The sequence below is a fragment of the Caulobacter sp. GW456-12-1-14-TSB4 genome (assembly GCF_059424195.1).
This window is the reverse complement of the sequence record NZ_JBWKZF010000001.1, coordinates 335,430-388,235: the sequence shown is the minus strand read 5'-3', so window position 1 is coordinate 388,235 and position 52,806 is coordinate 335,430. Positions and strand designations below refer to the sequence as shown.

General features: G+C 68.5%; 59 protein-coding genes and 1 riboswitch (2 of these 60 running past the window's edge). Of the genes, 34 read left to right on the top strand and 25 right to left on the bottom strand.

The window, feature by feature from the left end:
- The 7 genes from AC07YH_RS01930 to AC07YH_RS01900 all read left to right on the top strand — a co-directional run.
- Positions 1–260, top strand: partial view of a 3-hydroxybutyrate dehydrogenase gene (locus AC07YH_RS01930; RefSeq protein ID WP_494745320.1) — the end only. The gene continues 538 nt to the left of window position 1, outside the view; only the last 260 of its 798 coding nucleotides appear in the window; the start codon falls outside the window, past its left edge; the stop codon is at positions 258–260.
- Between the two features lie 10 nt (positions 261–270).
- On the top strand, positions 271–1,332 hold the full coding sequence (locus AC07YH_RS01925; RefSeq protein ID WP_494745319.1) for a patatin-like phospholipase family protein: 1,062 nt from the start codon (positions 271–273) through the stop codon (positions 1,330–1,332).
- Positions 1,329–1,748 (top strand): NUDIX hydrolase, encoded by a 420-nt coding sequence (locus tag AC07YH_RS01920; RefSeq protein ID WP_494745318.1) that lies wholly within the window; start codon positions 1,329–1,331, stop codon positions 1,746–1,748. Before AC07YH_RS01925 ends, AC07YH_RS01920 begins: the two co-directional genes overlap by 4 nt.
- A 32-nt stretch (positions 1,749–1,780) precedes the next feature.
- The gene (locus AC07YH_RS01915; protein ID WP_494745317.1) at positions 1,781–2,542 is read left to right on the top strand and encodes a site-2 protease family protein; all 762 of its coding nucleotides are present in this window, start codon (positions 1,781–1,783) and stop codon (positions 2,540–2,542) included.
- Between the two features lie 65 nt (positions 2,543–2,607).
- Positions 2,608–3,390, top strand: a complete 783-nt coding sequence (locus AC07YH_RS01910; protein ID WP_494745316.1) for an SDR family NAD(P)-dependent oxidoreductase — start codon at positions 2,608–2,610, stop codon at positions 3,388–3,390.
- A gap of 135 nt (positions 3,391–3,525) precedes the next feature.
- The gene (locus tag AC07YH_RS01905; RefSeq protein WP_494745315.1) at positions 3,526–3,663 is read left to right on the top strand and encodes a hypothetical protein; all 138 of its coding nucleotides are present in this window, start codon (positions 3,526–3,528) and stop codon (positions 3,661–3,663) included.
- Positions 3,664–3,745: 82 nt separating this feature from the next.
- Positions 3,746–4,711 carry an NAD(P)H-dependent flavin oxidoreductase gene (locus AC07YH_RS01900; protein ID WP_494745314.1) on the top strand — a complete coding sequence of 322 codons (966 nt, stop codon included), beginning with the start codon at positions 3,746–3,748 and terminating at the stop codon, positions 4,709–4,711.
- Here the strand turns inward: AC07YH_RS01900 and AC07YH_RS01895 are convergent.
- On the bottom strand, positions 4,708–5,466 hold the full coding sequence (locus AC07YH_RS01895; protein ID WP_494745313.1) for a Crp/Fnr family transcriptional regulator: 759 nt from the start codon (positions 5,464–5,466) through the stop codon (positions 4,708–4,710). The two genes, AC07YH_RS01900 and AC07YH_RS01895, sit on opposite strands and share 4 nt — an antisense overlap.
- A 110-nt stretch (positions 5,467–5,576) precedes the next feature.
- On the opposite strand from AC07YH_RS01895, the gene AC07YH_RS01890 reads away from it, so the two are divergent.
- Complete coding sequence (locus AC07YH_RS01890; protein WP_494745312.1) at positions 5,577–6,119, top strand: hypothetical protein; 543 nt, start codon at positions 5,577–5,579, stop codon at positions 6,117–6,119.
- Positions 6,120–6,244: 125 nt separating this feature from the next.
- On the opposite strand, the gene AC07YH_RS01885 is transcribed toward AC07YH_RS01890, so the two are convergent.
- Positions 6,245–6,454 (bottom strand): hypothetical protein, encoded by a 210-nt coding sequence (locus AC07YH_RS01885; protein ID WP_494745311.1) that lies wholly within the window; start codon positions 6,452–6,454, stop codon positions 6,245–6,247.
- A gap of 175 nt (positions 6,455–6,629) precedes the next feature.
- Here AC07YH_RS01885 and AC07YH_RS01880 point away from each other — a divergent pair, with 175 nt between their 5' ends.
- The 5 genes from AC07YH_RS01880 to AC07YH_RS01860 all read left to right on the top strand — a co-directional run bounded on the left by AC07YH_RS01880 (position 6,630) and on the right by AC07YH_RS01860 (position 10,347).
- The gene (locus AC07YH_RS01880) at positions 6,630–7,046 is read left to right on the top strand and encodes a TIGR02301 family protein (RefSeq protein ID WP_494745310.1); all 417 of its coding nucleotides are present in this window, start codon (positions 6,630–6,632) and stop codon (positions 7,044–7,046) included.
- 87 nt (positions 7,047–7,133) lie between these two features.
- The gene (locus AC07YH_RS01875) at positions 7,134–8,066 is read left to right on the top strand and encodes an SPFH domain-containing protein (RefSeq protein WP_494745340.1); all 933 of its coding nucleotides are present in this window, start codon (positions 7,134–7,136) and stop codon (positions 8,064–8,066) included.
- 4 nt (positions 8,067–8,070) lie between these two features.
- The gene (locus AC07YH_RS01870) at positions 8,071–8,532 is read left to right on the top strand and encodes an NfeD family protein (protein WP_494745309.1); all 462 of its coding nucleotides are present in this window, start codon (positions 8,071–8,073) and stop codon (positions 8,530–8,532) included.
- A gap of 103 nt (positions 8,533–8,635) precedes the next feature.
- The gene (locus tag AC07YH_RS01865) at positions 8,636–9,589 is read left to right on the top strand and encodes an ABC transporter ATP-binding protein (protein ID WP_494745339.1); all 954 of its coding nucleotides are present in this window, start codon (positions 8,636–8,638) and stop codon (positions 9,587–9,589) included.
- On the top strand, positions 9,586–10,347 hold the full coding sequence (locus AC07YH_RS01860; protein ID WP_494745308.1) for an ABC transporter permease: 762 nt from the start codon (positions 9,586–9,588) through the stop codon (positions 10,345–10,347). Before AC07YH_RS01865 ends, AC07YH_RS01860 begins: the two co-directional genes overlap by 4 nt.
- On the opposite strand, the gene AC07YH_RS01855 is transcribed toward AC07YH_RS01860, so the two are convergent.
- Together AC07YH_RS01855 and AC07YH_RS01850 are read right to left on the bottom strand one after the other, a co-directional pair.
- The gene (locus AC07YH_RS01855) at positions 10,344–10,811 is read right to left on the bottom strand and encodes a recombinase family protein (RefSeq protein ID WP_494745307.1); all 468 of its coding nucleotides are present in this window, start codon (positions 10,809–10,811) and stop codon (positions 10,344–10,346) included. The genes AC07YH_RS01860 and AC07YH_RS01855 overlap by 4 nt on opposite strands.
- Positions 10,812–10,890: 79 nt before the next feature.
- Positions 10,891–11,736, bottom strand: coding sequence for an SDR family oxidoreductase (locus AC07YH_RS01850; protein WP_494745306.1), 846 nt, complete (start codon positions 11,734–11,736; stop codon positions 10,891–10,893).
- Between the two features lie 79 nt (positions 11,737–11,815).
- Here AC07YH_RS01850 and AC07YH_RS01845 point away from each other — a divergent pair, with 79 nt between their 5' ends.
- Positions 11,816–12,217 (top strand): winged helix-turn-helix transcriptional regulator, encoded by a 402-nt coding sequence (locus AC07YH_RS01845; RefSeq protein WP_494745305.1) that lies wholly within the window; start codon positions 11,816–11,818, stop codon positions 12,215–12,217.
- On the opposite strand, the gene AC07YH_RS01840 is transcribed toward AC07YH_RS01845, so the two are convergent.
- Positions 12,173–13,018, bottom strand: a complete 846-nt coding sequence (locus AC07YH_RS01840) for a LysR family transcriptional regulator (RefSeq protein WP_494745304.1) — start codon at positions 13,016–13,018, stop codon at positions 12,173–12,175. The two genes, AC07YH_RS01845 and AC07YH_RS01840, sit on opposite strands and share 45 nt — an antisense overlap.
- Before the next feature lie 100 nt (positions 13,019–13,118).
- On the opposite strand from AC07YH_RS01840, the gene AC07YH_RS01835 reads away from it, so the two are divergent.
- Positions 13,119–14,075: a zinc-dependent alcohol dehydrogenase family protein gene (locus tag AC07YH_RS01835; protein WP_494745303.1), complete on the top strand. Its 957-nt coding sequence runs from the start codon at positions 13,119–13,121 to the stop codon at positions 14,073–14,075.
- On the opposite strand, the gene ftrA is transcribed toward AC07YH_RS01835, so the two are convergent.
- Positions 14,072–15,028, bottom strand: coding sequence for a transcriptional regulator FtrA (gene ftrA, locus AC07YH_RS01830; protein WP_494745302.1), 957 nt, complete (start codon positions 15,026–15,028; stop codon positions 14,072–14,074). The genes AC07YH_RS01835 and ftrA overlap by 4 nt on opposite strands.
- An 87-nt stretch (positions 15,029–15,115) precedes the next feature.
- Here ftrA and AC07YH_RS01825 point away from each other — a divergent pair, with 87 nt between their 5' ends.
- The gene (locus AC07YH_RS01825; RefSeq protein WP_494745301.1) at positions 15,116–15,529 is read left to right on the top strand and encodes a rhodanese-like domain-containing protein; all 414 of its coding nucleotides are present in this window, start codon (positions 15,116–15,118) and stop codon (positions 15,527–15,529) included.
- On the opposite strand, the gene rnhA is transcribed toward AC07YH_RS01825, so the two are convergent.
- From rnhA to ispH, 3 genes are read right to left on the bottom strand one after another with little or no spacing between them, the layout of a single operon-like run.
- Entirely contained in the window at positions 15,526–15,975 is a 450-nt protein-coding gene (gene rnhA / locus AC07YH_RS01820; protein ID WP_494622975.1) for a ribonuclease HI, read from the bottom strand. The two genes, AC07YH_RS01825 and rnhA, sit on opposite strands and share 4 nt — an antisense overlap.
- On the bottom strand, positions 15,975–16,925 hold the full coding sequence (gene thrB / locus AC07YH_RS01815) for a homoserine kinase (protein ID WP_494745300.1): 951 nt from the start codon (positions 16,923–16,925) through the stop codon (positions 15,975–15,977). The genes rnhA and thrB overlap by 1 nt, the downstream gene beginning before the upstream one ends.
- A gap of 42 nt (positions 16,926–16,967) precedes the next feature.
- Positions 16,968–17,927 carry a 4-hydroxy-3-methylbut-2-enyl diphosphate reductase gene (gene ispH, locus AC07YH_RS01810; protein WP_494745299.1) on the bottom strand — a complete coding sequence of 320 codons (960 nt, stop codon included), beginning with the start codon at positions 17,925–17,927 and terminating at the stop codon, positions 16,968–16,970.
- A 144-nt stretch (positions 17,928–18,071) separates the two neighbouring features.
- Between ispH and AC07YH_RS01805 the strand changes: the two genes are divergently transcribed.
- The 9 genes from AC07YH_RS01805 (at position 18,072) to AC07YH_RS01765 (ending at position 28,954) form a co-directional block, all read left to right on the top strand.
- A complete protein-coding gene (locus tag AC07YH_RS01805) occupies positions 18,072–18,791 on the top strand; it encodes a Tat pathway signal sequence domain protein (RefSeq protein ID WP_494745298.1) in 720 nt (239 codons plus the stop codon).
- Entirely contained in the window at positions 18,788–20,590 is a 1,803-nt protein-coding gene (gene argS / locus AC07YH_RS01800) for an arginine--tRNA ligase (protein WP_494745297.1), read from the top strand. The genes AC07YH_RS01805 and argS overlap by 4 nt, the downstream gene beginning before the upstream one ends.
- Positions 20,591–20,678: 88 nt before the next feature.
- On the top strand, positions 20,679–23,186 hold the full coding sequence (locus AC07YH_RS01795; protein WP_494745296.1) for a zinc-dependent metalloprotease: 2,508 nt from the start codon (positions 20,679–20,681) through the stop codon (positions 23,184–23,186).
- Between the two features lie 58 nt (positions 23,187–23,244).
- A riboswitch (glycine riboswitch) is annotated at positions 23,245–23,334 on the top strand.
- Positions 23,335–23,498: 164 nt separating this feature from the next.
- Positions 23,499–24,611, top strand: coding sequence for a glycine cleavage system aminomethyltransferase GcvT (gene gcvT / locus AC07YH_RS01790; RefSeq protein ID WP_494745295.1), 1,113 nt, complete (start codon positions 23,499–23,501; stop codon positions 24,609–24,611).
- Positions 24,541–24,993, top strand: coding sequence for a glycine cleavage system protein GcvH (gcvH, locus tag AC07YH_RS01785; RefSeq protein ID WP_494745294.1), 453 nt, complete (start codon positions 24,541–24,543; stop codon positions 24,991–24,993). Before gcvT ends, gcvH begins: the two co-directional genes overlap by 71 nt.
- 24 nt (positions 24,994–25,017) lie before the next feature.
- The gene (gcvPA, locus tag AC07YH_RS01780; RefSeq protein ID WP_494745293.1) at positions 25,018–26,364 is read left to right on the top strand and encodes an aminomethyl-transferring glycine dehydrogenase subunit GcvPA; all 1,347 of its coding nucleotides are present in this window, start codon (positions 25,018–25,020) and stop codon (positions 26,362–26,364) included.
- Entirely contained in the window at positions 26,361–27,935 is a 1,575-nt protein-coding gene (gcvPB, locus tag AC07YH_RS01775) for an aminomethyl-transferring glycine dehydrogenase subunit GcvPB (protein ID WP_494745292.1), read from the top strand. Before gcvPA ends, gcvPB begins: the two co-directional genes overlap by 4 nt.
- A gap of 132 nt (positions 27,936–28,067) precedes the next feature.
- Positions 28,068–28,487: a hypothetical protein gene (locus AC07YH_RS01770; RefSeq protein WP_494745291.1), complete on the top strand. Its 420-nt coding sequence runs from the start codon at positions 28,068–28,070 to the stop codon at positions 28,485–28,487.
- Positions 28,484–28,954: a hypothetical protein gene (locus tag AC07YH_RS01765; protein ID WP_494622955.1), complete on the top strand. Its 471-nt coding sequence runs from the start codon at positions 28,484–28,486 to the stop codon at positions 28,952–28,954. The genes AC07YH_RS01770 and AC07YH_RS01765 overlap by 4 nt, the downstream gene beginning before the upstream one ends.
- On the opposite strand, the gene AC07YH_RS01760 is transcribed toward AC07YH_RS01765, so the two are convergent.
- The 6 genes from AC07YH_RS01760 to AC07YH_RS01735 form a co-directional block, all read right to left on the bottom strand.
- Positions 28,951–30,033: a 2OG-Fe(II) oxygenase gene (locus AC07YH_RS01760; RefSeq protein WP_494745290.1), complete on the bottom strand. Its 1,083-nt coding sequence runs from the start codon at positions 30,031–30,033 to the stop codon at positions 28,951–28,953. The genes AC07YH_RS01765 and AC07YH_RS01760 overlap by 4 nt on opposite strands.
- Positions 30,034–30,169: 136 nt before the next feature.
- On the bottom strand, positions 30,170–30,679 hold the full coding sequence (locus AC07YH_RS01755; protein ID WP_494745289.1) for a F0F1 ATP synthase subunit B: 510 nt from the start codon (positions 30,677–30,679) through the stop codon (positions 30,170–30,172).
- A 10-nt stretch (positions 30,680–30,689) separates the two neighbouring features.
- Entirely contained in the window at positions 30,690–31,223 is a 534-nt protein-coding gene (locus tag AC07YH_RS01750; RefSeq protein WP_494745288.1) for a F0F1 ATP synthase subunit B family protein, read from the bottom strand.
- Between the two features lie 126 nt (positions 31,224–31,349).
- Positions 31,350–31,574: a F0F1 ATP synthase subunit C gene (locus AC07YH_RS01745; protein WP_004615714.1), complete on the bottom strand. Its 225-nt coding sequence runs from the start codon at positions 31,572–31,574 to the stop codon at positions 31,350–31,352.
- Positions 31,575–31,622: 48 nt separating this feature from the next.
- A complete protein-coding gene (locus AC07YH_RS01740) occupies positions 31,623–32,384 on the bottom strand; it encodes a F0F1 ATP synthase subunit A (protein ID WP_494745287.1) in 762 nt (253 codons plus the stop codon).
- 5 nt (positions 32,385–32,389) lie between these two features.
- Complete coding sequence (locus AC07YH_RS01735) at positions 32,390–32,770, bottom strand: AtpZ/AtpI family protein (RefSeq protein WP_494745286.1); 381 nt, start codon at positions 32,768–32,770, stop codon at positions 32,390–32,392.
- Positions 32,771–33,129: 359 nt separating this feature from the next.
- On the opposite strand from AC07YH_RS01735, the gene AC07YH_RS01730 reads away from it, so the two are divergent.
- Positions 33,130–33,522 (top strand): DUF6481 family protein, encoded by a 393-nt coding sequence (locus tag AC07YH_RS01730; RefSeq protein ID WP_494745285.1) that lies wholly within the window; start codon positions 33,130–33,132, stop codon positions 33,520–33,522.
- A gap of 64 nt (positions 33,523–33,586) precedes the next feature.
- On the top strand, positions 33,587–34,378 hold the full coding sequence (locus AC07YH_RS01725) for a TSUP family transporter (protein ID WP_494745284.1): 792 nt from the start codon (positions 33,587–33,589) through the stop codon (positions 34,376–34,378).
- Here AC07YH_RS01725 and AC07YH_RS01720 read toward each other — a convergent pair.
- From AC07YH_RS01720 to AC07YH_RS01700, 5 genes are all read right to left on the bottom strand, one after another.
- Positions 34,375–34,662, bottom strand: a complete 288-nt coding sequence (locus AC07YH_RS01720) for an autorepressor SdpR family transcription factor (protein ID WP_494745283.1) — start codon at positions 34,660–34,662, stop codon at positions 34,375–34,377. The genes AC07YH_RS01725 and AC07YH_RS01720 overlap by 4 nt on opposite strands.
- A gap of 64 nt (positions 34,663–34,726) precedes the next feature.
- The gene (smc, locus tag AC07YH_RS01715; RefSeq protein WP_494745282.1) at positions 34,727–38,170 is read right to left on the bottom strand and encodes a chromosome segregation protein SMC; all 3,444 of its coding nucleotides are present in this window, start codon (positions 38,168–38,170) and stop codon (positions 34,727–34,729) included.
- A 21-nt stretch (positions 38,171–38,191) separates the two neighbouring features.
- Positions 38,192–38,794: a thioredoxin domain-containing protein gene (locus tag AC07YH_RS01710; RefSeq protein WP_494745281.1), complete on the bottom strand. Its 603-nt coding sequence runs from the start codon at positions 38,792–38,794 to the stop codon at positions 38,192–38,194.
- Positions 38,794–39,417, bottom strand: a complete 624-nt coding sequence (locus tag AC07YH_RS01705; RefSeq protein ID WP_494745280.1) for a DsbA family protein — start codon at positions 39,415–39,417, stop codon at positions 38,794–38,796. The genes AC07YH_RS01710 and AC07YH_RS01705 overlap by 1 nt, the downstream gene beginning before the upstream one ends.
- A 148-nt stretch (positions 39,418–39,565) precedes the next feature.
- On the bottom strand, positions 39,566–40,105 hold the full coding sequence (locus tag AC07YH_RS01700; protein WP_494745279.1) for a DUF721 domain-containing protein: 540 nt from the start codon (positions 40,103–40,105) through the stop codon (positions 39,566–39,568).
- Between the two features lie 47 nt (positions 40,106–40,152).
- On the opposite strand from AC07YH_RS01700, the gene mutY reads away from it, so the two are divergent.
- The 4 genes from mutY to AC07YH_RS01680 all read left to right on the top strand — a co-directional run bounded on the left by mutY (position 40,153) and on the right by AC07YH_RS01680 (position 43,524).
- Entirely contained in the window at positions 40,153–41,202 is a 1,050-nt protein-coding gene (mutY, locus tag AC07YH_RS01695) for an A/G-specific adenine glycosylase (protein ID WP_494745278.1), read from the top strand.
- A gap of 8 nt (positions 41,203–41,210) precedes the next feature.
- The gene (gloA2, locus tag AC07YH_RS01690; RefSeq protein ID WP_494745277.1) at positions 41,211–41,588 is read left to right on the top strand and encodes an SMU1112c/YaeR family gloxylase I-like metalloprotein; all 378 of its coding nucleotides are present in this window, start codon (positions 41,211–41,213) and stop codon (positions 41,586–41,588) included.
- 284 nt (positions 41,589–41,872) lie between these two features.
- Positions 41,873–42,730, top strand: coding sequence for a hypothetical protein (locus tag AC07YH_RS01685; RefSeq protein WP_494745276.1), 858 nt, complete (start codon positions 41,873–41,875; stop codon positions 42,728–42,730).
- A 23-nt stretch (positions 42,731–42,753) separates the two neighbouring features.
- On the top strand, positions 42,754–43,524 hold the full coding sequence (locus AC07YH_RS01680) for a hypothetical protein (protein WP_494745275.1): 771 nt from the start codon (positions 42,754–42,756) through the stop codon (positions 43,522–43,524).
- Between the two features lie 326 nt (positions 43,525–43,850).
- Here AC07YH_RS01680 and AC07YH_RS01675 read toward each other — a convergent pair whose 3' ends face one another.
- Together AC07YH_RS01675 and rnhB are read right to left on the bottom strand one after the other, a co-directional pair.
- Positions 43,851–44,927 carry a site-specific DNA-methyltransferase gene (locus AC07YH_RS01675; protein ID WP_494745274.1) on the bottom strand — a complete coding sequence of 359 codons (1,077 nt, stop codon included), beginning with the start codon at positions 44,925–44,927 and terminating at the stop codon, positions 43,851–43,853.
- A 137-nt stretch (positions 44,928–45,064) separates the two neighbouring features.
- Positions 45,065–45,703, bottom strand: a complete 639-nt coding sequence (gene rnhB / locus AC07YH_RS01670; protein ID WP_494745273.1) for a ribonuclease HII — start codon at positions 45,701–45,703, stop codon at positions 45,065–45,067.
- Positions 45,704–45,822: 119 nt separating this feature from the next.
- Between rnhB and AC07YH_RS01665 the strand changes: the two genes are divergently transcribed.
- On the top strand, positions 45,823–47,844 hold the full coding sequence (locus tag AC07YH_RS01665; RefSeq protein WP_494745272.1) for an acyltransferase family protein: 2,022 nt from the start codon (positions 45,823–45,825) through the stop codon (positions 47,842–47,844).
- A complete protein-coding gene (locus AC07YH_RS01660) occupies positions 47,841–48,722 on the top strand; it encodes a glycoside hydrolase family 16 protein (protein WP_494745271.1) in 882 nt (293 codons plus the stop codon). Before AC07YH_RS01665 ends, AC07YH_RS01660 begins: the two co-directional genes overlap by 4 nt.
- Here AC07YH_RS01660 and AC07YH_RS01655 read toward each other — a convergent pair.
- Entirely contained in the window at positions 48,719–50,962 is a 2,244-nt protein-coding gene (locus tag AC07YH_RS01655; protein ID WP_494745270.1) for a GH92 family glycosyl hydrolase, read from the bottom strand. The two genes, AC07YH_RS01660 and AC07YH_RS01655, sit on opposite strands and share 4 nt — an antisense overlap.
- A 240-nt stretch (positions 50,963–51,202) precedes the next feature.
- A complete protein-coding gene (locus AC07YH_RS01650) occupies positions 51,203–51,793 on the bottom strand; it encodes a DNA-3-methyladenine glycosylase I (RefSeq protein ID WP_494745269.1) in 591 nt (196 codons plus the stop codon).
- 126 nt (positions 51,794–51,919) lie between these two features.
- On the opposite strand from AC07YH_RS01650, the gene AC07YH_RS01645 reads away from it, so the two are divergent.
- A complete protein-coding gene (locus tag AC07YH_RS01645; RefSeq protein ID WP_494745268.1) occupies positions 51,920–52,345 on the top strand; it encodes a hypothetical protein in 426 nt (141 codons plus the stop codon).
- Positions 52,346–52,352: 7 nt separating this feature from the next.
- Here AC07YH_RS01645 and ygfZ read toward each other — a convergent pair whose 3' ends face one another.
- Positions 52,353–52,806: the 3' portion of a CAF17-like 4Fe-4S cluster assembly/insertion protein YgfZ gene (gene ygfZ / locus AC07YH_RS01640; protein WP_494745267.1), read on the bottom strand. Its footprint extends 347 nt past the window's final position; the window shows 454 of its 801 coding nt (coding positions 348–801); its start codon lies off the right edge, out of view; its stop codon occupies positions 52,353–52,355.

Sequence of the window (52,806 nt, the reverse complement as noted above, 5' to 3'; positions counted from 1 at the left end):
AGCACGGCATCACGTGCAACGCCATCTGCCCGGGCTTCGTGAAGACCCCGCTGGTCGAGGCCCAGATCGCCGACCAGGCCAAGGCCCGCGGCATCTCGGAAGAGGCGGTGATGAAGGACGTGATCCTGGCCGCCCAGCCGACCAAGCAGTTCGTCACCTTCGAACAGCTGGGCGGCATGCTGCTGTATCTGGTCTCCGACGCCGGGGCTTCGGCCAATGGCGCCGCCTTCCAGATCGACGGCGGCTGGGTGGCGCAATAGGCTGGGCCCCGTGCCCATCCCGCCCTTCACCAAGAAGAAGTCCGGCCCCCGGACGCTGAGCCTGGCCCTGCAGGGCGGAGGCTCGCACGGGGCGTTCGAGTGGGGGATCCTCGACCGCCTGCTGGAAGAGGACGACCTGGAAATCCGGGCGGTGACCGCCGCCTCGGCCGGGGCGATGAACGCGGTCTGCCTTGCTCAAGGCCTGATCGACGACGGCAAGGCGGGCGCGAGGAAGCGGCTGGACTCGTTCTGGCGGCAGGTGAACCGGCAAGGCGGCCGCAACGTCTTCGGCGACACCTCGATCTGGACCAGCGCCTTTGGCGGCGGGGCCGACTGGCTGAAGAACACGCCGGGCTGGCGGATGGCCGAGACCTTCGCCCTGTCGCTCAGCCCCTACGAGTTCAACCCGTTCAACCTGAACCCGCTGCACGATGCGCTGGAAGGCGAGATCACCTTCAGCCAGATCCGCGAGAAGAGCCCGATCAAGCTGTATGTCGCCGCCACGGCGGTGCGGACCAGCAAGTCGGTGATCTTCCGCGAGACCGAGCTGACCGCGCGCCACATCATGGCCAGCGCCTGCCTGCCGCAGGTGTTCCAGGCGGTGGAGATCGACGGCGAGCCCTACTGGGATGGCGGCTTCCTGGCCAATCCGCCGCTGTGGCCGCTGTTCTACGACGACACCCCTGACGACATCCTCATCGTTAGTCTCAACCCCTTCGTCCGCGGCGAGACGCCCAAGACGCCGGGCGAGATCATGGACCGGCTGAACGAGATCACCTTCAACGCCTCGCTGGCCTCGGAACTGCGGGCCATCGGCTTCGTGCAGAAGCTGCTGGACGAGGGGCTGCTGAAGGACAATGCGCGGGGCCGCTACCGCCGGATGCTGGTCCACGCCATCACCGCCGACAAGCCGCTGGCGGACCTGTCACTATCGACCAAGTTCGACACCGAGTGGAGCTTCCTGACCGACCTCAAGGCGAGGGGGCGAGCGGCGGCGGAGGCTTGGCTGAGCGATTGCGGGAACTGTATCGGTGTGAAGTCCTCAGTCGATCTGAAAGTCGGGTTTCCATGAGCCACCCCGTGCCGACCGTCGGCGTCGTCTGCCTGCGCGGCGACGAGGTCCTGCTGATCCGGCGCGGCACGCCGCCCAGGCTGAACCAGTGGAGCCTTCCGGGCGGCCGGCTGGAATGGGGCGAGACCCTGGAAGTCGCCGCCCTGCGCGAGCTGAAGGAAGAGACCGGCGTCGAGGCGCAGCTGCTGGGCCTGCTGGACGTGGTCGATGGCGTCTTCCCGGCGCGCCCTGGGGGCGAGATCACCCGCCACTATGTGATGATCGACTATGCCGCCCGCTGGACCGGCGGCGAGCCCGTGGCCGGCGACGACGCGGCCGAGGCGCGGTTCGTCTCGCGGGACGAGGCCATGGCGATGGTCGAGTGGGACGAGACGCGGCGGGTCATCGCGGAGACGTATCAGAAGTTCGGGGTCTAGTATCCCGAGGTTGCGCGTGCTCAATCGCAACCATGACCATCGTCGAAGCTCGCGCGCCACGTACGCCCCTCAGCCCGAACGCCCTGATCCTGATCGCCGCCGTTGTCGGTCTCGGTTGGGCAGTGGCGGCTGAACTGCCGCCGGCCGGCCCCTTCACCTTCGCCTTTGTTGCCGCTGCCTGGATCCTCAGCGTCGGCATCCACGAGTTCGGTCACGCCTTCGCCGCGCACAAGGCCGGCGACACGACGATCGTCGAGAAGGGCTACCTGACGCTCGACCCGCTGAAATACACCGATCTCGTCACCACCATCCTCTTCCCGCTGCTGGCCTTGGCGCTGGGCGGCATCGGCTTTCCGGGCGGGACGGTCTATCTGCGCGAGGACCTGATGCGGTCGAAGGGCTGGCGGTCGCTGGCCTCGCTGGCCGGACCGCTGGGGACGTTGGCCGTGCTGATCGCCCTGGCCGTCGCCCTGCCGTTCGTGGTCTCCGACGCGCTGAGGGATGCGCTGTCGCTGCTGGCCCTGCTGCAGGCCAGCGCCCTCGTCCTGAACCTGCTGCCGATCCCGGGCCTGGACGGCTATGGCGTTATCCGGCCGTTCCTGCCCGACGGCGTGCGGGCCAGGATGGTCAAGATCGAGCGGGTCGGCTTCCTGATCCTGTTTGCTTTGATCTTCTGGGTCCCCGGCGTCAGCAAGTTCATCTTCGGCGCGGCCTTCACGATCACCGACGTCATGGGTGTGGCGCGGCCGGCGATCGGGGCCGGCTGGCAGGCCTTCCACTTCTGGGGCTCTTGACCGACGTAACGTCAGTGTCTCTCTTTCAAACAAGCGTTTCGAGAACGAGAAAGAGGAGGTTCGCCATGGCCTACGCGCCGTTCAATCTGGCTGGCAAGGTCGCCCTGGTCACCGGCGGCAATCGCGGCATCGGTCTGGGCATGGCCAAGGCGATGGCCCAGGCCGGGGCCGACATCGTCATCTGGGGCTCCAACCCCGAGCGCAACCTCGCCGCCGAGAAAGAACTGACCACCCTGGGCGTCCGCGTGAAGGCCCAGACCGTCGATGTCTCCGACGAGGATCAGGTCCGCGAAGGCATGGAAGAGGCCGTGGCCGCCATGGGCCGCGTGGACAGCGTCTTCGCCAATGCCGGCATCGGCTACGGCTCGCCCTCGTTCGTCGAGATGAAGACCGAGACCTATCGCAAGGTGCTGTCGGTCAATCTGGACGGCGTGTTCTTCACCCTGCGCGAGGCCTGCCGCCACATGGTCGAGCGGGCCAAGAGCGGCGATCCGGGCGGCTCGCTGGTCGGCGTCGCCTCGCTGGCGGCCATCGAGGGCGCGGCCCGCAACGAGGCCTATGCGGCGACCAAGGGCGCGGTGATCTCGATGATCAAGTCGGTCGCCGTCGAACACGCTCGGTACGGCGTGCGCGCCAACGCCATCCTGCCGGGCTGGATCGCCACCGACATGACCGCCGGCGCGCAAGGCAACGCCGCCTTCGCCGAGAAGGTCATTCCGCGCGTGCCGGCCCGCCGCTGGGGCGAGCCCGAGGACTTCGGCGGCATGGCCGTCTACCTGGCCTCGGACGCGTCGAGCTACCATTCGGGAACCACCCTGGTGATCGACGGCGGATACTCGATCTTCTAGAGATGTGTTTCTTGGACTCTGAAGTCCAATAAAAACCTATGTAAAACAGCCTCTTGCGGAACCGCGCCGGCGGTGAGACAGTTTCTTGAAGGCAGTCCGGGCATCAGATCCGGACGCCGACGAGGAAACAACAAGATGACGCCTCAAGACGTTGTCAGCCTGGCCCCGCCGCGAGGCTTCCTGACGCTGATCGCCCTGGTCCTGACGGCCATGGCCAGCTGCTTCTGGACCGCCGAGTCGGACGTCGAGGCCGAGCTGGTCCGACACCAATAGTTGGGCGCCGCTAACCTCGCGGCAGGCTTGCGGGCCTGGGCCCGGCGCGAAACCCTCCCTGGAAACAACGGGAGGAACGGTCATGGGCCTGCGCACGCCGCTCTGCGATCTTCTGCATATCGAGCATCCGATCCTTCTGGCCGGCATGGGCGGGGTGTCATACGCGCCCCTGGCGGCGGCGGTGTCGAACGCCGGCGGCTATGGCGTGCTGGGCATGGCCGGGACCTCGCCGGACTTTATCCGTAGTCAGATGCGCGAGGTCCGCTCACTCACCGACAAGCCGTTCGGCGTTGATCTCCTGGCCGCCACGCCCGACGCCCTGACCGCCAGCGTCGATCAGATTATCCAGGGTGGCGCGTCCTCCTTCATCGCCGGCCTCGGCGTGCCCCTGCCGATCATCGAACGCCTCAAGGCGGCCGGGCTGAAGGTCATGGTCGTCTGCGGAGCGGTGAAGCACGCGGTGAAGGCCGAGCAGGCCGGCTGCGACGCCGTCATCTGCCAGGGCGGGGAGGGCGGCGGCCACACCGGCCTCGTCGGCACCCTGCCGCTGGTCGCCCAGGCGGTGGAGGCCGTGAAGATCCCAGTGGTCGCCGCCGGCGGCCTGCACGACGGTCGAGGCTTGGCGGCATCGCTGGCCTTGGGCGCGCAGGGCGTCTGGATGGGCACCCGCTTCATCGCCAGCCATGAGGCCCATGCCGGCGACCTCTATCGCCAGGCGGTGGTCGAGGCGGCCGACGAGGACACCGTCCGCACCCGCTGCTACTCCGGCAAGCCGATGCGGGTGCGCAAGAACCCCTATGTCGACGACTGGGAAGCGCGGCCGGCCGACATCCAGGGCTTTCCGCAGCAGGCCATGGTCTCGATCCGGGCCGGGGCCATGGGCGGCATCGGCGGCCAGATCGATGGCCTCGACCCGGCCAAGTCCTGCTTCGCCATGGGCCAGAGCGCCGGCGGCGTGCGCGAGGTGCTGCCGGCCGGCGAGATCGTGGCGCGTCTGGTTAGCGAGGCCGAGGCGGCGCTGGAGAGGGCCAGCGCCTTCCGCACCTAGCGTTCGTGCGCCGGCAGGATGCGCTTGAAGTGCGCCTCGACGGCCGCGTGGCACTCGCAGGCGCGCTTTTCCAAGCCTGGGCGGTCCAGCACCTCGACCTTGCCGCGGCCGATATGGATGACGCGAGCGTCCTGCAGCACGCGCGCGACGGCGCTGACGGTCGTGCGCTGCACGCCCAGCATCTGGGCCAGGGTCTCCTGGGTCAGGCGGATCGGCTCCTTGCCCGAGCGGTCGTGGGCGAACAGCAGCCAGCGGCAGACGCGCTGCTCGATCGGATGCAGGGCGTTGCAGGCCGCGACCTGCATCATCTGGGCGATGAACACGTCGGCGGCGCGATCGAACAGGTCTCCGACGATGGCGTGGCGCGCCTTGGCCTCTTCCAGCTTGGCGGTCGGCAGGCAGAAGGCGTGGCCCGGCACGCGGACCACGGCCCGGCCATAGGCGGGCTTGAAGCCGGCGCTGACCACGCCGCCGATCGCGCCCTCGAAGCCGATGCTGGCGGCCTCGATCTCCTGGCCGTCCGCCGTGACGACCAGCAGCGAGGCCTGGGTCGGGCCGCAGGGCAGGTAGGTGTGCTCGACATCGTCGCCGACATCGAACAGCACGGCGTCCGCCGGCAAATCGACCAGCACCAGGTGCGCGGCCAGTTCGGCCAGGGCGTCCGGGCGCAGGGCGGCCAGCAGGCGGTTGGACTCATAGGTCGGCGCGGCGTCGCCCTCGGCGGTGCTGCGGACGATGCGGGTGATGGCGGTCATGCTTACCTCCCGTGAAGCTCGACTGCATAAGCGCACGGGGCACGGCTTAGTTTCCCGTGGACGGCGAGACTCTTCCGAAGCACCCTCCCGCCGAGGCTGGGAGAAGGACGATGATCGCCAAGCGTCACCTGCGGCGAAGGCTGAGCCAGTACGGGGCGCTGTGGCTGGGATCGTTCGTCCTTACGCTGTTCGTCATGGCCGCCATGGTCTTCGGCGTCCGGATGCCGCTGGCCGACACCGCCGACCTCGTCCTGCCGATCGCCCTGGCGCTACTGGGCATGGTCGTCATCGCCGGCGTCGGGCTGACCGTGGCCAAGGACGTCGGCCTGTCGACCAAATCCCTGATCACGGCCCTGGCCCTGCTGCTGATCCTGCCGCTGCTGTGGGCGCCGGTCCTGGCGGTGATCGTCACGGCCGCCATCGCCGGGGCGTCTGTGGAGTATTCCACCGCCTACGCCCAGTTCCGGATCACGATCAGCCACCTGATCTATCCGCTGGCGGCCATGCTGGGTGAAGACCCGTTGATCGGCCTCATCTGGCAGGCGTTCCAGGTCGTCGCGTCCGTCGTGGGGGCGGTCGCGTCGGTGCTTCAGGTGTGGCAGGTCATAAAGCCGTTCCTCTACGGCGAGGACGAGGAGACCGCTGAGGCTTAAACCACTCTCCGCTCATCCCCGCGAAAGCGGGGACCCAAGCTGAGTCCGCGGACAGGTTCACGATCATGCGGAAACCGGATAGCCCGCTTGGGTCCCCGCTTTCGCGGGGATGAGCGGGGTTTGTGTCAGCTCAGCGCCGTCGGGCTGAGCGGCGCCCAGTCGTCTTCCTGCTCGTACAGCATCACGGGCAGGCCCAGTCCGGCCGGGTGCTCGGCCAGACGGCGGGCCGCGGCGCGGGCTTCGCCGCGCGTCTCGTAGGCGCCAAAGCGCAGGTTGTCGCCGATGATGGACCAGCGATCGCCGACCCGCACGACACCATAATGCACCTCAGTCATGGGGGACCTCCTTGCAATATCCACAGGGAACGCCCGATCTGTGGCGATCACAAGGCCTTTATTGCTCAAGCTTTTTTGACACCGGGGGACATTCTATCCCCAGGCCGAGTTGGGCGTGTTCGCCCATCAGGCGCGGGACGGTGACAGGCCCGCGCGCATTGGCGATAACAGGCTCATGTCGCGTCCGTTCCTTATCGGCGTTCTTCTCAGCGCCCTTGTCGCCGCCCCGGTCCTGGCTCAGGAACGCGCCGCCGACGAGCGTCAGCGCCTTCTGGACCTGGCCTATACGCTGGGCGAGAGCCACGCCCTGCGCCAGGCCTGCCAGGGCGAGGGCGACCAATACTGGCGCTCGCGCATGGTTCGTCTGACCGAGGTGGAACAGGCCGACCAGGCCTTCGACGCCCAGCTGCGCGAGCGGTTCAATACCGGCTTCGCCTCGCGTCGCAGCGAATATCCGACCTGCGACGAAGACAGTCACCGGGCCGAACAGGCCACCGCCCGCAAGGGCCAGGCCCTGGCCCGCAGGCTCTCGCAATCGGTCCGCCAGGCGCGGGCGCCGGATTCCGTGGCGGACGACGAAGGGGCGCGCTAACCTCTACCTCTAGTTTGTAGGGGAGCGTCGCTCTTGGGCACGTCCATCGTCGTCGTCGTCCTGCTGGTCCTGGCCTTCGTGCTGGTGATGAGCGTCATCAAGATCGTGCCCCAGGGGCGCGAATTCACCGTCGAGCGGTTCGGCCGCTACACCCGCACCCTCAAGCCCGGCATCAGCATCCTGACCCCGTTCGTCGAGACGATCGGGCGCAAGGTGAACATGATGGAACAGGTGCTGGACGTCCCGCAGCAGGAAGTCATCACCAAGGACAACGTGTCGGTGAAGGTCGATGCGATCGTCTTCATCCAGGTGATGGACGCCGCCGCCGCGGCCTACCGCGTCGACAACCTGATCTACGCCATCACCCAGCTGGCTCAGACCAACCTGCGCACCGTCGTCGGCTCGATGGAGCTGGACGAGGTGCTGAGCCAGCGCGACGCCATCAACACCCGCCTGCTCTCGACCATCGATCACGCGACCGGCCCGTGGGGCGTGAAGGTGGCGCGCATCGAGATCAAGGACCTGACGCCGCCGTCCGACATCACCAACGCCATGGCCCGCCAGATGAAGGCCGAGCGCGAGCGCCGCGCCGTGATCACGGAGGCCGAGGGCGAGAAGCAGTCCCAGATCGCTCGCGCCGAGGGCCAGAAGCAGTCGGCCATCCTGCAGGCCGAGGGCCGCCGCGAGGCCGCCTTCCGCGACGCCGAGGCCCGCGAGCGGGAAGCCGAGGCCGAGGCCAAGGCGACGGCCTTCGTCTCCGAAGCGATCTCCAAGGGCGACGTCAACGCCATCAACTACTTCATCGCCCAGAAGTACGTCGAAGCGTTCGGCGAACTGGCTCGCAGCCCGCAGCAGAAGACGGTCATCGTCCCGGCCGACTTCGCCGGTCTGACCGGCACGGTCGCGGGCGTCAGCGAGCTGATCAAGAGCCTGGGCGCGGACACGGCGAAGGCTGCTCCGCCGCCGCGCGCGTCCTCGACCGCCACGCCGACCAGCCCGGCCCCTAAGCGCGGAGCGTAAGGTCATGGGCGCGATCGCCGGGTTCTACGTCCTGCATCCCTTCTGGCTGTGGCTGGCCATCGCCGCCATCTGCCTGGCCATCGAGGTCTCGACCGGCACCGGCTGGCTGCTGTGGCCGGCCGCCAGCGCCTTCGTGGTCGGGCTGATCGCCCAGGCCATCCATCCGGGCGCCGTGCTGGAGATCGGCCTGTTCGCCGTCCTGACCATCGCCTCGACCTATCTGGCCAAGCGCTTCCTGCGACCGGTGCTGGAGCCGACGGGGCCGGACCTCAACGACCCGCTGCAACGGCTGGTCGGCCAGCGCGGCCAGGTGCTGTCGACCTTCGAGCAAGGGCGTGGCCGGGTCTTTGTCGACGGCAAGGACTGGGCGGCGCAGACCGAGGAGCCGATCCCGGCGATCAGCCAGGAAGTGGTGGTCATCGGCCTGGACGGCGCGGTGCTGAAGGTCCGCAAGGTCCCGACCTGACCGGCCCCTGCTGACAGAAGACGGCCACTGCCCCTGTTATCTGGCGGCAGCGACACCATTTACGGCCCGCATCAGCCACCTAGCAGGGCACGCGCGACGCTGCATCGTCGCGTTTAGGGGAGACGGCGTGACTTCAATCATATCGGTAAAGGGTCTGACCAAGACCTATGCGTCCGGCCATCAGGCCCTCAAGACGATCGACCTCGACATCCGCAAGGGCGAGATCTTCGCCCTGCTGGGCCCGAACGGGGCGGGCAAGACCACCCTGATCAGCATCATCTGCGGCATCGTCAATCCGAGCCTCGGCGTCGTGCTGGCCGACGGCCACGACGTGGTGAAGGAATACCGCGCGGCCCGCTCCAAGATCGGCCTTGTGCCGCAGGAGCTGAACACCGACGCCTTCGAGACGGTGTGGGCCACGGTCAGCTTCTCGCGCGGCCTGTTCGGCAAGCCGCGCAACGACGCTTTGATCGAGAAAATCCTTCGCGACCTCTCGCTGTGGGACAAGAAGGACAGCAAGATCATGGCGCTGTCGGGCGGCATGAAGCGCCGCGTGATGATCGCCAAGGCGCTGAGCCACGAGCCGACCATCCTGTTCCTGGACGAGCCCACCGCCGGCGTCGACGTCGAGCTGCGCCGCGACATGTGGGAGATGGTCCGCCAGCTGCGCGAGAACGGCGTCACCATCATCCTGACCACCCACTATATCGAGGAGGCCGAGGAGATGGCCGACCGGATCGGGGTGATCAACAAGGGCGAGATCATCCTGGTCGAGGAGAAGTCGGTCCTGATGCGCAAGCTGGGCAAGAAGCAGCTGACCGTGCACCTGCGCGAGCCGCTGACCGCCCTGCCGACGAGCCTGGCCGCCGACGCCTCGCTCAGCCTGATCAATGACGGCGCTGACCTCGTCTACACCTTCGACGCCCAGGCCGACGACACCGGCATCGCCGACCTGTTGCGCCGCCTCTCCGAGAACGGCGTCGACTTCAAGGACCTCAAGACCGACCAGAGCTCTCTGGAAGACATCTTCGTCAGCCTGGTGAGGGCCCCGCAATGAACCTGTTCGCGATCAAGGCCATCTACCGCTTCGAGATGGCGCGGTGGTTCCGCACCCTGCTGCAAAGCATCCTGGCGCCGGTCATCTCGACCTCGCTCTATTTCGTGGTGTTCGGTTCGGCGATCGGCTCGCGCATGCAGTCGATCGACGGCGTCAGCTATGGCGCCTTCATCATCCCGGGCCTGGTCATGCTGTCGCTGCTCAGCGAGAGCATCTCCAACGCCTCGTTCGGCATCTATATGCCCAAGTGGGCCGGCACGATCTATGAGCTGCTCTCGGCTCCGGTGGCCTGGTTCGAGGCCGTCACCGGCTATGTCGGCGCCGCCGCCACCAAGTCGATCTGCCTGGGTTTGCTGATCCTGGCTACCGCCCGGCTGTTCGTGCCGTTCGAGATCGCCCACCCGTTCGTGATGCTGCTGTTCCTGGTCCTGACCTCGGTCACCTTCAGCCTGTTCGGCTTCATCATCGGCGTCTGGGCCGACAACTTCCAGAAGCTGCAGATCGTCCCGGCCCTGATCGTGACGCCGCTGACCTTCCTGGGCGGCAGCTTCTACTCGATCAAGATGCTGCCGCCGATCTGGCAGAAGGTCACTTTGTTCAACCCGGTGGTCTATCTGATCAGCGGCTTCCGCTGGAGCTTCTATGGCCAGTCGGACGTCGGGGTCGGCGTCAGCCTGGCCATGACCGGCGTGTTCCTGGTCATCTGCCTGACGGCGGTGGGCTGGATCTTCAAGACCGGCTACCGCCTGAAGGTCTAGTCCTCGGGCTCGTCCTCAAGGGGCGGCGTGCCGGCTTTCAGGCCCTGCACGCCGCCGCCCTTCACGCCCTTGCTGACCAAGGCCGCTTCGGCGGCCTTGACCATGGCGCGTTCGCCGTTGAACGCCGTCAGGGTCTCGACCGTGGCGAAGAAGCCGGGATCGGTATTGGTGTCGATCTCGGGCTGGGCCACGACCAGGTGCAGGCCGAGGCTTTTCAGCTTCAGCACCGCCTCCATCAGATCGGTCGTCGTGCCGGCTAGCGAATGCAGGCTCAGCACCGCCAGGGTCCCGCCGGGCTCCAGCGCCGCCAGCGCCTTGTCGAGGCCCGGACGGATGATCGCATTGGTCAGGCACCGGTCGCTGAACACTTCCTGGCAGCCCAGGAGCAGCAGGCGCTCCTCCTGGACCGGGCTGAAGAAGACGCCCCTGACGGGCGGCAGGCGGTAGTAGCCGACGCGGTTCATCGCGCCGGCTTGGCAGTCCCGGCGGCCCTTGGCGAGGACTTTCCGGGACCCACCCACAGCTTCTTAGGCGAGCAGGCCCCTAAGAGACGAGATTGGCCACCAGCGCCGAGATCGGCGTGGTCGGGCGGCCGATCAGGGCCGACAGCTGCTTGCCGTCGTCGAACAGCCCGCCTTGCGAGGCGCCGACGTCCGACTGGGCCAGGATGGCGGCGAAGGCGGCGGGCAGGCCCAGGCTCTCCAGGATCTTGGCGTATTCGGCTTCCGGCAGGTCGTTGTACGGGATGGTCCTGCCGGCCTTGGCCGAGATCTCGGCGGCCAGATCGGCCAGGGTGAAGCCCGTGTCGCCGGCCAGCTCGTAGGTCTTGTTCTCATGACCGTCGGTGGCCAGCACGACAGCGGCGGCTTGTGCATAGTCCGCGCGGGCGGCGGCCGAGATCTTGCCCTGGCCGGCGCTGCCGATCACCGCGCCCGAGGCCAGCGCGCCGTGCACGGCGTTGGCGTAGTTCTCGGTGTACCAGCCGTTGCGCAGCAGGGTGTAGGCGATGCCCGACGCCTTCAACAGCGCCTCGGTGGCCTTGTGCTCGTCGCCCAGGACCAGCGGCGTCGTGTCGGCGCGCAGCAGGCTCGTATAGACGATCCGCTTCACGCCGGCGGCCTTGGCGGCCTCGATGACGGCGCGGTGCTGGGGCAGGCGCTGGCCGATCTCGTTGCCCGAGATCAGCAGCAGGGTGTCGACGCCGGTCAGCGCCGGACCCAGGGTCTGCGGCTTGGCGTAGTCGGCGGCGCGGGCGGCCACGCCAAGGTCGGCGGCCTTGGCCGGGTCGCGGACGAGGGCGAGGATGTCGCCGGCCGGGACACGGGTCTTGAGGCTTTCGACGACGAGGCGGCCCAGCTGGCCGGTGGCGCCGGTGATGGCGATGGTCATGATCGTTCTCCCGATTTGAATGACAGGAGCGATCTGGGCGTCTTGCTTACTTTCCGTAAGTACCCACATGAATGTAAGTATGAAAGAAACTCCTGCTCCCCTGTCCGAGAAGCTGGCGCGCGGCGACCTGATGGCCCGCGACTGCCCGTCGCGCGCGGTGCTGATGCACGTCACCAGCCGCTGGGGCGTGCTGGTGCTGATGACGCTGGAGACCGGCATGCACCGCTTCAGCGAGCTGCGCCGGGCGATCGAGGGCGTCAGCGAACGGATGCTGGCCCAGACCCTGCAGCAGCTGGAAGGCGATGGCTTCGTGCGCCGCGTGGCCTACCAGGTCGTGCCGCCGCACGTGGAATATAGCCTGACGCCCCTGGGCCTGGAGGTCGCCGAGAAGGTGCGCGGCCTCGCCGATTGGATCGAGCTGAACATCGAGCGGATTCTAACCCGCGAGTTGGTCGAGAGCGACGTCGAGGAACGCGCGTAGCCGGGCGTTGCGGCGTAGATCGCGGTGGTAGCCCAGCCAGGTGTCGCGGCCGGGCGGGCCTTCGCCCAGGTCGATCCGCTCCAGCCCCGAGAGACTGTCGCCCAGCGGACGCGGCAGGACGGCCAAGCCCGCGCCGAGCTGGCAGAGCCTGGCCTGGACGTCGCGGTTGTTGCTGCGCGCGCCGATCGTGGCCTTGGGCAGAGCCTTCCGCAGCCAGGTGACGTCCGGCAGGCCGTCGAAGGCGGTGTCCATGGTGATCAGCCGCACACCCTCGCCATTGCCCGGGTGCGGCGCGCCGGCCGCCTGATAGAGGCCGCAGGGCATGTGCAGCAGCTTGCGCACCACGACGTCCGGCTCGTCGAAGGGGCGGATGCGGAAGGCCAGGTCCGCCTCGCGCCGCGCCAGGCTGTAGGGGCGCGCATCCGTCAGCAGCTCGACCGTGACGCTGGGGTGCAGGGCGCCGAACCGCGCGACGACGGGCGACAGGATGTGGACCCCGAACCAGTCCGAGCACGCCACCCGCAGCAGGCCCGACAGGCCGCGCCCGCCGTCCAGGGTGCGCTGGATAGCCAGGGCCTCCTCCTCCAGCCGCTCGGCATGGGGCAGGATCGCCTCGCCCTCGGCGGTCAGGACGAAGCCCTCGGCGGTGCGCTGGAACAGGGTCTGGCCTAGGGCCTCTTCCAGCGCGCGGACCCGGCGGCCCATGGTCGGCTGGCTCTGACCTAAAGCGCGGCCGGCCGCGCCGAGGCCGCCGGTGCGGGCCACCGCCAGGAACACCTGCACGTCGCTCCAGTCCATCATGGCCTGTCCATTCATTTGTGAATGGAAGTGATGCGATATCGTTGGGTTTCAAACAAGCGGTCAGAAGCTATCTGGAGGGCGCTTTCAACGGAGGTCTTCCATGGCCCAAGCCCCTTCCACGATGCGCGCCGCCATCCTCGAGGCCTACGACGCGCCGTTCCGCCTGACGGACATCGCCCGTCCGACCGCCGGCGTTGGCCAGGTGCTCGTCCGCGTCACCGCCGCCGGCCTCAACCCGCTGGACGGCAAGATCCGCGCCGGCCAGGCCGCCCACGCCCGCCAGCCGGCCCCGGCCGTGCTTGGCCTGGACATGGCCGGCGTCGTCGAGGCTGTCGGTCCCGGCGTGGAGGACTTCCGGGTCGGGGACGCTGTCTACGGCCTGACCGGCGGTGTTGGCGGCCACCAAGGCGCGCTGGCCGGCTATCAGGTGGTCGACGCCCGCCTGCTGGCCAAGGCGCCGGCCAATCTGACCGCCCGCGAGGCCGCCGCCTTGCCGCTGGTGGTGATCACCGCCTGGGAAGGCCTGGTCGATCGCGCCGAGGTCTCGGCCGGCCAGTCGGTGCTGGTGATCGGCGCCGGCGGCGTCGGTCTCGTTGCGATCCAGATCGCTCAGGCGCGTGGCGCGAGCGTCACCGCCATCGACACCGCCGCCAAGCGCGAGACCGTCGAACGTCTGGGCGCGCGGTTCCTCGATCGTGAGGCCGCGATCACCGAGACCTTCGACGTCGTCTACGACACGGTCGGTGCGCTGGACGTCGCCTTCGCGGCCGTGGCCCGCAACGGCCATGTGGTCTCCAGCCTCGGCTGGGGTTCGGTGGCGCTGGGGCCGTTGTCGTTCAAGGCGGCCAGCTATTCGGGCGTCTTCACCCTGCTGCCGCTGCTGACCGGTGAAGGCCTGGCCGCGCATGGCGAAATCCTGCGCCAGGCGACCGCCCTGGTCGAAGCCGGCCAGCTGGCCCCGCGCCTCGACCCGCGTCGCTGCACGCTGGATCAGGTTGATGAGGCGTTCGCCGCGCTGGCTGGCCCGACCGACGGCAAGCTGGTCGTCGAGATCTAAGCCTGCGCGAACCGCGCCCGGTACGCGCCGGGCGTGGTCGAGAACTGGCGGCGGAAGTGATGCCGCAAGGCCGGCGCGCCCAGGCCCACGGCCTCGGCGACCTGTTCGATCCCGGCCGGCGAGGTCTCCAGAAGGTCGCGCGCCCGGTTCAGCCGTTCGGCCAGCAGCCAGCGGGCCGGGGTCTCGCCGGTAGCAGCCTCGAACCGCCGCAAGAACGTCCGCTCGCTCATCCCCGCCGCGCCGGCCAGGGCCTTGATCGTGTGGGTCCCCGTGAGATCGCCGCGCATTCGGTCCAGGACCGGTCCCAGCCGCGAGGCCTCGTGCGCTACAGGCACCGGCCGCTCCACGAACTGGGCCTGGCCGCCGTCGCGGTGCGGCGGCACCACCAGCCGGCGGGCGACGGTGTTGGCGGCCTCGGGGCCGAAGTCGCGGCGGATCAGGTGCAAACCGAGATCGATCCCCGCCGCGCTGCCGGCCGAGGTCAGCAGGTCGCCCTCGTCGACATAGAGCACGTCCGGCTGGACCGCGATCGCCGGATACCGCTCGCGCAGGGCGTCGGCATAGCGCCAGTGGGTGGTGGCCCGACGTCCGTCCAGCAGGCCCGTCGCCGCCAGCACGAACACCCCCGAGCAGATCGACATCAGCCGCGCGCCGTTGGCGTGGGCTTTCCGCAGCGCCTCGATCAGCGGCGCAGGCACAGGCTGGTCCATCCCCCGCCAGCCCGGCGCGACGATGACGCTCGCCTGTTCCAGGAGCTCCAGCCCGCCGTCGCCGACGATCCGCACACCGCCCAAGCCGCGCAGGTCGCCCGGCTCCACGGCGGCGGTGGCGAAGCGGTACCAGTCCGGTCCCATCTCCGGCCGAGGCAGGGCGAACAGCTCCACCGCCACGCCGTATTCGAACGTACAGAGGCCGTCATAGGCGAGCGCCACGACGAGAGGCTGGTTTGGCATGATCTTTACGGTCGCTGTCGATCTTGCCAGCTAACGCGAGGCGACGGCGTCAGGCAAGTCTCTCTCCATCAACCGCTGGAGGCCTTCATGAGCTTCGTATCCGAAATCTCCGCCGCGTCCTTCCGCGACGCCGCCGCCCACTTCGCCGCGCGCCTGTCGCTGGAGACCGACTGCTCCGACGTCGGCGCCGCCCTGAAGGCCGGCGATGTCGATTTCGTCCTGCTGCATGTCGTCGGTTCGCCGGAGGCCTATGCCCGCCGCCACGTGCCGGGCGCGCTGCACCTGCGCCACGCCGACATCAACGCCGAGCGCATGGCGCAGTGGCCCGCCGACACTCTGTTCGTGGTCTATTGCGCCGGCCCGCACTGCAACGGCGCCGACCGCGCGGCGCTGAAGCTGGCGCGCCTGGGCCGGCCGGTGAAGCTGATGATCGGCGGCATCACGGGCTGGGAGGACGAGGGCCTGCCGTTCGCGACGGGCTCCGAGCCGGGCAGCCTCTAGACGAAGCGCGGATTGGCCTTGCGCAGGCCTTCGTTGGCGAGCGCGTCGGCGCGCTCGTTCAGCGGATGGCCGGCGTGACCCTTGACCCAGCGCCAGTCGACGTCGTGCCGCTCGCGCGCGGCGTCGAGGCGTTTCCAGAGGTCGTCGTTCTTCACAGGGCTCTTGTCGGCCGTCCTCCAGCCACGGGCCTTCCAGCCCTTGATCCACTCCTGGATGCCCTTCATCACGTACTGGCTGTCGGTGTGCAGCTCGACCTTGCAGGGGCGGTTCAAGAGCTCCAGCGCCGAGATCGCGCCCATCAACTCCATGCGGTTGTTGGTGGTCGCCGGCTCGCCGCCGCAGATTTCCTTCTTCTTGTCGCCGTAGAACAGGATGGCGCCCCAGCCGCCCGGGCCGGGATTCCCCTTGCAGGCGCCGTCGGTATAGATCGTGACCTTGGGCGTCATCAGAACAGCACGAGCCCTTCGCGGTGGACGGCCAGCTTGCGCTCGTACTCCAGCGGGTCCTTGGGCTTGACCAGCGCGCCGGCGGGCGTCGAACCCCAGTCGGCCAGGCGGGTCAGGAAGAAGCGGATCGCCGCGCCGCGCGCCAGGATCGGCAGGGCTTCCTTCTCGGCCGGGCTCAGCGGCCGACGGCGCTCATAGCCGTTCAGCAGCGCCTTGGCGGTGGTGATGTTGAAGCTGCCGTCGGCCTCGAAGCACCAGGCGTTCAGGGTGACGGCGACGTCGTAGGCGTAGCTGTCCTCGCAGGCGAAGTAGAAGTCGATGGCCGCGGCGAACTTGCCGTTCGACTGGAAGAAGACGTTGTCGGGGAAATAGTCGGCGTGGATCACGCCCGTCGGCAGGTTCCGGGGCCACATCAGCGACAGCTGCGCCAGGTCGTTATCGATGGTCGCCGACAGGCCGGGCTTCAGGTCCTCGGCCGCCTTGCGGTGCTTGGAGAACAGCGGCGACCACGCGCTCTGGCCCAGGTCGTTGGCGCGGCGGCCCGGATAGCCCTCGCCGGCCAGGTGCAGCCAGGCCAGGCCCTCGCCGGCCTCGCGACAGTGGGCGACGGTCGGCTTGCGCACCGACAGGCCGGGCAGGAACTCGACGATGGCGGCGGACTTGCCGCGCAAGGTCGCCAGGGTCTTGCCGTTGCGGTCGGCGATCGGCCGGGCGCTAGGATAGCCCTTGTCGGCCAGCCAGGTCAGCAGGTTCAGGAAATAGGGCAGCTCCTCGGCCTTCACCCGCCGCTCGTAAACGGTCAGGATGTAGCGGCCCTTCTCCGTCTCCAGCAGGAAGTTGGAGTTCTCCACCCCCTCGGCGATGCCTTTGAACGCCAGCGGGGCGCCCAGGTCGTATCCCGCCAGGAAGGCTTCGAGTTCAGCGTCGGTGATGTCGGTATAGACGGCCATGGCGTCGGGATGCTCGACGCGAGGCCTCGGGTCAAGCCGCTGCTAGGCGGTGAGGAGCCGAGGCAGCTTGAACGTGATCGTTTCCCGCGCCTCGACCAGTTCCTCGACCGTGGTGTCGAAGCGGGCCGAGATGGCGTCGATGACGCCTTGCACCAGGTCTTCTGGAGCCGAGGCGCCGGCGGTGAGGCCCACGCGCTGGACGCCCTCGAACCAGGCCCAGTCGATGCCGGTCGCGTCGTCGATCAGGTGGGCCTGGGTCGCGCCGGCCTTCAGGCCGACCTCCATCAGGCGCACCGAGTTGGACGAGTTCTTGGAGCCGACCACCAAAACGAGCTCGGCCTGTTCGGCCAGGTGCTTGACCGCGTCCTGGCGGTTGGTGGTGGCGTAGCAGATGTCTTCCTTGTGCGGCGCGGCGATGCCGGGGAAGCGTTCACGCAGCAGGGCGACCATGTCGGCGGTGTCGTCGACCGACAGGGTGGTCTGGGTCAGGAAGGCGACGTTGGCGGCGTCCTTCGGCTCCCAGGCGGCGGCGTCCTTGATGTCCTCGATCAGGGTGACCGAGCCCTCGGGCAGCTGGCCCATGGTGCCGATGACTTCCGGATGGCCGGCGTGGCCGATCAGCACGATCTCGCGGCCGGCGTCGAAGTGCTTCTGGGCCTCGACGTGGACCTTGGAGACCAGCGGGCAGGTGGCGTCCAGATAGATCATCTGGCGGGCCTTGGCCTCGGCCGGCACCGACTTGGGCACGCCGTGGGCCGAGAACACCACCGGGCGGTCGTCGGGGGCTTCCTCGAGTTCCTCGATGAACACCGCGCCCAGCGCCTTGAGGCGATCGACCACGTGGCGGTTGTGGACGATCTCGTGGCGGACATAGACCGGAGCGCCGAACTTCTCGACGGCGCGCTCGACGATCTGGATGGCGCGATCCACGCCGGCGCAGAAGCCGCGCGGGCTGGCCAGCACAAGCGAGATCGGGCGACGGATCGGGGTCTGGGCGTTCATGGCGCGGAAACTAGTCGCTCGCAGGCCTCGGCGCCAGGAGTCTGCGTCGTTGCGACGTCACGCATATGCCTTTATCAGGCTGCATGACGCCGACGGGGCTGTGTGGCTCCGCTTGGCTCTTCTTTTTCTCGAACCGGACGTTTCATGCGCCGCATTCTTCCGATCGCTATCAGCGCCCTGATGGCCGTCTCGTTCGTCGCGACGGCGACGACTGTCCACGCGCAGATGGGACCGGGCGGCGGCGGCCAGGGCGGCGGCCCCGACGATGACGGCGCGGCGGCCAAGAAGAAGAAGCGCGACGAGGAGTGGAACCAACCCAAGGCGCCGCTGCAGCAGCTGCGCAACGCCGGTCCGTGCCCCTATGTGAAGGTGCTGTACGACGCCAGCCGCTATGTCGAGTTCAAGGACGGCAAGGAAGCGGCCAACCAGGCGGGCTTCACGGGCGAGATCCAGAGCATCGCTTCGGGCTGCGCCTACAAGGCCCAGGAGTCGATCAAGATCCGCATCGAGGCGCTGTTCCAGCTGGGCCGCGGCCCGCAGGCCCAGGGCGACAAGCACGTCTATCGCTACTGGGTCGCCGTCACCGAGCGGAACCAGTCGGTGATCGCCAAGGAATATTTCGACCTGCCGGTGTCGTTCGCGTCGGGCCAGGATCGCGCCTACGCCACCGAGACCATCGAGCAGATCACCATTCCGCGCGCCGACGACAAGGTCAGCGGCAGCAACTTCGAGGTCCTGCTCGGCTTCGACGTGACCCCGGAAATGGCCGCCTTCAACCGTGACGGCAAGCGCTTCCGCGTCAATGCGGGCCAGACCGTCCAGGCCCAGCAGGCTGGGCAAGCAGGGAACACGACTAAGCAATGAACGATTTGAAGCGGTCCCTGAGCGAGGCGGCCGCGGCCGCTTTCCAGGCCGCCGGACTGGCTCCCGAATTCGGTCGCGTCACCGCGTCCGATCGTCCCGACCTGGCTGACTTCCAGTGCAACGGCGCCCTGGCGGCGGCCAAGAGCGCCAAGCGCAATCCGCGCGAGATCGCCGTGCAGGTCGTCGAGATTCTCAAGGGTGATCCCCGCCTGGCCTCGGTCGAGATCGCCGGCGTCGGCTTCATCAACATGCGCGTCAGCGACGAGGCCCTGTCGGCCCGCGCCCGCGAGATCGCTTCCGACGACCGCGCCGGCGCCCAGCTGCTGGAAATGCCGCGCCGGGTGCTGATCGACTATGCCGGTCCGAACGTGGCAAAGCCGATGCACGTGGGCCACCTGCGCGCCTCGATCATCGGCGAGTCGGTCAAGCGCCTGTACCGTTTCCGTGGCGACGACGTGGTGGGCGACGCCCACTTCGGCGACTGGGGCTTCCAGATGGGCCTGCTGATCAGCGCCATCATGGACGAGGACGCCTTCATCAACGCCTTGATGGAAAAGCTGCCGGAAGCCCCGCGCGGCTTCTCGTCGGCCGATGAGGCCAAGGTGATGGCCGAGTTCGAGAGCCGGATCACCCTGGCCGACCTCGACCGCATCTATCCGGCCGCCTCGGTGCGCCAGAAGGAAGACCCGGCGTTCAAGGAGCGGGCCCGCAAGGCGACCGCCGAACTGCAGAACGGCCGCTTCGGCTACCGCCTGCTGTGGCGTCACTTCGTCAATGTCAGCCGCGTGGCCCTGGAACGCGAGTTCCACGCTCTGGGCGTCGACTTCGACCTGTGGAAGGGCGAGAGCGACGTCAACGACCTGATCGACCCGATGGTCCGGCAGCTGGAAGACAAGGGCCTTCTGGTCGCCGACCAGGGCGCGCGCATCGTCCGCGTGGCCCGCGAGGGCGACAAGCAGGACGTGCCGCCGCTGCTGGTGGTGTCGTCGGAAGGCTCGGCCATGTACGGCACGACCGACCTGGCCACCATCCTGGACCGCCGCAAGTCGTTCGACCCGCACCTGATCCTCTACTGCGTGGATCAGCGCCAGGCCCTGCACTTCGAGACCGTGTTCCGCGCCGCCTACCTGGCCGGCTACGCCGAAGAGGGCTCGCTGGAGCATATCGGCTTCGGCACCATGAACGGCACGGACGGCAAGCCCTTCAAGACCCGCGCCGGCGGCGTCCTGAAGCTGCACGACCTGATCGAGATGGCCCGCGAGAAGGCCCGCGAGCGCCTGCGTGAAGCCGGCCTGGGCGCGGAGCTGTCGGAAGAGGCTTTCGAAGAGACGGCTCACAAGGTCGGCGTCGCGGCCCTGAAGTTCGCCGACCTGCAGAACTTCCGCGGCACCTCGTACGTCTTCGACCTCGACCGCTTCACCAGCTTCGAGGGCAAGACCGGCCCTTACCTGCTGTACCAGTCGGTGCGCATCAAGAGCGTGCTGCGTCGCGCGGCGGAAGCCGGCGCGGTCGGCGGCCGCATCGTGATCCACGAGCCGGCCGAGCGGGATCTTGCCATGCTGCTGGACGCCTTCGAGGGCGCCCTGACCGAGGCCTACGACAAGAAGGCTCCGAACTTCGTGGCCGAGCACGCCTACAAGCTGGCCCAGTCGTTCTCGAAGTTCTACGCGGCCTGCCCGATCATGAGCGCCGACACCGAAGAGCTGCGCGCCTCGCGCCTGACCCTGGCCGAGACCACCCGCCGCCAGCTGGAACTGGCCCTGGACCTGCTCGGCATCGAAGCGCCGGAGCGGATGTAGACCCCGAGCCCCTCGCGGCGGTTGCAATCGCTGCGAGGGCGCACGACAGTCCCGGCCGCGCTTTTGAGTGTGCGCGTCGGGAGGGGTCATGAAGAAGTCCGTGGTCGCCATGTTGATGGCGAGCGTCTGTGTCAGTGCGATCGCCGCGCCGGCCTTCGCCGAGAAGGCCAAGACCCCCGACAAGAAGACCGACAAGTACGCCGACGCCACCGCCGGCCTGGAGCGCAAGGACGGCCTGCTGCCGGTCTTCGTCGATAAGAAGGACGGCAAGGTCCTGGTGCTGCTGCCCAGGCCGGGCGCGGACGGGGTCGCGGGGCGCTACATCTACCAGACTTATCTGCGGGCCGGCCTGGGCTCGAACCCGACCGGCCTGGACCGCTCGGCGCCGGGGGAAACCCAGATCATTGCCTTCCGCCGCGTGGGCGGGAAGGTGATCGCCCAGTTCGAGAACTGGGGCTTCTCGGCCGCGCGCGGCTCGGTCGACGAGCAGAAGGCGGTGGCCGACTCGTTCCCGATCTCCAGCGTCTGGTCGAACGCCATCGAGGCCGAGGGGCCGGATGGCGGCCTGCTGGTCGACGTGACCAGCTTCCTGACCCGTGACGCCCAGGGCGTGGCCAAGACCCTCAAGCGCAGCAAGCAGGGCGACTTCCGCCTCAACGACGGCCTGTCCTATGCCGACACCGGCGCGGTGAACGTCTTCCCGCTGAACGTCGAGCTGGAAGCGGTCGAGACCTTCGTCGGCGACGATCCGGGCGGCGAGGTGCGCGGCATCGTGCCGGATCCGCGCAACGTCACCCTGGCCCTGCACCACTCGTTCGTGGCCCTGCCCGAGCCGGGTTACGTCCCACGCCAGAACGATCCGCGCGTGGGCGTCATCGATCACACCGTGGCCGACTACTCCGCGCCGCTGAACGAGCCGCTGGTCTATCGCCTGGTCCATCGCTTCCGCCTGGAGAAGACCGATCCGACCGCCGCCCGCTCGCCGGTCAAGAAGCCGATCATCTTCTACGTCGATCGCGCCGCGCCCGAGCCGGTGCGCTCGGCCCTGATCGAGGGCGGTCGCTGGTGGAACCAGGCCTTCGAGGCCGCCGGCTTCATCGACGCCTTCAAGGTCGAGCTGCTGCCCGAGGGCGTCAGCCCGCTGGACGCCCGCTACAGCGTCGTCAACTGGGTGCACCGCCAGACGCGCGGCTGGTCGTACGGCCACGCGGTGGTCGATCCGCGCACGGGCGAGATCATCAAGGGCGACGTCCTGCTGGGCTCGCAGCGGGTGCGCCAGGACCGGTTGATCTTCGAAGGGCTGGAAGGCGCCGACAAGACCGGCAAGGGCGGTCCCAACGACCCGATCGAGATCTCGCTGGCCCGCCTGCGCCAGCTGGCGCCGCACGAGATCGGCCACTCGATCGGCCTGCAGCATAACTTCGCCGCCAGCACCTATGGCGACCGCGCGTCGGTGATGGACTATCCGGCCCCGCGCATCGCCATCAAGAACGGCCAGCTCGACTTCTCCGACGCCTATGGGCGCGGCGTGGGCAGCTGGGACAAGTTCGTGATCGACTGGCTGTACGGCGTGGCCCCGGCCGGGACCGACGAGAAGGCGTGGCTGAAGGCGAAAGCCGACAAGAGCCAGGCCGACGGCCTGCGCTACGTCTCCGACGAGGACGCCCGCGCCGCCGACACCGCCCAGCCGATCGGCGCGGTGTGGGACAACGGTTCGGACCCGGTCGTCGAGCTCGACCACCTGATGGCCGTGCGCAAGATCGCGCTGGACCGCTTCGGCCTGCCCAACCTGCCCAAGGGCGCATCGGTGGCCGACCTGCGCCGCGTGATCGTGCCGATCTACATCTTCCACCGCTACCAGGTGGACGCCACGGCCAAGCTGGTCGGCGGAATCGACTTCACCTACGGGGCCGAGGGCGACGCTCACGAGGCCAGCAAGATCGTTCCGGCGGCACGCCAGGCGGCCGCCATCGACGCCTTGCTGCGCACGCTCAGCCCGGCCGCGCTGGACCTGTCGGACAAGACGCTGGACGTCCTGACCTCGGGCCAGTCGCAGGGCAACGACAAGGCCAACGACATCGAGACCTTCGGCCAGGGGCCGGTCTTCGACCTGCCGGCCACCGCCGACGTCGCCGCCGACCTCGTCTGGGGCGACCTCTTCGCGCCGGCGCGCCTGAACCGCCTGATGGAGGCCAAGCGCCGCGATGCCGCCCAGCCGGGCGTCGAGGGGCTGATGGACAAGGCCCTGGCTTCGGCCGCCTTCGATGGCAAGGCGACCGGTCGCCAGGCCGAACTGGCCCGTCGCGTCCGCCAGCGCCTCGTGGTCAACCTGGCCAACGCTCTGGGTGACAAGGACCTCTCGCCGACCGCCGCCGCCGTGATCCGCGCGCGCCTGGCCGACTGGGGCAAGGGCCTGAAGCTGGTCGCCGCCGGCGACGCCGCCGACCGCGCCCAGGCTCGCGCCCTGGCCGGCGTGGTGTCCGACGAAAGCGGCGGCCGCCTGGCCTCGCTGGTCGAGGACGGCAAGGCCAAGGTCGCCATCCCGCCCGGCCCGCCGATCGGCGAGGACGACTGGTTCGGCGGCTTCGGCCTCTAAGGCGAACGGCGCTGGCAGGCCGTGCTTGACTCGCACGGCCTGCTCCCGCACTACGCCGACGACCCCAGCGGGAGACATCGGGATTCGTCCCGAGGCCGAAGGCGCAACCGCCCCGGAAACGCTCAGGCAAAAGGACCGCGCGGGTTTAGGAACGCTGGAAAGTAGTCTCCCGAAAGGGCGGCTCGCCGAAGGAGCAAGGCTGTCACCTCGTAGGGGTAGAGCGGCCGGAATCTCTCAGGCCTAAGGGACAGCGGGGGCGCGACCAGTCGGCGAGAGCCGGCCGTCTCGCCGACCCCGCTTGGAGCCCACACCGTGTCCGATCAAGACCTCAAGAAGACCCCCTTGTTCGACGCCCACGTGGCGCTGGGCGCGCGCATGGTGCCGTTCGCGGGCTATTCCATGCCGGTGCAGTACAAGGACGGGGTGCTGAAGGAGCACCTCTGGACCCGCGAGCACGCCGGTCTGTTCGATGTCTCGCACATGGGCCAGGCTCGCATCCGGGGCGAGAACCCGGCCAAGAGCTTCGAGAAGGTGGTCTCGGCCGACTACCAGGGCCTGAAGGCCGGCAAGCAGCGCTACGGCGTGCTGCTGAACGCCGAAGGCGGCATCATCGATGACCTGATGACCGCGCGTCCGGACGACGATGGCCTGTTCGTGGTGGTCAACGGCGCCTGCAAGGACAACGACTACAAGATCATCGCCGAAGTCCTGGCCGGCGAGGCCACAGTGACCCGCCTGGAGGACCGCGCGCTGCTGGCGCTGCAGGGCCCCGAAGCCGCCGCCGTGCTGGCCGCCCATGTGCCGCAAGCCGCCGGCATGGTGTTCATGGACACCGTGGCGCTCACCGCCTTCGGCGTTGACGCGATCATCTCGCGCTCGGGCTATACGGGCGAGGACGGCTACGAGATCTCGGTGCCGGCCGACGCCGCCGAGCGGATTTGGAACACCCTGCTGGCCGACGAGCGCGTCAAGCCGATCGGCCTGGGCGCGCGCGACAGCCTGCGCCTGGAAGCCGGCCTGCCGCTGTACGGCCATGACCTGGACGAGACCGTCTCGCCGATCGAGGGCGGGCTGAACTTCGCCGTCGGCAAGTCGCGCCGCGAGGCCGGCGACTATCTGGGCGCGGCCCGGATCGCCAAGGAACTGGCCGGCGAGCTGTCGCGCGTCCGCGTCAATCTCAAGGTGCTGGAAGGCGCCCCGGCCCGCGAAGGCGCCGAGATCGCCGACGAAGAAGGCAATGTGATCGGCAAGGTGACCAGCGGCGGCTTCGCCCCCAGCCTGGGCTTCCCGATCGCCATCGGTTTCGCCCCGCCGGCTTTCGCCGCGATCGGAACCAAGTTGAAAGTCATCGTGCGTGGCAAGCAGGCCGCCGCCGAAGTCGTGGCGACCCCGTTCGTCGCCAACCGTTACGTCCGCAAACTCTAATCAAGGGCCGACAGAGATGCGTTTCACCAAAGATCATGAATGGGTCATCGTCCAGGGCGACGTGGCCACCGTCGGCATCACCGCGTACGCCGCCGAGCAACTCGGCGACGTGGTGTTCGTCGAAGTGCCGGAAGCCGGCAAGACCGTGAAGCAGGGCGACAATCTGGCCGTCGTCGAGAGCGTCAAGGCCGCCTCGGACGTCTACGCCCCGGTGTCGGGCGAAGTCGTCGAAGGCAATGCCGAGCTGGGCGATGCCCCGGAAACCGTCAACGCCCTGCCGGAAAGCGGCGGTTGGTTCGCCAAGATCAAGCTGTCGAACCCGGCCGAGGTCGACGCCCTGATGGACCGCGACGCTTACGAAGCCTTCCTCGCCACCCTGTAATTTCCGATCTCGCGAAAGCAGACCATGCGTTACCTCCCCCTGACCCCCGAAGACCGCGTCGAGATGCTCGGCGCGATCGGCGTGAAGTCGATCGACGACCTGTTCATCGACGTGCCGGCCTCGGCCCGCCGCAGCGGAACCGTCGACCTGCCGCTGCACGCCGGCGAGATCGAAGTCGAGCGCGAGATGGCGGGCCTGGCCCGTCGCAATCGCGCCGCGGGGGAGGGACCGTTCTTCTGCGGGGCCGGCGCCTATCGCCACCACGTGCCGGCCACGGTCGACCACATCATCCAGCGGTCGGAATTCCTGACCAGCTACACGCCCTACCAGCCGGAAATCGCCCAAGGCACCCTGCAGGTGCTGTTCGAGTTCCAGACCCAGGTCGCGGCCCTGACCGGCATGGAAGTGGCCAACGCCTCGCTCTATGACGGCTCGACCGGCGCGGCCGAGGCCGTGATGATGGCTCAGCGCGTCACCCGTCGGAACAAGGCGGTGATGTCGGGCGGCGTCCATCCGCACTATGTCGAGACCATCGAGACCCTGGCCCACGCGGCCGGCGTCACGACCCAGGCCATGCCGGCGGCCATCGACGCCGAGGACGCGGTGATCGCCGCCATCGACGCCGACACGGCTTGCGTCGTCGTCCAAACCCCGAACGTGTTCGGCACCGTCACCGACGTCACCAAGATCGCCGAGGCCGCCCACGCCGCTGGCGCGCTGCTGATCGTGGTGACGACCGAAGCCGTGTCCTACGGCCTGCTGAAGTCGCCCGGCGAGATGGGCGCCGACATCGCCGTGGCCGAGGGCCAGTCGATCGGCAACGGCCTGAACTTCGGCGGTCCCTATGTCGGCCTCTTCGCCTGCAAGGAAAAGTTCGTCCGCCAGATGCCGGGCCGCCTGTGCGGCGAGACGGTCGACGCCGACGGCAAGCGCGGCTTCGTCCTGACCCTGTCGACCCGCGAGCAGCACATCCGTCGCGACAAGGCGACCTCGAACATCTGCACCAACAGCGGCCTGTGCGCCCTGGCGTTCAGCATCCACATGAGCCTGCTGGGTGAGACGGGCCTGCGTCAGCTGGCCGCCTTGAACCACCAGAAGGCGGTCGCCCTGCGCGACGCGCTGAAGGCCGTGCCGGGCGTCGAGATCCTGACCCCGCGCTTCTTCAACGAGTTCGCCGTCCGCTTGCCGCGCAACGCCGCCGACACGGTCGAGACCCTGGCCGGCCATGGCGTCATCGCTGGCGTGCCGTTCTCGCGCCTGAACGCCGGCGCGGGCCTGGACGACGTGCTGCTGGTCGCGGCCACCGAGACCACGCTCGACATCGACATCACTTTCTTCGCCAAGATCCTCAGCAAGGCGGTGGGCCAATGAGCATGAACAACGTCGGCCGCCCCACGCGCCCTGAAGATGTCGCCAATGACACCGGCCACGAGACCCTGACCGGCAATCGCGGTCTGCTGCAGAACGAAGCCCTGATCTTCGAACTGGACGGCTGGAACAAGACCGGCGTCGACCTGCCGGCGGCCGCCGCGCCGTCGAGCGATCTGGCCGGCCTGCTGCGGTCCGAGCCGATCGGCCTGCCGGGCCTGTCCGAGCCCGAAGCCGTCCGCCACTATGTGCGCCTGTCCCAGAAGAACCACGCCATCGACTTGGCGCTGTATCCGCTGGGCTCGTGCACGATGAAGCACAACCCGCGCCTGAACGAGAAGATGGCGCGCCTGCCGGGCTTCTCCGACATCCACCCGCTGCAGCCGCAGTCGACCGTGCAGGGCGCCCTGCAGCTGATGGACCGTCTGGCCCACTGGCTGAAGACACTGACCGGCATGCCCGCCGTCGCGCTGAGCCCCAAGGCCGGCGCGCATGGTGAGCTGTGCGGCCTGCTGGCCATCCGCGCCGCCCACGAGGCGGCCGGCAACGGTCACCGCAAGACCGTCCTGGCCCCGACCAGCGCCCACGGCACCAACCCGGCCACGGCGGCCTTCGTCGGCTACACCGTCGTCGAGATCGCCCAGACCGAGGACGGCCGCGTCGACCTGGCGGACCTGGAGTCCAAGCTGGGCGACCACGTGGCCGCCATCATGGTCACCAACCCCAACACCTGCGGCCTGTTCGAGCGCGACGTCGTCGAGATCGCCCGCCTGACCCACGCGGCCGGGGCCTACTTCTACTGCGACGGCGCCAACTTCAACGCCATCGTCGGCCGGGTGCGCCCGGGCGACCTGGGCGTCGACGCCATGCACATCAACCTGCACAAGACCTTCTCGACGCCCCACGGCGGCGGTGGTCCGGGCGCGGGTCCGGTGGTGCTGAGCGAGGCCCTGGCGGCCTTCGCGCCCACGCCCTGGCTGACCCACGGCGACGATGGCTTCTCGATGGTCGAGCACGCCGGCGAGGAGGGCGCGGCGACCGCCTTCGGCCGCATGAGCGCCTTCCACGGCCAGATGGGCATGTACGTCCGCGCCTACGCCTACATGCTGAGCCACGGGGCCGACGGCCTGCGCCAGGTGGCCGAGGACGCCGTCCTCAACGCCAACTACATCAAGGCCCGCCTGCGGGACGTGATGAGCCCGGCCTTCCCGGACGGCCCGTGCATGCACGAGGCCCTGTTCGACGACAGCTGGCTGGAAGGCACCGGGGTGACCACGCTCGACTTCGCCAAGGCGATGATCGACGAGGGCTTCCACCCGATGACCATGTACTTCCCGCTGGTCGTCCACGGCGCGATGCTGATCGAGCCGACCGAAACCGAGAGCAAGCAGGAGCTGGATCGCTTCATCGAGGCGCTCCGCCTGCTGGCGGGCGCGGCCAAGGCCGGCGAGACGGAGCGCTTCAAGGGCGCCCCGTTCCACGCCCCGCTGAGGCGTCTGGACGAGACGTTGGCGGCCCGCAAGCCCCGGTTGAGGTGGAAACCTGTGGCAGCGGCGCCACTCGCAGCTGAATAGCAAATTCCATACCCCCTTGCGACCAGAGGGCGCCTTTACGGCGCCCTCATCGGTCCACATATCGGGGTTGCGCATCCGGGCTGACTGGCTTTTCCAGGGAGCAAGCGGCGCGCAAGCCCGTTCCGTCCTCCCATGACTGCTCTCGCACTCGCCATGCCGCGCGCCCGACGCACCGCCGATGACCTCGCCCGTGAGCTCGTCGCGCGATTCCTGCGCGTCATCCTGGTGACGCTGGGCGTGCTGCTGGTCATCGGCGGCATCCTGATCGCGCCGCTGCCGGGTCCGATGGGCCTGCCGCTGACCGTGGTCGGCCTGATGCTGGTGCTGCGCAACTCGTTCAAGGCCCGCAAGCAGTTCGTCCGCTTCCAGCACGCCCACCCCAAGCTGATCTTCCCGCTGCGCCGCCTGCTGCGTCGCGAGCCGGAGGTCGTGCTGGTGGCCTGGCAGCAGGCCCTGCGCGTCGAGCGCCTGGTCGTGCCGCGCAAGTGGCGCATGGCCGTCCGTTGGCGGAAGTCCTTCAAGCTCCGCGCCCTGAAGCGCAACACACGGTGAACGCGGTCGCCACCATCGACGACATCAAGCACAGGGTTCGGCGCCGCGCGCGACTGGCCTTGCTGCTGCGCGAGTCCGCGGCCCGCGCGTTCCGCTGGATCGCCATCGGCTTCGGCACGCTGGTGATCTTGGCCGGCGCGGTGCTGACGCCGCTGCCGGGGCACCTGGGTCTGCCGCTGCTGGTCATCGGCCTGATGATCGTGCTGCGCTACTCGTTCGCGGCCCGCAAGACCTTCATCCGCTGGCAGAAGCGCCACCCCAAGCTGGTCTTCCCGATCCGCCGCCTGATGCGCCGCGAGCCGGAAGTCCTGCTGGTCGTCTGGCAGCAGATGCTCCGCACCGAGAAGCTGGTCCTGCGCCGGGCCCGCTGGCGGCTGCTGAAGAAGACCCGCAAGAGCGTCAAGAAGTACGTCGTTCGGAAGATGGCCCAAAATTCCGCCAAGAAGGCGCCCGCCAAGGCCGCTTAGGACGCCGTCTCCGCTGGCGTGCCGGCCGTGTAGCGGTAACCCTCGATCCCGACATGCTCGGCGTTCTGCTCGCGCACCCGCGCGGCCGCCTCGTCATAGAGGAACGGCAGGAAGGCGTAGCGCTTGCCCTTCGTCACCGGCTTGGCCTCGTGCAGCAGTGAGCACGAGAACACGACCGCCCCGCCGGTCGGGGCGCGGTAGGTCCGGAGCCCGAACTCCGGGAAGCACAGGTCGCCGCCCTCGTACTGCTCGGCGTTGAGGTTGATCGTCACGGCGAAGCGGCGGTGGGCCGTGCCCTTGGTCGTGTTGTCCCGGTGGGCGCGGAAGAAGCCGTTGTCGGCCGCGTCGTAGCAGGCCACCAGGTCGCGCTCCATGCGGGTCGGCAGGAACTGGAAGGCCCGGATGATCTGCGGGGCCAGCCGGCGCTGGATGCGGGCCCGGACGGCGTCGCGCAGCTCGCCCGGCGGCAGCATCAGGTCGCGGCGGACCTTGTGGCTGGCGTCGCGGATTTCGACGGTCTTGCCGTTCACCTCGCGCATGAAGCCCGAGGCCTCGCCGCCATCGGCCTCATAGGCCGCGATCAGGGCCTGGCAGAGCTCCGGCTCGAAGACCCGCGGCACGACCAGCACCGGGGCCATCAGCTCGACGCCGGCATGAGCGGCGGGCGAGGGCAGGTTGGGCAGGATGTGGCGCAGCCGGTCGGTCTGGTCGGCGGGCAGGATCGACAGCACCCGGAAGTTCGGATCGATCAGCAACCATCCCGACCACGCGCCCAGACCCAGGGTGGCGGTCGCGGAGCCATCCTGGTCCAGCATCCAGCGCGCGCCCGGCAGGTGATCGACACGCGCCGCCCAGCGGTCTGGATCGCGCAGCAGGCCGAAGGCGGCCAGGGCCTCGCCGGTCAGCAGAGCGGCCTGGTCGGCCATCAGGGTCTCGACGGCCGCGATAAAGGCGTCGTCGCCGTCCGCGACCAGGGCCAGCAGCAGATAGCGGCCGGCCACGGTGTCCAGCGTGTAGCGGGGATTGGCGCGCGTCGCGGCCCGGAACATCGGCGCGGGATCGCCGGGCGCCAGCAGCATGTCGTCGTCCTTCAGTCGGTCTTCGAAGGCGAGTCTACACAGCCGGGCGTGATCGGCGCCATGGCGCCGAACCCAAAAAGAAAGGGCGCGGACCTTGCGATCCGCGCCCTCGTTTCTTGTCCGATGAAGCCGGCTGCTATTGCAGCTTGGCGCCCATCTGGCCGATGGCCTGATCGACCAGCGGGTCGGTCTTGGCGCCGGCGAGGCGGGCGGCCAGGACGGTCTCGGCGGCTTGCGCGGCCAGATCGACCGCGGCGGCCTTCACGTCGGCGGCGGCTTGCGCCTCGGCCTGGGCGATCTTGCGTTCGGCCATCTCGGCGCGGCGCTTGATCTGCTCGTCGAGCTTTTCCTTGGCTTCCTCGGCCAGACGCTTGGCGTCGGCCTTGGCGGCTTCCAGCATGCCCGTCGCTTGACGCTCGGCTTCCTCGCGTTGGGCCTTCACGTCCGCGAGCAGGGCCTGGGCCTCTTCACGCAGTTGCTGGGCTTCGTCGAGCTCGGCCTTGATCTTGGCGGCGTAGCCGTCGAGGGCGCCGAACAGCGCGCCCGGCAGGACCTTCAGGAAGACCAGCAGGCCGAAGAAGATCACCAGGGCGACCAGAACCCAGAATTCCGGGTTCGAGAGGCTGAACAGGGATTCGTGTTCCATCTTCAGCTCCTTAGGCCAGGGCCGACTTCAGCTCGGCGGCGGTGGCCACCTTGCCGGTCAGCTTCTGGACGATCGCGCCGGCCGTCTCCTCGGCGACCACGCGGACCTGGCCCATGGCCTGGTCGCGGGCGGCCTGGATCGAAGCTTCGGCCGCGGCCAGCTTCTCGGCCAGGGCGGCCTCTTCCTTGGCCTGACGCTCGGCGGCTTCGGCCGAAGCCTTGGCCTTCGCATCGGCGGCCGTCTTCTGAGCCTTGGCGCGAGCCTCGGCCACTTCGGCGGCGGCGGCGCGAGCCTGGGCTTCAGCCTCGTCCTTCATGCGGCGGGCGTCGGCGATGTCGCCGGCGATCTTGCCGCCGCGCTCGTCGATCGCGCCGCTGACGCGGGGCAGCAGCACCTTCGACAGCACCGTGTAGAGAACGGCGAAGATGATCAGCAGCCAGACAATCTGACCACCCCAGTGTTCGAACTGCAGCTGCGGAAGGCCGCCGCTTTCGTGCTTGGGGGTTTCAGTCGTCTCGGTCGTGCCGTGATGTTCCGTCGCCATGGGCGAAGGCGCCTCTCAGCTAGTGCGCTTGGAGCGGGCCGTGATCCGACCCGCTCCAGGAAGCGCGAGAAAACAAAGGCATGGAGCGCGTCGCTTCCGGTGAAGCGCCGCGCTCCAGGGATCCGATTACGAGAACAGGATCAGGAAGGCGATGACCAGGGCGAAGATGCCCAGGGCTTCCGTCAGAGCCATGCCGAGGAACAGCATCGGGCGCTCTTGAGCGGCGGCGGTCGGGTTGCGCAGGGCGCCTTGGAAGTAGTTGCCGAACATCACGCCCAGGCCAACGCCCGCGCCGATCATGCCGAGCATGGCCAGGCCAGCGCCGATGTACTTAGCTGCAGCAGCGTCCATGATAGAGACTCCTTGAAGAGGGTATTTGTTGGAAAGACTAAAGGTTGATCAGTGGCTGTCGAGGTGCACGACGTCGTTGATGTAGACGCATGCGAGCACCGCGAACACGAAGGCCTGCAGGAAGGCCACCATGAACTCGAGGGCCGTCAGGGCGACGACCGAGGTCAGGGCCAGGGCCGAACCGGCCCAGCCCAGCACGCCGAGACCGCCCAGGGCGATCACGAAGCCGGCGAAGATCTTCAGCACGACGTGGCCGCCCAGCATGTTGCCGAACAGACGAAGGCCCAGGGTGATCGGACGGATCAGGAACGACAGGATCTCGATCGGCACCAGCAGGATGTACAGCACCGGCGGGACGCCCGACGGCGCGAACAGCTTGAAGAACTTCAGGCCGTTCTTGGCGAAGCCGACGGCGACGACGGTCAGGATGACCATCAGGCCCAGGGTCAGGGTCACGGCCAGCTGCGACGTGGCGGTGAACACCAGGAACATGCCCTGGATGTTCATGAACAGCACGAACGCGAACAGCGTGAAGACGAAGGGCATGAACTTCTTGCCTTCGTGGCCGATGATCGACTCCGCGAGCCCATCGACCAGTCCGTAGAGCATCTCGCCCACCGCCTGCAGGCGGCCCGGGATGACGGCCTTGCGAGCGGCCAGGCTGTAGAACGTGATGACCAGCAGGGCGGCCAGCATCATCGCGGCCACGGAGTTCGTGATCGACAGGTCGATCGCGCCGAGGCCGGGAACGGTCACGGTGGGCAGTTCCACGATCTTCTGGATCTGGAACTGGTGCATCGGATCGGCCATAGGCCCTAGTCTCTCTTCTGCTTGGGGACGGTAGACCCGTCTCCCATGTGTCCGTCGGCATTCCCTTGGGGGGACGGCGCCGACGCCTGCGCGCTCAGTTTCATCGCCTTGCGGACGATGGAGAATATCGCGAGCCCCAGACCGATCAGCAGGCCGCCGACCATGCCCCAGGGGCTCGTGTGGACGTAATGGTCGAGGAGCCAGCCGAAGCCGATACCCACCAATACGCCCCCGATCAAATCCGCCAGGAGGCGATAGCCGTCCTGGTTGGCCTTTTCGGACGCGGCTTTCACCGGCTTCTCCGCCGCCTTCCTCGCCTCAAATGCGTCGAGCCGAGCGTCGAGGCTAGTCAGAGCCTTGTCGTTCGGTTCGTCGGCCTTGGGCATGGGAGCGGCAGGTCCGAAAACGCCGCTGGCGCGCCAAAAAAGGCGCAATTCCGGCCGGCTTGATCGGCGCGGAACCTATAGACCTCGCTGCGGTGCGTCAAGGTGAGCGCTTCGCGGGCCAAGTAACGGGAATACTTAAGGATTTCGCTGTCCGTTTCAAGGAGGGGCAAAACCATCCCCTTTTCATTCGGTCGCTCATTCCGCCGCGCCCCCTACCGAAAGCGGGAACGGCTTCCTACATCTGGCGCGTTCTCTTGGCGCCACACCCCATAGGCAAGGTGTGGCGGACCCCGATGACGCATTGATTTTTTCGTCGATCTGGGGTTTAGAGCGCCCGCCTCCAAACAATACGAAGATTCATGTCGCACCTGAAGAACACCGGATTCGCCGATCGCATTTCCTCGCAGCAGGAAGCCAAGAAGGCCATGCTGGCCAAGTTCAAGGCTAAGCCGACGGTCCAGGACCCCGATTTCGACAAGCGTGAGGAACTCCGCGCCGCCGAATTGGAAGCCGTCCGCGCCGCTCGCGCAGAAGCCAAGGAAATCGCCCGCCTGGAAGCCGTCGCTCGCCAAGAAGCGATCATGGCCGTCAAGCGCGCCGAGCGTAAGGAGCGCAAGGTCGCCGAAGCGGCCGAACAGCGCGTGCGCAAGGAAGAGAAGGCTCAAGCCCGCGACGAGCTCCGCGCTCTGGGTAAGACCTCTAACAGCAAGGCTGACCGCGCCCACCAGTGGGCCAGCCTCTGGAGCAGCTGAGTTAAGGGGTCCTTCGGGGCCCTTTTTCTTTGCCTGACGTTCTGAAAGGGACCATGAGCCGCTCATGGTCCATCTCGATGTCATCGCCGGTCTGTTCGTGGTCGCCGCTCTGGCCGGAGCGCTCGACGCCATCGCCGGCGGCGGCGGTCTGGTGACCTTGCCCGCCCTGTTGCTGGCGGGCCTGTCGCCGGTCCAGGCCCTGGGCACCAACAAGCTGCAAGGCGCGATGGGCGCGCTGTCCTCGACGACGGCCTTCGCCCGCCGCGGCCTGATCGACTGGAAGACCGCCTTGCCGGTCGCCGGCGCGGCCGCGATCGCAGGCCTGTGCGGCGCGCTGTGCGCCAGCCTGCTGTCGCCGCAGCTGCTGCGGGCCATCGTGCCGTTGCTGCTGATCTCCATCGCCCTCTATTTCGGCTTTTCCCGCGCCCTCAAGACCGAGGACGTCGCCCCGCGCATGGCGCTGATCCCCTTCGCCTGCTTCATCGCCCCGCTGGTCGGCTTCTACGACGGCATCTTCGGGCCGGGCGCGGGGGCCTTCTACATGGTCGCGATCGTCACCCTGCTGGGCTACGGCGTGCTGAAGGCGACGGCCCACACCAAGCTGGCCAACGCCGCCAGCAACCTGGGCAGCCTGTGCCTCTTCATCCTCAAGGGCGCGGTCGTCTGGCCGATCGGCCTGGCGATGGCCGCCGGCGCCTTTCTCGGCGCCCAGCTGGGATCGCGGCTGGCGATGCGCTTCGGTCCGAAGCTGATCCGGCCGCTGTTGGTGGTGATCTCGTGCGCCATGGCGGTGAAGCTGCTGGCCGACCCGGCCAACCCCCTGCGCCACGCGGTCGTGGGGCTGTTCGGAGGCTAGGTCTTCACCGGGCTGGCCTTCAGCGTCCCGATCCCGACGGTCTCGGCGAAGGCCAGCAGAGCGTCTTCCAGCACCGACAGGCTGAGGCTGTAGGTGATGGTCGCGCCCTTCTTGCTGGCCGTGATCAGGCCGGCTTCGCGCAGCACGGCGAAGTGGGCCGACATCGTCGCCTTGGAGCTCTCGAAGCCGTCGGCCAGCTCGCCCGCCGTCATCGGCCGCTCGCGCAGCATCTGCAGGACGCGGCGGCGGGTCGGGTCGGCCAGGGCCTTGAAGACTTCGCTCATGTTCAATGTTTAGCTAAATGACGAAATAATAGTCAAGCCGCCTGCGGGCGGGGCGGTCCGACCATCAGGCCGCGACCAGCTTCTCGGCGGTGGAGAGGTCGACGCTGACCAGCTGGCTGACGCCGCGCTCGCCCATGGTGACGCCGAACAGGCGGTCCATCCGGCTCATGGTCACCGGGTTGTGGGTGATGGCGATGAAACGGGTCTGGGTCCGCCGGCGCATCTCGTCCAGCATGTTGCAGTAGCGGTCGACGTTCGCATCGTCCAAGGGCGCGTCGACTTCGTCCAGCACGCAGATCGGGGCCGGATTGGCCAGGAAGACGCCGAAGATCAGGGCGCTGGCGGTCAGGGCCTGCTCGCCGCCGCTCATCAGGCTCATGCTGGCCATGCGCTTGCCGGGCGGGCAGGCGAAGATCTCCAGACCAGCTTCCAGCGGGTCATCGCTCTCGATCAGCTTCAGCTCGGCCTGGCCGCCGCCGAACAGGGCCTGGAAGAGGGTCTGGAAGTTGGCGTTGATGACGTCGAAGGCGGCCAGCAGGCGCTCGCGCCCCTCGGCGTTCAGCTCCTCGATGCCGGCCCGCAGCTTGCCGACCGCGCCTGACAGGTCGGCGCGCTCGACCCGCATGGTCTCCAGGCGGCCGGCATATTCCTGGGCCTCCTCCTCGGCGCGCAGGTTCACCGGGCCGATGGCGTCGCGCTCGCGTTCGAGGGCGAACAGGTGGGCCTCGACCCCGGCGGCGTCCTTCGGCACGGCCACGGCCTCGCCGGCGACGTGGCGGCCCAGTTCCTCGGGCTCCATGCGGGCCTGCTCGCGGATGGCCGAGGCGACCTCGCCGAAGCGCTGGCGGGCGCCGTCCAGGTGGGCGACCAGGGCGGCGCGCTTCTCGCGGGCCTCGCCGGCGGCCTGCTCGGCGGCGCGGGCGGCGCGGTCGTTGTTGAGGCGCAGGGTCTCGGCGGCCTCCAGGGCGTCGCTGGCCTTGGCGCGGCGGGCCTCGGCGGCGCCGAACTCATCCAGCAGGACGAGCAGCTTCTCCTGCAGCGCGGCCGGGGCCTCGCGTGCGCCCTCCAGGGCGGCGGCGGCCTTCACGCGGTCGCCTTCGAGGGACTCGGTGCGCTTGCCGGCGCTCTCAGCGCGCTTGGCCCAGTCGGCGCGGTCGCGCTCCAGGCTTTCGAGGCGACGCTGGCGGCCGGCGCGTTCGCGGGTCTCGACGTCCAGGGCGGTGCGGGCGGCGCTGGCGGCCTCGCGGGCCTGGGCCGAAGCCTGGCGGGCGGCGGCCAACTGCGGCGCCAGATCGCCCGAGGTCTGGGCGGCGGCGTGGGCCTCCTGAGCGCTGACGAGCGCCGCGTCGGACTCGAGCTTCTCGGCCTCGAAGCGGGCGATCGTGTCGTCCAGCGACTGAGCGCGGGCGGCGCGCATGGCCTGCTCGCGCTCGAACTTGGCCACGGCCTCGCGGGCGCCGTTCAGCAGGCGCTCGGCGTCGGGCGGGCCTCGGCGCTTGTCGCGCAAGCTGTCTTCGACGGCGCGCATCTTGTCGGCGGCGGTCTTCAGGGCGGCGGCGGTGGCCTCGGCGCGCGGGGCCATGATGTCGATCTCGGCCTCGACCTCGGCCAGGCGGGTGCGCTGCTCCAGACGCACGGCGGCGGGCTTGGGCGCATCGGCGCGGGCCACGAAGCCGTCCCAACGCCACAGGTCGCCTTCCTTGGAGACGAGGCGCATGCCGGGCTTCAGCGCGGCTTGCAGCCGGTCGCCATCGGGGCGGGCCACGACGGCTACGTGCGAGAGGCGGGCGGCCAGGGCGGGCGGGGCCTTTACGAGCGGGGCCAGCGGCTCGGCGCCCTCCGGCCAGGTCGGAGCGGGGGCCTCGGCGCCGCCCCAGTAGGACGGGGCCTTGGCGTCCAGCGCGGCGTCCAAATCGTCGCCCAAGGCGGCGGCCAGGGCGGCGCCATAGCCCTTGTCGGGCGCGACGCTGTCCAGGGCCGGGGCGTGGCCGCTCTTGCTGCGCGGGGCGGTCAGTTGGGCCAGGCCTCGGGCCTCGGTGCGCAGGCGACCCAGCTGGTCCTCGACATTGCGGGCCAGCTGACGGGCCTGGGCCTCCTGCTCGGCGGCCTTCACGCGTTCGTTTTCGGCCTCCTCCAGCGCCGCGCGGGCGGCGGCCAGGGCGGTCTCGGCATTGGTGAAGCGCTGGCGGGCGTCGGCGGCGGCCGGGTCGATCTCGGGACCGACGGCGGCGCGCTCGGCCTTGGCCTGGTCGAGGGCGCGGTTGGTTCGGTTGGCGCGGCCCTCGGCCTCCGAGAGGCGGGACGCGGCGGCGCGGAACTGGGCTTCTTCCGCCGCGACCCGGGCGGCCAGTTGCTCCACCTGCGTCTCGGCGGCGGCGCGGGCCTCCTCGGCGGCCTTGGCGGCGGCGGCCAGTTCGGGACCGCGTTCCGGCGCGGCGGCGACCAGGTCGCGGACCTCGGTCAGCTCGGCGTCGATGCGGGCGAGGGCCGTGGCGGCGTCACCCTTGGCCTGGCTCTCACGTGTAAGGTCGTCGTCGATACGCGCCAAGTCGTTCTTCAGGCGATCGAACTCGGCGGCGGCGGCCTCGGCCTCGCGTTCGGCGCGGTCCTTCTGGATGGCCAGCTGACCCAGGATCGCCTGGGCGATGGTCGCCTCTTCGCGTAGGGGCGGCATGGCCGCCTCGGCCTCGGTGATGGCGACCTGAGCGGCGGCGCTGGCGCGGGCGGTCTCCTCGACCAGGCGCGCGGCGTTGGTGGCCTCGCTGGTGGTCCGCTCCAGCGTGTCGCGAGCCTCAGTCCAGCGGGTGTAAAGCACGGCGCCCTGCACGGCCCGGATCTCGGACGACAGGCGCTTGTACTTCTCGGCCTGGCGGGCTTCGCGGCGCAGGCGGTTCAGGGCCGTCTCCAGCTCCCGGGCGACGTCTTCCAGCCGGGCGAGATTGCTCTCGGCGGCGCGCAGGCGCAGCTCGGCCTCGTGGCGGCGGGTGTGCAGCCCCGAGACCCCGGCCGCCTCTTCCAGGATGCGGCGGCGGTTCTGCGGCTTGGCGCCGATCAGCTCGCTGATCTGGCCCTGGCGGACCAGGGCCGGCGAGTTGGCCCCGGTCGAGGCGTCGGCGAACAGCAGCTGGACGTCGCGGGCCCGCACCTCGCGGCCGTTGATCTTGTAGGTCGAGCCCTCGCCGCGATCGATACGGCGGACGACTTCCAGCACCGGATCGTCGTTGAACTGGGCCGGCGCCGTGCGGTCGGTGTTGTCGATGGTCAGGGCGACGTCGGCGTGGTTGCGGGCGGGCCGCGCGCCGCTGCCGGCGAAGATCACGTCGTCCATGCCGCCGGCCCGCATGGCCTTGGCCGAGTTGGCGCCCATCACCCAGCGCAGGGCTTCCAGCAGGTTGGACTTGCCGCAGCCGTTCGGGCCGACGATGCCCGTCAGCCCGGGCTCGATCCGGAACTCGGTCGGCTCGACGAAGGACTTGAAGCCCGAAAGGCGCAGGCGCTGGAACTGCACGCGGCGGTCCCGTCGGTTCCCTTAGCCCTTCGCCGCGGTGGCGAAGGCCTTGGACAGAGCGGCGAAGTCGTTGCCATCGACGCTGGCGCCGTTGACGAAGAAGGTCGGCGTGCCCTCGACGCCGTCATTGACCGCCTTGGCCATGCGGTCGTTGACGGCCTTCAGCGCGGCGGCGTCGTTCAAGGCGTCGCTGAACTGCTTGTCGGTCAGGCCGTACTGCTTGCCGATCGCCTGCAGGCCCTCGAACAGCTTCTCGCTGCGATAGATCTCTTCCTGCTTCTGGAAGATCGTGGTCAGCACGTCGAAATACTTGCCCGGAATCCGGCGGCTCAGGATGAAGCCGGCGGCCGCGAATTCGGGCGGCGGGGTCAGGAACTCGCGGAAGACCAGCCGCACCTTGCCGGTGTCGATGAAGGCCTTGCGGACTTGCGGCTGGATCGTCGTCCACCAGTGGGCGCAGTGCGGGCAGCTGGCCGAGGCGTAGACCACCAGCTGCACGGGCGCCTTGGGCGAGCCCAGCACCATGTCGCCCGGCGCGGGCGGCAGCGGCGCGGCGCGCGCGGACGAAGCCACGGCCGTGACGGCCAGGCCGGAAACGATCAGCGCGCGCCGGTCGAGGGTCATTACTTCGAGGCTTCCGCGATGGCGGCGTCCAGCTGGGTCAGGCTGACTTCGCCGCCTTCCTCGCTGCCGACCTTCTTGCCGTTGACGATGAAGGTCGGGGTGCCTTCGATCTTGTCGGCCTTCATCAGCTTGTCGATGCGCTCGGCCGACTTGGCGGCGTTGTCGTCGGTCAGGCAGCTGTTGAACTGCTCTTCGCTCATGCCGGCGGCCTGGGCGATGGTCAGCAGCTCGCCGCGGATGTCGCCCGTCTGGAAGATGCGCATCTGGGCGTGATAGATCGCGTCCGTCACCTGGAAGTACTTATCCTTGCCGGCGCAGCGGGCCAGCATGGCGCCGGCGTTGGCCAGGCGCGGCTCGCCGGTCAGGGCTTCGCGGGCCACGTAGTTGACCTTGCCGGTGTCGATGTACTTGGCCTTGAAGGACGGGAAGACTTCCTCGTTCCACTTGGCGCAGTGCGGGCAGGCGACCGAGGCGTACTCGACCACGGTGACCTTGGCGGCCGCGTTGCCCAGGGTCATGTCGTCGGCCGTGACCTTCGTACCCTTGGGACCGCAGGCGGCCAGAGCGCCCAGCGAGGCGGTGAGGGCGACGGCGGTCAGGAGCCGGCGGGTCAGCGGACGCATGTTCGATCTTCCTTGGCAGTAGAGCGGGGCGGCGGAACGGCGAAGTTAAGCGCGATTCTTAGGCCCCCAAAAAGGCGGCGGCAAAAGGGCGCGGACAAGGCCCGAGCAACAGCGCGAACGCGGCGAGGTTGTCAATTGGCTCGTCGCCTTACGGATGCTCGCGCAGCACGCCCCGGCCCAGTTTCAGCAGGGCGTCCTTGAGGCCGCCGTCGGGCTGCTCGGCCAGGCTGTCGGTGAGCTGCTTCTCCAGCGCCGCGTCCAGGGGCGGCTTGCGGCGCGGACGCTGGGCGGCCGGCGCGGCGGGCGCCTTCACGGGGCCCTGGACGATGCGCAGGCGGGTGACCACGCCCTTGCCCAGCAGCATGTCGAGGCGGGCGGTGATCTGCGGGGCCTGATGCTGGATCAGCGAGGCCACGGGGCCGTCGACGCGCAGCTCCAGCGCGCCGCCCTCGCCGTTGCGGCCCTTGATGATGCGGACGGGCTCGGTGCGACGCGCCAGGGTGTCGCCGACGATCTCGCGCCAGCGGGCCTGCAAGGCGGCGGGACCCTTGCCGAAGCGCTCTTCCAGCGACTTGAGCAGCGGCGCCAGGTTTTTGCTGGCGGGCGGCGGCGGACGGCGCTGCGGGCGCGTACGCTTGGCGCGCAGGATCGCGAGGGCTTCTTCCGCGGTTGGCAGGGGGCGGCGCATGCGAGGAAACTAGCATGTTAGCTTCGGTTCGCGGTAGGCGAGGGGCAATGAATAACCGCGACGCGATCCGATCGGCCCTGCTGGCCTGGTACGACGCTCAGGCCAGGACCCTGGCCTGGCGCGTTTCGCCCGCCGACCGCCGCGCCGGCGTGCGGGGTGACCCCTACCGCGTCTGGCTGTCGGAGGTGATGCTGCAGCAGACCACCGTGCCGCACGCCACGCCGTACTTCCTGGGCTTCACCGAGCGCTGGCCGACCGTCTCGGACCTGGCGGCGGTCGAGGACGGCGACCTGATGGCCGCCTGGGCGGGGCTTGGCTACTACGCCCGGGCCCGTAACTTGCTGGCTTGCGCCCGCGCGGTCGCGGGTGAGCACGGGGGCGTCTTCCCGGACACCGAGGAAGCCCTACGCGCCCTGCCGGGCGTCGGAGCCTATACCGCCGCCGCCGTGGCCGCGATCGCCTTCGACCGCGCCGCCAATGTCGTCGATGGCAATGTCGAGCGGGTGATGTCGCGCCTGTTCGCCGTCGAGGCGCCGATGCCCGACAGCAAGCCGGAGCTGAAGGCCCTGGCCGGCGAGCTCGTCACCGACGACCGCCCCGGCGACTGGGCGCAGGCGTTGATGGACCTGGGCGCCACGGTCTGCAAGCCGAAGGCCCCGCTGTGCGACCGCTGCCCGATCTCGACGTGGTGCGTGGCGTTCAAGGGCGGCGCGCCGGAGACCTATCCCCGCAAGACCAAGAAGGCCGATCGCCCTCGCCGTCATGGCGTGGCCTATGTGCTGACGCGCGGCGATGAGGTCGCCCTGGTCCGCCGTCCGCCCAAGGGCCTGCTGGGCGGCATGCTGGGCCTGCCGACCAGCGACTGGCGCGCGACCCCGTTCTCCGACGCCGAAGCGATCGCCGCCGCGCCGGCGCCCGGCGCCTGGCGCGACTTCGGCGCTGTCGAGCACGTGTTCACCCACTTCTCCCTGACGCTGCGGGTGTTCGCCGCGCAGGGCGCGAACGCCGGCGACTTCGTCTGGACCCCGCGCGAGGGTTTGGGCGCTCTGCCCAGCGTATTCCTGAAGGCCGCGCTCGCGGCCGAGCGGCTGATCTGAGGACCGACATGCCCAGCATCCACCACGTCGCCGTCATCTGCTCGGACTACGACCGGTCCCGGCGCTTCTATGCCGAGGTGCTGGGCTTTCCGGTGATCCGCGAGGTCTTCCGCGAGGCGCGCCAGTCCTGGAAGTGCGACCTGGACGCCGGCAACGCCCAGATCGAGCTGTTCTCGTTCCCCTCGCCGCCGCCGCGTCCCAGCTATCCCGAGGCCTGCGGCCTGCGCCACCTGGCCTTCGCCACGCCGGACCTGGAGGCCGAGGTCACGCGGCTGACGGCGCTGGGGGTCGTCTGCGAACCCGTGCGGATCGACGAATACACCGACCGCAAGTTCACCTTCTTCACCGACCCAGACGGCCTGCCGCTGGAGCTCTACGAGGTCTAGTGGGCCGCGCTGATGAGCGGACTGCGTGGAGTTCCGCTAAGGGTGGGAAGCGGACCTAACTCGCGTCCGCGAAAAGGATCAGATTTCCGTCTGGATCACCGCTCTCGAACGGTTTTCCGATCGCGTTTAACCCGGCGGAACAATCTGGAACAAATAGCGAACATATGCGTCCGATTCAGACGCAGCAAAACTTTAGATTGTTCAAGCGGGAGGAGAGAGGCGGGAAGAAATCCCGCAATCGCTCAGTTCGCGACTTTCACTAAATATATTGCATCGAGGGCATTATGACTGAAGTTTCAGGTGTTGTTGTCACCGGCTCGAGGCCTTTTTCGACCTCCGGCGGCTGGTATTACGATGGATATATGCCGGGCACTTATCACGGGAACTCCTATTGGGACGTGCCGGGTGGGCCGTTCGGCGAGTCTCCTGAAAGCTCGGCCGAAAGGATTTTCGATGCCTATGTCCTGGGTCAACGCCATGGCAAGCTGATCTCCACGGCTCAAAACGGCGACCAGCTGTATGAGACTTTCGCCGATGATGGGACGTGGACGGGTTTTCTCGTTGTTGGCCACCGTGCGGGTAGCGATCCTTACGGCTATCCCCTAGCGAGCGAATGGGGCGCTCCGGCGCCCGAGTTCGGATCCGGTCCCTGGACCCAGGAATACGGTCTTCGGGACATGACCAACTGGGTGACGGGTGCGCCGACCACCCTGACCGTCGAAGCTGACCCGAACCGCAATCTGGTTCAGGCCATCCGCGACCGCGTCTTCGCCTGCTACACGTACGGAATCCCCATCGGCGCCCAGACCGGGGCCTGCGTCGTCGCCAATGGCCATGTCTACCGCGTGTTCGGCGCCGGCACACCGGGGTCGGGCAACAGTATTGGCTTCACGTTCCAGCAGGCCGATGACTACGTTGCCGGCAACAGCGTCAGCATCGTCGGACCGGATTTCGTCGGTATGGGCGTGGCAGCGACGGGACAGGTCGCTGTGATCTTCGGCACGCCGGGGGTGTCCGCGTCGAACGGTGCGCCGATGAACGACACCTTCACTCAGCTGAAGGCTTTCGCCGACGCTTTCGCGGACGCGTTCGCCAACCACATCCACGAGTACCCGAACTTCAACCCGTTCGGGCCTTGGTAGTCTAGTCGAAGGAAAGGGACCGGGTGCGAAACGCCATTGTTTCAGCGCTGATTTTACTACTCCCGACATTTGAGGGAGCGTGCTCGGTCCCGTCGTCAAGCGCGGTCTACCTGCGTGGTGACATCAACACCGCCAAGGTCGAGGCCGCGCTTGGCCTCCTGCGCCGCCAACCTGGCGAGCTCGTCGTCACGAGCGCGGGGGGCGATCCCGTCGCGGCGATGGTGTTGGGTCGAGGGCTTCGCACGCTTGGCTCGACCCTAACCGTGCGCGACTACTGCCTGTCGGCCTGCGCGACCTATGTGCTGGCCGCCGCCAAGGAAACCCGGATCGAAAAGGGCGCGCTCGTCGGATACCATCACACCGACACCGCGATCCTGGATGTCCTGGAGACGCATCTGGTGAACCCCGCGCCGCTCAAGGCGCGATCCGACGCGGAACTGGCCTTCATGCGCGAGATGGGATCTTCCCCTGAGCTACTCTGGGCGCCTTTGGCCGCCATGGGACCGATCTGTTATGATGTCTTCGTGCCTTCGACAGGTCAGAGCTACAACGGCGCCGTGCGCACGAGGGATAACCTCTATGTTCCCAGCGCCGGGCGACTACGCCGGCTGGGCCTGAAGGTCAGCGGCGAGAACGTTCTTGACGACGCTGGGTTAGCGACGTGGGTCCGTCGTCACGGCCGCGCGGACGCTATTCCGAGGGTTGTCTTCGCGGGTGTCGCGGACCGATCAGATCCAGACCAGAACAATCAGCGTCTCGCTTCGACGCCCGCCTGCGGAGCCCCTGTTCAGTGAGCTTACAACACAAGCGGATCGCGACCCTGGTGCTGGCGATCGTGGGCGGCGCCTTCCTTCTGTTGTCACCGGCGTGGCCGCCGGGCGGCCTGATCGGCGCGGCGCTCGTGTTGGCGGCGGTCTTGTGGGCAAACGCCTTACAATGTCCTCGGTGTCGATCGCCCGCGCTCAGTCGCGCGATCAACGGAGATGCTACAAATCCGATCTGCGTCCGCTGCCAGTATGACTTTCGAGACGCCTGACCACGGCATGAGCGTCCGCAACGGGTCGCAAGCCGGCCTCCAGCCTTTCGGCAGTGGCCGGTACGAGCGCCAAGCCTACGCGGCCTAGTTCATCCCCGCGCGGACCTGGGCTCGCAGCACGTCGATGGGGGCCAGGCCCGCGTCGGTCTTGAAGTGCCAGTAGGTCCAGCCGTTACAGGCCGGAGCCGACTGCACCAAGGCGCCGATCTTGTGGATCGAGCCCGACAGGTCGCCGACCGTGATCGAACCGTCCGGGCGGACCTTGGCGGCGTGGTTGCCCTTGCTGCAGTACAGCGTGTCGCCCGGCGACAGCAGGCCGCTTTCGACGATGGTGCCGAACGGCACGCGCGGCTCCGAACGCTTGCTGCCCATGACGTCCAGGTCTTCCGGCGCGATCGGCACGACCTTGGCGATGCGGGCCTTGGCGTGTTCGAGATATTCGGCCTCGCGCTCGATGCCGATGAACTTGCGGCCCAGGCGCTTGGCGGCCGCGCCGGTGGTGCCGACGCCGAAGAACGGATCCAGGATCACGTCGCCCGGCTTGGTCGTCGACAGGATGACGCGATAGAGCAGGGCTTCCGGCTTCTGGGTCGGGTGGGCCTTGTTACCGTCGGCGCCCTTGATGCGCTCCTCGCCGGTGCACAGCGGGATGGTCCAGTCCGAGCGCATCTGCACCTCGTCATTGGCCATCTTCAGGGCGTCGTAGTTGAACGTGTAGCGCTTGGCGTTCTGGCTTTTGGACGCCCAGATCAGGGTCTCGTGGGCGTTGGCGAAGCGGGTGCCCTTGAAGTTGGGCATCGGGTTGGACTTGCGCCAGACGATGTCGTTGAGGATCCAGAAGCCCAGGTCCTGCACGGCCACGCCGACGCGGAAGATGTTGTGATAGCTGCCGATCACCCAGATCGCGCCGTCGTCCTTCAGAACGCGGCGGGCGGCCTTCAGCCATTCGCGGGTGAACTTGTCGTAGGCGGCGAAGCTCTCGAACTGGTCCCAGTGGTCGTCGACCGCGTCGACCTTGGAATTGTCGGGACGCAGCAGGTCGCCGCCCAGTTGAAGATTGTAGGGCGGATCGGCGAAGATCAGGTCGACCGACTTCTCCGGCAGGGCGTTCATCTGCTCGATGCAGTCGCCCAGGATGATGGTTTCCGGCCCGAACTTCATGGTCCCGTTCCTTTAGAAAGCGAACGGAATCATGAGTCTTGCTGGTAAATGCGAGGTGAGCAGACGTGGTTAGCGGCGCGTTAACTCTACCCGGGAGCGCCTATTTGAGTCTGATCAGACTCAAAACTTGTGGACGATCAAACGTCTAGCGCTTCGTCGGCGCCCAGGCGGCCCGCCAGCGCGGCCTTTACCGGGGCCCAGCCCAGACGGTGGATCGGCGAAGGGCCAAGCTTGCGCAGGCCCTCGACGTGGATCGGGGCGTGATAGCCCTTGTGGCCGGCGAAGCCGTAGCCGGGGTAGAGCGCGTCCATCTCGACCATGATCCGGTCGCGGGCTTCCTTGGCCAGGATCGAGGCCGCGGCGATCGAGCACGACAGGCTGTCGCCCTTGATCACGGTCCTGACCTCGCAAGGCAGCGGGAAGCGGTAGTTGCCGTCCACCAGCGCCACGGCCGGCGTCACGGACAGACCCTCGACCGCCCGCCGCATGGCCAGGCCGGCGGCGTGCAGGATGTTGAGCTGCGCGATCTCCTCGATCGAGGCCATACCCACGCACCAGGCGATGGCGACGGCCTTGATCTCCTCCTCCAGGCCCGCGCGGGCCTTGGCCGAGAGTTTCTTGGAGTCGTTGAGGCCCTTGGGGATGCGGTCGGGATCCAGGATCACCGCCCCGGCGCTGACCGGCCCGGCCCAGGGGCCGCGCCCAGCCTCGTCCACGCCACAGACAGGGCCCTGTCCGCAGGCCAGTTCCAGCGACATGTCGGGTCCGGTGCGCATGGCGCGGTGTTTAAGCGCGTTCGGTCGGGCGGAAAAGGAGTTTACGAGCGTAATAATATGTCTTGACGGCGCGGCGATGTGTCGCTCACGTGATTACGGGTGTAATTCCGAGGGGCGACATGGACTATCGGCGCGATATCGACGGCCTGCGGGCGGTGGCCGTGGCGGCCATCGTCATCCACCACGCCTTTCCGGGCCTGCTGCCGGGCGGCTTCGTCGGGGTGGACGTGTTCTTCGTCATCTCGGGCTTCCTGATCACGCGGCTGATCGCCCAGGCGCGGGACGAGGGGACCTTCTCGTGGGGCGGCTTCTACCTGCGGCGAGCCCGGCGGATCATCCCGGCCTATCTGCTGGCGGTGCTGGTCACGGCGGCCCTGGCGGCGGTGATCGAGATGCCGCGCCTGCTGGCCATGACCGGCGCGGCGACGGCGGCCTCGGGATTGTTCCTCACCAACATCCTCTTCACGCAGACCGCCGGCTATTTCGCGCCCGGGGCCCAGCAGAACCCGCTGCTGCACCTGTGGTCGCTGGGCGTCGAGGAGCAGTTCTACCTGGTCTGGCCGGCGCTGATCGCGCTGTTGTCCTGGAAGCGCCTGCGCGGTCGGCGGGCCACGCTGGCGGTGGTCCTTCTGCTGGGCTCGTTGGTGCTTGCCCAGGTCACGGTCACCAGCAACTGGGCCTTCTTCGGCCTGCCGATGCGGGCCTGGGAGTTCCTGGCCGGCGGGGTCCTGGCGCTGGGTCTCGTCAAGCCGCCGGGCGACCGGACCACGGCCAATCTGGTCGGCGTCGTCGGCGGACTGATGATCGCCGGCAGCCTGGCGCTGCTGAACGAGACCAGCGCCTTTCCCGGGCTGTCGGCGGTTCCGGTGTGCCTGGGGACGGCGCTGTTGATCTGGGCAGGCATGGGTTCGGCGCCGGGCCTGGCCGTGCTGCGCCTGGCGCCGGTCGTCGGCCTGGGGCGGATCTCCTACTCGCTGTACCTCTGGCACTGGCCGCTGCTGGTTCTGGCGGCCGACGTCGCCCAGCAGCCGCTGACGACGCTCCAGCGCCTGGGCCTGGTTGGCCTGGCGCTGGTGCTGGCGATCCTCACCTGGCGGTTCGTCGAGCAACCCTTCCGATACGGACCGGTCGAGAAACCCTGGCGACGATTGGGCGTGCGCCTGCTGCCGTTGCTGGTCCCGATCGCCGTGGGCGCGCTGCTGTTCTTCACCCACGGGCTGCCGCAGCGCCTGTCGCCCGCCGCCAAGGCCCTGGCCGACCTTGAGGAGACCGACGTCAATCCGGCCCGCAAGGCCTGTTTCGAGAAGGCCAGGACGGCCAAGCCCGAGGACTGCCGGTTCAATGTGGGGGCCGGCGGCTTGCCCGCCACCGAGGGCGACGACGTCCTGGTCTGGGGCGACTCCCACGCCGACGCCCTGACCCCCGGCGTGGTCCATTGGGCCGCGGCCCGGCTGTGGAGCGTCCGCGAGGTCGCGCGCGGCGGCTGCCCGCCGCTGGTCGGCGTCACGGTCAAGACCATGTACCGCTTCAAGCTGGAGTGCGAGGCCGCCGCCGATCAGGCCATGGCGCTGATCGCCTCGGACCGGAAGCTGAAGCTGGTCGTGCTGATGGGCCGCTGGCCGCTCTATCGCGACGCTCCGCCGTTCTACGACGTCAACTCGCCTCGGGTGACCATGGAGGTCGCGGGCCGGCCCGGGAAGCGGCAGCGGCTATCGACCGCCCTGAACGCGACGCTGGACGCCATCCGGCGGCGTAATCCCGACGTCCGGGTGATCGTGGTCGGGCCGTTCCCGGAGCTGACCCTGGGCGCGCCCGAGTGCCTGGGCCAGTCGGCCCAGCTGGGCCTGGATCCCGCGCGCTGCGCGAGCGTGGACGCCAGCCTGCCCTTGGCCCGGGCTCTTCCGGCCGAGGACGCGATCCGCGCCGCCATCCAGGATCGCGCGGGCGTGACGGCTGCGTTCCCGTCCCAATCCCTGTGCCGTGGCGGACGGTGCCTGGCGATGGAGGACGGCCGCCCGATCTATTTCGATGACGACCACCTCGGCGATTGGGGCGCCCGCCGCTTGGTTTCGCCCTGGCTGGACGTGGCATGGACACGCTTGGTGAATCCGAACTCTCCCCTTCTATTAGAGGGGCCATGACCTTCAAGCCGATCCTCGCCGCCCTTGCTTTGCTGTTCGCCGCCGCGCCGGTTCATGCCCAGGAAACCTGGAAGCTGGTCTGGTCCGACGAATTCGACGGCGACCGGCTGGACGACACCAAATGGACCTACGCCGCCGACTGCGGCGGGGGCGGCAATGATGAGCGGCAGTGCTATGCGGTCAGTCCGGACACCGTCTCGGTCGGGGGCGGCGTGCTGAAGCTGAGCACCATCAAGCGCAGGACCGAGGGCCTGGCCAATCCGTGGGCCGGCCCGACGGGACCGATGAAGACCGGCGACTACGCCTCGGGCAAGATCCTGACCAAGGGCAAGGCCTCGTGGCGCTACGGCCGCATCGAGGCCCGCGCCCGCGTCCCCGGCGGTCAGGGCGTCTGGCCGGCGATCTGGATGATGCCTGAGCACGAAAGCTACGGTGGCTGGCCCCGCTCGGGCGAGATCGACATCCTGGAGACCGTCAATCTCGGCGCGCCCTGCCCGACCTGCGAGGGCGGCAAGGAGAACCGCGTCTTCGGCACCATCCATTTCGCGGGCGACGCCAACGGGGGTCACAAGCAGGCCAGCACGGGAACGCCAATGCCCGCCTCCTCCGACGGCTTCCACGTCTACGCCGTCGAGTGGTCGCCGGAAGCCATCGTCTGGTTCGTCGACGGCCAGCGCTACGCCGAGGCCAAGGCCGCCGACTGGAAGCGCGACGACCGCGATGCCGCCGCCACGCCATTCGACCAGCCCTTCCACCTGATCCTCAACCTGGCCTTCGGCGGTCGCTGGCCCGAAGGCGCCAACGCCAAGGGCGTCGACGAGACCGCCCTGCCGGCGACCATGGAAGTCGACTGGGTCCGGGTCAGCCAGAAGCCCTAGCGCGCCTCCAGCGGCCTATCCCGCCAGGCCGAGGCCCATTTCGACGGCTTGGGGCCCATCACGAAGGCCAGGTCGCCGCCGGCCAGGATCTGATCGTGGGTGATCACCGGCGCGTCCAGGCGCTTGCCGTTCAGGGTGGCCGACTGGATGTAGACATTGGTGTCGCTGTTACCCTTCGCGCTCACCGTGAAACGCTTGCCGCTAGGCATGTTCAGGGCGGCCTTCTCGAACAGCGGGCTGCCGATCATGTAGGTCTTCGACACCGGATTGACCGGATAGAAGCCGAGCGCCGCGAACACGTACCAGGCCGACATCTGGCCGCAGTCCTCGTTGCCCAGGATGCCGACCGGCGTGTCGGCATAGGCGGCCTTGGCGATCTCGCGCACCTTGGCCTGGGATTTCCACGGCTGGCCGCCGAAGTCGTAGAGATAGCTGTAGTGGTGACTGGGCTCGTTGTCGTGGCGGTTGTGGCCGCCGGCGAAGTGCTCGTCGAGCTTGGCGTTGAAGGCCGCCTCGCCGCCCAGCAGCGCCATGGTCCCCGGAATGTCGTGCAGGGCCGCGAACAGGTAGACCCACTGGTCGCCTTCGGTCCAACCCTCGCTCGGCGAAGCCCAGCTGCCGTCCAGGTTCCGAGCCTGCATGAAGCCGCGCGCCGGGTTGAACAGGGTCTTGTAGGTCAGCGAGCGGGCCAGGAATTTCTTGTAGCCCGCCGTGTCGCCGGCCGCCCTGGCGACCAGGGCGACGGCGTAGTCGTCATAGGCCTCCTCCAGGGTGCTCGACGCGGATTCCGAGATCTTGTCGGCCGGGATGTAGCCAAGCTTGCTGGACCAGGTCAGGCCCGCGCGGGCCTCGTAGGGGACCCCCGCCTCGCGGTCGTACCAGCGGCGGGTCGTGTCGCCCTCCGGCGGGACCGTGGCGTCCTTGAGCACCGCCTCATGGGCCAGCTTCAGGTCGAAGCCCTTGAAGCCCTTGGTCACGGCCTCGGCCACCAGGCTGTCGGCGTGGGTGCCGATCATGATGTTGGTATAGGAGGGGTTGGGCCATTTCGGCATGAACCCGCCCTCCTGGTAGTTCTGCAGCAGGGCCTGGACCATGCCGTCGACCCGCTCGGGGGCCAGCAAGGTCAGCAGGCTGTTCTGGGCGCGGTAGGTGTCCCAGATCGAAAAGGCCGTGTAGCTGGTCCCCTCATGCACCTTGTCGTCGAAGGCGCTGTAGTAGTGGCCCTGTTCCGAGAAGAGCTTGGGATAGAGCAGCGCGTGCCACAGACCGGTGTAGAGGATGCGCCGCTGGTCGTCGGGCGCGCCCTCGACCGTGACTTGGCTCAGCTTGGCGTTCCAGGCCGCCTTCAACGTCGCGACCGTGCCCTCGAAGTCCCACTTGGGCAGCTCGGCGTCGAGATTGGCGCGGGCCTGCTCCAGGCTGATGAACGAGGTCCCGACCTGGGCCTCGACCACGGTGTCGTCGCCATCGTCGAAACGGGCGAAGGCCCCGACATTGTCGCCCTCGATCTCGCTGCCCGGGGCCGATAGCGGACCCTGATAGACGCCGCCGTCCGACATCGGGCGGCGGAAGCGGACGACGAACCAGCCCTTGAAGTTCGGCAGCTTGATGGTGCTCAGGTGGGCATCCATCCGGTCGGGATTGTAGCCGACGATCTCGCCCCTGGCGGCGTCGACCTTGATCCAGCCGCGCGTCCCCGCCCGCGTCGCCTCGACCAGCACCGAGCGCTTGGTCCCGGCCGGGAAGGTGAAGCGCAGATAGCCCGCATGGTCGGTGGCGGTCATCTCGGCGTGGATGCGCTTGCCGTCGGGGCCCATGCGCACCGAGTAATAGTAGGGCGTGGTCTTCTCGTCGGCGTGGCTGAAGCGCAGGCGGCGGTATTCGGGACTGGGCTGCAGCCCGCCCATCTCCGGCATCAGGGTGACGTAGCCGTAGTCGCCCATCCACACGGCCGGCTGGTGGGTGCCGATGAAGCCAGTGATCCACTGGTCCTCATAGGCGTAGGAGCTGACGCTGATCCGGTTCTGGCGGGTCTGGGGCGTCCAGTTGGTCATGCCGAACGGCGTGCCGACCAGCGGCATGGTCCCGCCGTACTCGGCCCCGGCCTCGGTGCCGCCCGTGCCGATGTAGGGATTGACCCAGTCCACCGGCTCGCGGGTCTGGGCCGTCGCGGCCCCAGCCAGGAGCAGCAGGCTCGTCGCCATCCAGCCCATGGCCCATCGGCCGGCCTTGCTTGCCATGTTTTCCGCCCTCTGATGCCGCTCTGCGCGACCTTTGAGCGATTAATATGATAAAATGCCTGGGCGCCAACCCTTGTCATCCCGGAAGCCTCGTAGAGGCTGTCCGGGACCCAGGGGCAACCGCACTACGCCGGCCCCTGGGTCCCGGCTCTCCGCTTCGCTGCGGCCGGGATGACAAGCGTTGGGGTGCGGCTTCGTTCTGCTTGGGTCCCCGCTTTCGCGGGGATGAGCGGGGGAGGGTTAGGCCCGCTTGGCCATCGCCTTGCATTCCTCATGGCGGAAGCAGGTGGTCAGGTGGTCGTTGACGAGGCCCGTGGCCTGCATGAAGGCGTAGACGATAACCGGGCCGACGAACTTGAAGCCCTTGGCTTTCAGGACCTTGGACATCTCGACCGCCAGCGGCGTCTGGGCCGGGACCTGGCCGGCCTGCCACTGGTTCTGGATCGGCGCGCCGCCGACCATGCCCCACAGCAATTGGCCCAGGTCCTCGCCGCGCTCGCGCATGTCCAGATAGATCCGCGCGCCCGAGATCGCCGCGTCGATCTTGCCGTTCGAGCGGATGATGCCGGCGTCGGCCATCAGCCGGGCGCGATCGGTCTCGTCGAAGCGGGCGACCTTCTCCGGATCGAAGCCGGCGAAGGCTTCGCGGAAAGCCTCGCGCTTCTTCAGGATGGTGATCCACGACAGGCCGGCCTGGAAGCCGTCCAGCACCAGCTTCTCCCACAGGGCGCGGCTGTCCCACTCGGGCACGCCCCATTCATGGTCGTGATAGGCCTCGTAGAACGGGTTTCCGTTCATGCCATACCAGGTGCAGCGGGTCGGTTCGGTCATGCGGCGAAGCTGGCAGAAAGATCGCGAGCTGGCCAGAACTTTTCGGGAACATGCGCGACGAGCGACCGGATCGGCGATCTCGTGCGTTTGAGGCTGCAGAGGGAACACACCACGGAGGAGACGCCGATGAAGCGCCTCAAGACTCTCGTCATGTTGGCTCTGGCCACAACGGCGATGACCGCCACGCCGGTCTTCGCCCAGCGCCACCACGATCGCGACGACAACCCGCCCGGCCCGCGCGGCGGTCCCGGCACCAACTGGGAGAACCCGCCCGGCTGGCGCGGCGGTCCGGGCGCCTCGCCCGACCGGCGCTACTATCGCTGGAAGGGGCAGCGGGTCGAGTTCCGCTATCGCAACGGCTACTACTACAACCGCGCCTACGGCTATTATCACCCGCGCTTCGGCTGGTGGAATCCGCGCGCCAAGTGCTGGTTCGACAACGACAACAACCCGCCCGGTCCGCGCGGCGGTCCCGGCACCAACTGGGAAAACCCGCCCGGCTGGCGCGGGGGTCCCGGCGCTTCGCCGGATCGCTACGGCAGCTGCCGCTAGGCGTCAGCTAGACGAGCCAGGCCGGCCGGTCGACCGCGACCGGCCGGCCTTCGACTGTCAGGTCCGCGCCTTCGATGCGGTCCAGGCGCAGCAGGGCCATGGCTCTGCCGTCACGGCCGCTCAGCACTTCGCCGGCGCGCAATTCGCCCGCCAGCACCTCGGTCCCGAAGGCCGGGGCGGGTCCGTCGAAGGTGATGGGCAGCATGCGGTTCTTGATCGTGCCGCGCCGCTTCATGCGGCTGGTGGTCTCCTGGCCGACGAAACAGCCCTTCTTGAAGTCGATGCCGGCCGTCAGGTCGAAGCCGGCCTCGATCGGATAGGCGGCCTCGCTGCCCCAGTCGGCGGGGCCGGGCACGCCCAGCGCCAGGCGGTGGGCCTCATAGGCGTCCTCGTCGGCGGTGGTCGGACGGTCGTCATAGGCCCGCGCGCCCAGGCCCGGCAGGCGCGGGTCGGCATAGTCG

What these genes read in the sequence shown, in the direction of transcription:
- AC07YH_RS01920 (WP_494745318.1), top strand. Translation starts at nt 1,329, where the DNA reads ATGAGCCACCCCGTGCCGACCGTCGGCGTCGTCTGCCTGCGCGGCGAC.
- AC07YH_RS01915 (WP_494745317.1), top strand. Translation starts at nt 1,781, where the DNA reads ATGACCATCGTCGAAGCTCGCGCGCCACGTACGCCCCTCAGCCCGAAC.
- AC07YH_RS01910 (WP_494745316.1), top strand. Translation starts at nt 2,608, where the DNA reads ATGGCCTACGCGCCGTTCAATCTGGCTGGCAAGGTCGCCCTGGTCACC.
- AC07YH_RS01905 (WP_494745315.1), top strand. Translation starts at nt 3,526, where the DNA reads ATGACGCCTCAAGACGTTGTCAGCCTGGCCCCGCCGCGAGGCTTCCTG.
- AC07YH_RS01900 (WP_494745314.1), top strand. Translation starts at nt 3,746, where the DNA reads ATGGGCCTGCGCACGCCGCTCTGCGATCTTCTGCATATCGAGCATCCG.
- AC07YH_RS01895 (WP_494745313.1), bottom strand. Translation starts at nt 5,466, where the DNA reads ATGACCGCCATCACCCGCATCGTCCGCAGCACCGCCGAGGGCGACGCC.
- AC07YH_RS01890 (WP_494745312.1), top strand. Translation starts at nt 5,577, where the DNA reads ATGATCGCCAAGCGTCACCTGCGGCGAAGGCTGAGCCAGTACGGGGCG.
- AC07YH_RS01885 (WP_494745311.1), bottom strand. Translation starts at nt 6,454, where the DNA reads ATGACTGAGGTGCATTATGGTGTCGTGCGGGTCGGCGATCGCTGGTCC.
- AC07YH_RS01880 (WP_494745310.1), top strand. Translation starts at nt 6,630, where the DNA reads ATGTCGCGTCCGTTCCTTATCGGCGTTCTTCTCAGCGCCCTTGTCGCC.
- AC07YH_RS01875 (WP_494745340.1), top strand. Translation starts at nt 7,134, where the DNA reads ATGAGCGTCATCAAGATCGTGCCCCAGGGGCGCGAATTCACCGTCGAG.
- AC07YH_RS01870 (WP_494745309.1), top strand. Translation starts at nt 8,071, where the DNA reads ATGGGCGCGATCGCCGGGTTCTACGTCCTGCATCCCTTCTGGCTGTGG.
- AC07YH_RS01860 (WP_494745308.1), top strand. Translation starts at nt 9,586, where the DNA reads ATGAACCTGTTCGCGATCAAGGCCATCTACCGCTTCGAGATGGCGCGG.
- AC07YH_RS01855 (WP_494745307.1), bottom strand. Translation starts at nt 10,811, where the DNA reads ATGAACCGCGTCGGCTACTACCGCCTGCCGCCCGTCAGGGGCGTCTTC.
- AC07YH_RS01850 (WP_494745306.1), bottom strand. Translation starts at nt 11,736, where the DNA reads ATGACCATCGCCATCACCGGCGCCACCGGCCAGCTGGGCCGCCTCGTC.
- AC07YH_RS01845 (WP_494745305.1), top strand. Translation starts at nt 11,816, where the DNA reads ATGAAAGAAACTCCTGCTCCCCTGTCCGAGAAGCTGGCGCGCGGCGAC.
- AC07YH_RS01840 (WP_494745304.1), bottom strand. Translation starts at nt 13,018, where the DNA reads ATGATGGACTGGAGCGACGTGCAGGTGTTCCTGGCGGTGGCCCGCACC.
- AC07YH_RS01835 (WP_494745303.1), top strand. Translation starts at nt 13,119, where the DNA reads ATGGCCCAAGCCCCTTCCACGATGCGCGCCGCCATCCTCGAGGCCTAC.
- ftrA (WP_494745302.1), bottom strand. Translation starts at nt 15,028, where the DNA reads ATGCCAAACCAGCCTCTCGTCGTGGCGCTCGCCTATGACGGCCTCTGT.
- AC07YH_RS01825 (WP_494745301.1), top strand. Translation starts at nt 15,116, where the DNA reads ATGAGCTTCGTATCCGAAATCTCCGCCGCGTCCTTCCGCGACGCCGCC.
- rnhA (WP_494622975.1), bottom strand. Translation starts at nt 15,975, where the DNA reads ATGACGCCCAAGGTCACGATCTATACCGACGGCGCCTGCAAGGGGAAT.
- thrB (WP_494745300.1), bottom strand. Translation starts at nt 16,925, where the DNA reads ATGGCCGTCTATACCGACATCACCGACGCTGAACTCGAAGCCTTCCTG.
- ispH (WP_494745299.1), bottom strand. Translation starts at nt 17,927, where the DNA reads ATGAACGCCCAGACCCCGATCCGTCGCCCGATCTCGCTTGTGCTGGCC.
- AC07YH_RS01805 (WP_494745298.1), top strand. Translation starts at nt 18,072, where the DNA reads ATGCGCCGCATTCTTCCGATCGCTATCAGCGCCCTGATGGCCGTCTCG.
- argS (WP_494745297.1), top strand. Translation starts at nt 18,788, where the DNA reads ATGAACGATTTGAAGCGGTCCCTGAGCGAGGCGGCCGCGGCCGCTTTC.
- AC07YH_RS01795 (WP_494745296.1), top strand. Translation starts at nt 20,679, where the DNA reads ATGAAGAAGTCCGTGGTCGCCATGTTGATGGCGAGCGTCTGTGTCAGT.
- gcvPA (WP_494745293.1), top strand. Translation starts at nt 25,018, where the DNA reads ATGCGTTACCTCCCCCTGACCCCCGAAGACCGCGTCGAGATGCTCGGC.
- gcvPB (WP_494745292.1), top strand. Translation starts at nt 26,361, where the DNA reads ATGAGCATGAACAACGTCGGCCGCCCCACGCGCCCTGAAGATGTCGCC.
- AC07YH_RS01770 (WP_494745291.1), top strand. Translation starts at nt 28,068, where the DNA reads ATGACTGCTCTCGCACTCGCCATGCCGCGCGCCCGACGCACCGCCGAT.
- AC07YH_RS01760 (WP_494745290.1), bottom strand. Translation starts at nt 30,033, where the DNA reads ATGCTGCTGGCGCCCGGCGATCCCGCGCCGATGTTCCGGGCCGCGACG.
- AC07YH_RS01755 (WP_494745289.1), bottom strand. Translation starts at nt 30,679, where the DNA reads ATGGAACACGAATCCCTGTTCAGCCTCTCGAACCCGGAATTCTGGGTT.
- AC07YH_RS01750 (WP_494745288.1), bottom strand. Translation starts at nt 31,223, where the DNA reads ATGGCGACGGAACATCACGGCACGACCGAGACGACTGAAACCCCCAAG.
- AC07YH_RS01745 (WP_004615714.1), bottom strand. Translation starts at nt 31,574, where the DNA reads ATGGACGCTGCTGCAGCTAAGTACATCGGCGCTGGCCTGGCCATGCTC.
- AC07YH_RS01740 (WP_494745287.1), bottom strand. Translation starts at nt 32,384, where the DNA reads ATGGCCGATCCGATGCACCAGTTCCAGATCCAGAAGATCGTGGAACTG.
- AC07YH_RS01735 (WP_494745286.1), bottom strand. Translation starts at nt 32,770, where the DNA reads ATGCCCAAGGCCGACGAACCGAACGACAAGGCTCTGACTAGCCTCGAC.
- AC07YH_RS01730 (WP_494745285.1), top strand. Translation starts at nt 33,130, where the DNA reads ATGTCGCACCTGAAGAACACCGGATTCGCCGATCGCATTTCCTCGCAG.
- AC07YH_RS01725 (WP_494745284.1), top strand. Translation starts at nt 33,587, where the DNA reads ATGGTCCATCTCGATGTCATCGCCGGTCTGTTCGTGGTCGCCGCTCTG.
- AC07YH_RS01720 (WP_494745283.1), bottom strand. Translation starts at nt 34,662, where the DNA reads ATGAGCGAAGTCTTCAAGGCCCTGGCCGACCCGACCCGCCGCCGCGTC.
- AC07YH_RS01710 (WP_494745281.1), bottom strand. Translation starts at nt 38,794, where the DNA reads ATGACCCTCGACCGGCGCGCGCTGATCGTTTCCGGCCTGGCCGTCACG.
- AC07YH_RS01705 (WP_494745280.1), bottom strand. Translation starts at nt 39,417, where the DNA reads ATGCGTCCGCTGACCCGCCGGCTCCTGACCGCCGTCGCCCTCACCGCC.
- AC07YH_RS01700 (WP_494745279.1), bottom strand. Translation starts at nt 40,105, where the DNA reads ATGCGCCGCCCCCTGCCAACCGCGGAAGAAGCCCTCGCGATCCTGCGC.
- mutY (WP_494745278.1), top strand. Translation starts at nt 40,153, where the DNA reads ATGAATAACCGCGACGCGATCCGATCGGCCCTGCTGGCCTGGTACGAC.
- gloA2 (WP_494745277.1), top strand. Translation starts at nt 41,211, where the DNA reads ATGCCCAGCATCCACCACGTCGCCGTCATCTGCTCGGACTACGACCGG.
- AC07YH_RS01685 (WP_494745276.1), top strand. Translation starts at nt 41,873, where the DNA reads ATGACTGAAGTTTCAGGTGTTGTTGTCACCGGCTCGAGGCCTTTTTCG.
- AC07YH_RS01675 (WP_494745274.1), bottom strand. Translation starts at nt 44,927, where the DNA reads ATGAAGTTCGGGCCGGAAACCATCATCCTGGGCGACTGCATCGAGCAG.
- rnhB (WP_494745273.1), bottom strand. Translation starts at nt 45,703, where the DNA reads ATGCGCACCGGACCCGACATGTCGCTGGAACTGGCCTGCGGACAGGGC.
- AC07YH_RS01665 (WP_494745272.1), top strand. Translation starts at nt 45,823, where the DNA reads ATGGACTATCGGCGCGATATCGACGGCCTGCGGGCGGTGGCCGTGGCG.
- AC07YH_RS01660 (WP_494745271.1), top strand. Translation starts at nt 47,841, where the DNA reads ATGACCTTCAAGCCGATCCTCGCCGCCCTTGCTTTGCTGTTCGCCGCC.
- AC07YH_RS01655 (WP_494745270.1), bottom strand. Translation starts at nt 50,962, where the DNA reads ATGGCAAGCAAGGCCGGCCGATGGGCCATGGGCTGGATGGCGACGAGC.
- AC07YH_RS01650 (WP_494745269.1), bottom strand. Translation starts at nt 51,793, where the DNA reads ATGACCGAACCGACCCGCTGCACCTGGTATGGCATGAACGGAAACCCG.
- AC07YH_RS01645 (WP_494745268.1), top strand. Translation starts at nt 51,920, where the DNA reads ATGAAGCGCCTCAAGACTCTCGTCATGTTGGCTCTGGCCACAACGGCG.